Here is a 41,086-nt window from a genome sequence, read left to right as displayed (position 1 = left end):
TTACTTTGTCAACAATATCCTGAGTTGTTGTATTAGTATACCCTTGCTCTATAAATAGTAGCATTGCAGCATCCATAATTTCAGCACGTCGTACTTCCGGTTCTTTCACATCTCGCATTTTATCCCTCCTATTTAAAGGGTATCACTCAACTGACACTTTGTCAATTACGTTTTCTTATTTCACTTGAATTTTGTCACGATGTACAAGAATAATCGATTTTTAGGAAAAGATTTCCCATAGTAGCTCTAGTAATAAAAGCCACATTGGCTTTTATTACGGGAAAATTCGAGACCATAGGCTCAAATTTTAGCCATGAAACCGCAGGTTTGCTGACTTCCCTAGCTACTATCCCCAGGGAAGTCTATTAAACGACATTAATACAAAATATTATTTTTAATCTTCTCTACAATGAAAAATCATGAAACCTCGCAACTCCTATGACACAAAAAAAAGACTTCCCATAGTAGCTAAAGCAATAAAAGCCAATTTGGCTTTTATTACCGGAAAATTCGAGACCAAGGCTCGAATTTTAGGCATGAGACCGAAAGGGCTGCTGCCGTCCCCAGCTACTATATCCCGGGAAGTCTATTAAAAACTTTCCTATACTAAAAAAACTCTTTAAGTCCCCACTGGAATCTCAAAGAGTTAACAAATCAATATTTCTTAAAAATTATTTTGCAGCTTCAAAACGACGAGCTACTTCATTCCAATCAACTACATTCCAAAATGCTGCAATGTAATCAGGACGACGGTTTTGGTAGTTTAAGTAATAAGCATGTTCCCAAACATCTAATCCTAAAATTGGAGTTTTACCATCTGTTAATGGGTTATCTTGGTTTGGAGTAGAAACTACTTCTAATTCACCATTTGAAACAACTAACCAAGCCCAACCTGAACCAAAACGAGTTGCAGCTGCTTGAGAGAATGCTTGTTTGAACGCATCAAAACCACCGAATTTTTTATCAATTGCTGCTGCTAATTCACCAGTAGGTTGACCCCCACCATTTGGTGAAATTACTGTCCAGAATAAGCTGTGGTTTGCATGTCCACCACCATTGTTACGAACAGCTCCACGAATATCTTCTGGTACAGATGCTAAATCTGCTACTAATTCTTCCACGCTTTTTTCAAATAAAGCTGGGTGTTTTTCTACAGCTGCGTTTAAGTTTGTTACATAAGCATTGTGGTGCTTGTCATGGTGGATTTCCATTGTTAAAGCATCCACGTGAGGTTCTAATGCAGAGAACTCATACGCTAATTTTGGTAATTCATAAGTCATAATTAATTCCTCCTATATAGTACAGTTATACGTACTGTTTGATATTTAAAGGATAACACTCTTTCATATGTAAACGCAATTTTTTTGCTTACTTTTTATGATTTTTCTATTATTTAACGGTTCTCTTTTTTAAATCCTTAAAAACTATGGTATAATAACAACGCTTCAAATTAGATTATAGAAAAGAGATGAAAACATGAAATTTACAGATTATCAATTACAACCATTTTTACAACAGGCATTAGAAAAATTATCATTTTCTACTCCAACTAAAATTCAAGAAAAAATTATTCCTCTATTATTAAAAGGAGAATCTGTGATTGGTCAATCCCAAACAGGAAGTGGAAAAAGTCACAGTTTCTTATTACCACTCATTCATAAAATTGATCCAGATAAACAAGAATTACAATTAGTCATTACCGTCCCAAGTCGTGAATTAGCTGAACAATTAGTACGAGTAACTTCTCAATTAATTGAAGAAGCTCCTACTCCTATTCTTTTAGAAAAATGTGTTGGGGGAACAGACAAGCTTCGCCAAGTTCAAAAATTACAACAAACTGCTCCTCATATTGTCATTGGAACTCCAGGACGAATTTTCGATTTAATGCGAGAAAATGCCCTACTTGTTCAAACGGCAACAATGATGGTTGTCGATGAAGCTGATATGACTTTTGACTTAGGATTTTTAGAAACCGTCGATGAAATTGCTTCTAGAATGCCGAAAGATTTACAAATGTCAGTATTTTCTGCAACAATTCCAGATAAAATTAAACCATTCCTTAAAAAATATCTTGGAAACCCAAAAATTATTCATGTAGAAAATAAACAATTAGTTTCACCAACGATTACGAATCAATTATTAGTGACGAAAACACAAAATCCATTAGAAGTATTATTTGAATTGATTACTTTAGGACATCCTTACTTAATGTTAATTTTCGTCAATACAAAACAAAAAGCTGACGAAGTTACAGCCTTTTTACGTGAGAAAAGTTTAAAAGTTGCAACCATTCATGGAGATATCCCTGCTCGTGAGCGTCGTCGTGTGATGAAGCAAATTCAACAAATGGAATATCAATATGTAGTAGCAACAGATTTAGCTGCTCGAGGGATTGATATTGAAGGAGTTTCTCATGTTATTAATTTAGAAATTCCTACTGAATTAGAATTTTTCATTCACCGTGTCGGTCGTACGGGTCGAAATGGTTTAGCAGGACAAGCGATTACTTTCTACACTCCTAACCAAGAACAAGCCATCCAAACGCTTGAAGCAAAAGGAATCTCTTTTGAAACAATGGAATTAAAAAATGGTGAATTAGTTGAAAGTTATGACCGTTCTCGCCGTGAAAAAAGAAAAAATACCCAAACTTCTGACTTAGATCCTCGCTTAAAAGGTATGATTAAAAAAGCGAAAAAACATGTCAAACCTGGATACAAGAAAAAACTAACTCATGAAATAAAACAAAAACAAAGAATTGAACGTAAAAAGCAAAATCGTCAATCTGCAAGAAAGAAAAATTCTAAATAAAGAGTAAAAACTGGAGAACTAAAAATTCTCCAGTTTTTTTATGATGGTCGATTATTTTTTAAAAATTCTCGAATTCCTAAAACCCAATTAAAGGAAGTTGCTAAAAAGATAAACTCCCCAGGTCCAATAAAACGAATTCCTAACAGATCAATGAATGTATAAATTAATACAGGTAAGACAGCTGCACCTAGAACTACTTGCCAACCAATCGGTTTTGGGAATCGAATATATACTTTCATAAATAATACAGCCATTACTTTTACTATAAAAGAAACTACCCATAGAATAATGAATAAATAAACAGTATTAAAAAGAAAATACATTACAAAAACAATGAGTAAACTTAACCAAATGTTTTGTTGGAAAGTCTTAGCAATATCTTTGAAAAATGATTTATTCATATTTTCTAACTGACTTAACTCAATTTTTTGATGATTAATATTTGTTTCTAAATAAAATCCATCTTTCAATAAGGCAAATACAGGAACTGTTGAAGAGGTTTCATTTAATAAATCTTCACTAGTTGTCTTTCCACTTTCATCAAAAACAAATATCAAACTATCTGTTTTATAAACAAATCCTTTATTTTTTTCTTGAGTGATTAATTGCTGATTTTTCACTTCAAATTCTGGTAATTGATTACTAATCTCTATTAAATCCTGCCCTAAAGAATGAAACAATGCACTCATTTGAATCATACCTGGTAACATTAATAATAGAGTTAATAAGAAAAACACACGTTTTGAAGATTTCATTGGCTTTTCAATAATTTTCCATAATTGCCTTGGATTAAAAATCGTTAACCTCAAAAATTCTTTTATTGTCATTTGATACACTCCTACAAATTGAACTATTGTGTTTAATCTAACACATTTTACTTCATACATGCAAGAAATGCCCTTTATTTCAGCACTATCTTTCATTTACAAAATTTAATTTTATTTTCAGTTTAATTATTAGACTTTTTTACCTTTATATTTTACACTGGAAAAGAAATCTGAACTAGGAGGCATTCATTATGCAAGAACAAAAAGTATTGATTACTTTTTTTGGTGCAACAGGTGATTTAGCAAGTCGTAAATTATACCCAGCACTATTTCGTTTATTTCAAAAAGGATTTATCCGCAATCATTTTGCGGTAATTGGTACAGCTCGACGCGAATGGACCGATGAACATTTTCGCGAAGTTGTTGTGAAATCTGTCCAAAGTTTAACAGAAGATGTAACTCAAGCAGAAGAATTCGCTAGTCACTTCTACTATCAAGCACATAATGTTACTGATACTCATCATTATGTTGTATTAAAAGAATTATCTGAAAAATTAGACCAACAATATGGCATCGAAGGAAACAGAATTTTCTATTTAGCAATGGCTCCTTCATTTTTTGGAACAATTACTCAACATTTAAAAGATGAATCTTTATTAACAGAGAAAGGTTATAATCGTTTAATTATTGAAAAACCATTTGGAAAAGATTATGAATCTGCTCAAATTTTAAACGAACAATTACGTCATTCTTTTGATGAAAATCAAATTTATCGTATCGACCACTATTTAGGAAAAGAAATGATTCAAAACATTACTGCTGTTCGTTTTGCAAACCGTGTATTTGAAACAATGTGGAATCGCAATCACATTGACAATGTTCAAATTACACTAGCTGAACAAGTTGGAGTTGAGGAACGTGGTGGTTATTATGAAACAAGTGGTGCTTTACGAGATATGGTTCAAAACCATATTTTACAAATTTTAGCATTAGTCGCTATGGAACCACCTCAATCATTTGAAGCAGTTCGTCAAAATAAAATTAATGTATTAGAACAATTACGTCACTATTCTCCTGAAGAAGTTTCCAAAAATTTTGTACGAGGTCAATATGGCCCTTCTTTAGATGGTAACTTACCTGGATACCGTCAAGATCAAAATGTTTCGGATGATTCTAATATGGAAACTTATGTGGCTGGTAAAGTCTTTATCGATAATGAACGTTGGAAAGATGTTCCATTTTATGTTCGTACAGGTAAGAGCTTAGATTCTAAAACAACTGTGATTGATATTGTGTTTAAAGAAGCAGATTCTCCACTATTCGAAGCCGAAACAAAAGGAAAATGCCCTTCAAATCGAATTTCTATTCATATTACTCCTAAAGAAGGCTTCTGCTTTGTTATCAATTCAAAAGCAGTTGGAAATTCATATGGATTACAAACAAGTCATTTAGAAAAAATCTTTGATAAGAATTTTGGTTTAAATAGTCCAGAAGCTTATGAACGTTTAATTTTAGACTGTATGGAAGGCGATATGACTAACTTCACGCATTGGGAAGAGGTTGCTGCATCATGGAAATTTGTGGATCGTATTCGTCAAGCATGGGATAATGAGGCATCTGTACAATTTCCTAATTATCCTGCAGGTTCATCTGGACCACAAGAAAGTTTTGACTTATTAGCTCAAGACGGACGTTGTTGGGTACAAAAATAGAGATTACAAAAAGAGTTAGAGGATGTCCTCTAACTCTTTTTTAGCTTCTAACAGAATACTGTAGTACGAACAAGAGACTCACACAGTGAGGCTACTGGCGTCCTATTACTATCCTAGTCAAGTCTCCTCTTTAACGCTCCCTCATCTATTCACGTAAATAACGAAAGACCTGACGCCGTAGTACGAGCAATAGAATCTGTACCACAGATTCTATTGCAAGAAAATTTGAGACCTTAGGCTCAAATTTTAGCCATGAGGCCGCAAGGGCTGCTGGCGTCTTAGTACTACTCTAGTCAAGTCTATTCGTTAAAAGAATCAATTCTTGTACGTATTCTCCAATTGTCTCAATTGTATTTCTCAATGGCTCATCTGTAGAAACATCTACCCCTGCAGCCTTAGCAAGCTCTTCTGCAGTTTTAGAACCACCCATTTTTAGAACTTCAACCCAATTAGTAGCTTTTTCAGGATTCTCTTGAATCATTTTAGCAACTTGAGTTCCGATTGTTAATCCTGCAGAATAAGTATAAGAATATAATCCCATATAATAATGCGGTTGTCTCATCCAAGTTAATTCCGCACCTTCTGTTAATACTACAGAATCTCCCCAGAATTGTTCCAATGTTTGACGATAAATTTGGTTTAATGTTTCTGCATCTAAATTTTTACCTTCATCGACTAATCGATACACTTCTCTTTGATAGTGTGCTTCTAATAAATGCGTCACAAAATTATGGTAATAAGTTTTACCAATTATTTGCGAAATAATCCAACGTTTCATTCTAGCATCTGTTGCATTTTGTAATAAATAATTTTCCACTAATAACTCATTAGCAGTAGATGGTGCTTCAACAAAATACATTGATGGTCTAGATAATTGAATATTTTGATGTTGATGTGCTAATTGGAAATGTCCAGCATGTCCTAATTCGTGTGCTAATGTCATCACATCATTCATACTTTCTGTAAAGAACATTAAAATAAATGAGTTTGCTCCATAAGGGGACGCACAAAATGCTCCTGTACGTTTTCCAATAGTTTCAGCATAATCAATCCATCTTTCATCAAAGGCTCTCTTCATAATAGATAGATAAGACTCACCTAATGGTTTTAACCCATCTAAAATATATGTTTTTGCTTCTTCATAGCTTACTTTTGGTGCAAAATGAGGATCTATTTCTAATTTTAAATCTTCATAACGTACTTCATCTAACTGATAAATTTTTCCAATTAACCCAGCATAGCTTCTCATAATCGGCGCTAAATGTTCCATAATTAAATCAATTTGACGATTATATAATTCTCTAGAAACTTTTTGGCGATCTAATAAATAATCAACGACTGAATCAAATCCTCTTAAAGTAGCCATTGTTTTTTCTTTTTGAACTTGAGCATTATATGCAGAAGCCGTACTATGTTCATATTTACGTAATGTATTCGAAAATACTTCAAAAGCTTTCCGTCTTACAATTGTATCTTCATCAGACTCTAAACGTTTTTCAAAGCTATTGTATGTCATTTCAAATTCTTTTCCGTCTACTTCAAAATTAGGGAATTGAATATCTTTGAATTTTATATCATTGTAGTTTTGATAAGGGAAATCTAATGTATTTCCTAATGCTGCTAATACAGATTCTACCTCTTTTGATAATAAATGTTGTTTATCTTCTAATAATCTTTCCAGATAAATACTGTTTTCCGGATTTTTGGAAGCTTCTGCTAATAAATCTTCCCCTAATTGGCTTAATTCTGGAGAGAAGAAACTTAATTTTGCATCGCATTCTGCAACTACTTTTCTAGTTTGTGCTAAACGATTTTGTGCTTCTCTATCTTTTGTATTTGCATTAACTGCTAAACTTGCATATTGAACAATCTTTCCACGTAATTCTAAAATTTCACGATAATCCGCTAAACTTTGTTGAATGGTTTCTACTGTACTTAATTGATTTTCGAATTTTTTACAAAAAACTTCTACTAATTGCTTATACAATTCAATAGATTTTTTATAATCCTCTTCTGTTTTGAATAATAATGATAAATCCCATGTTTGCTCTACTGGAACTTCTGTTCTTTCCTTCATGTTACCACCTCTTTATAGAATAGTCCTATTGTAGACCGAATTAGAAAGACTGTCAAAATTATTATTTCAACAACATACTCCTGAAACAAAAAATAGAGGCTAGGAAATTCCTAGCCTCTTCTTAAATGATAAAATTATAGTTTTACAACATTAGCTGCTTGAGGACCGCGTGCGCCTTCTTCAACTTCGAATTCAACAGCTTGACCTTCGTCTAATGATTTGTATCCTTCAGATTGGATAGCTGAAAAGTGTACGAATACGTCACTTCCGTCTTCGCGTTCGATAAATCCAAACCCTTTTTCTGCGTTAAACCATTTTACTTTACCTTGTTCCATGAACATTTTCCTCCTTGTGCCAAAAGCACGGTTATTCATATTTCTGCCTGTGGTTCAAAAAGGAGCTCTTAAAACCCATTTATATCCCTAACAAAAACACTATAGTCAGTATAGCATGATTGTAAGCCTTTTACAAGTCTATTTCCGAACAAATTTAGAAAACCTCTCAAATGATTCCTTAATAAAATAATGAAAAGAGTGAAAAAATACGAAAAATTTTCACTCTTTTCATCAAAAACGTTATGGTTTTTCAGATAATTGTTTAATTTGTTGCTCTAATTGTTCAATTTTCTTTTCTTGCTGTTGAATTTGCTCTTTTAATTGAATAAACTCTTCTCGATAAGCCTCAATTGGAGTTTTTGTCCGCTTAGATACCGTATTAAATAAATAAACGACACCAAATAATACAATGATGATGAATAATAAATAAAGCCAACTAGTATTTTTACGTGAATATTTTGCAAATGAATCTCCAAATTCCTTTAAGTCATCATTTTGTGGACTTAGGTTATGTTCAGTCATTTCCTTCTATCCCCCTTCATTTCCATTTATCATAGGAAGTATACCACAAAGTTTAAGAAAACGGTAATTCCTTGGATAATTGTGTTATTGTTTCAAATCTTTCGCCAACTAATCCTTCATCACAAACGACAATAAGGATATCTCCAGGTCGCATAATTGTATCACCACGAGTAATTTCTTCTTTTGCTCCCCTTCTGACTGTCGCAATAACAATATCTTTTGGCCAAGGAATATCACGAATCATTTTCCCAACTAGTGGACTTTCTACCATAATCGGTACTTCAAATGTAGTTCGTTTTCCTTTTCTGTCATGTGGATGTTCAGAATCTAATCGTTCCGCTAAAATTTCATAAATAGGGCCCATTTTCAAGAAATCAGCTACAATGTAAGCTGTTAATGTACAAATTCCTAATGGCATTAATTGGTTTAATCCTCCAACCATTTCTGTTACTAATAATAAAGCTGTTAAAGGTGCTTTCCCAATTGCTGAAAAATACCCTGCCATTGCAAAGAAAACAAAACTTACTCTTAAACTAGGATCTACTCCGAAAAATTGAATTAAAATTTCTGCATAGACTAATCCTAATAATGCACCTAGAGAAAGAATTGGAAGGAAAATCCCACCTGGCAATCCTGTTCCATAAGAAAGCATTGAATAAAATAAACGAAGAATAAATAAGAACGCTAAAAATTGAACGGTATGATTTTCTTGAAGCAATTCTAAAATCATTTCTCCACCTCCACCTAAGACATGGGGATTCCATAATCCTAGTGGAATAATCGCTATAAAAGCAACGATACAATAGTAATAATTAGGTATAAAAGGAAATAACTTTCCATAAATAGCTGGTAATTGTAAAGTATAATGATGATATACCCAACCAAATAATCCTAAAATAATTCCTAATACAATCACATACCCATAGTGTGTCATTGGAAATAATTGGTCATTACCTAAATTTAAAGACGGTCTTGCTCCAAAAATATTTAACGATACAAAATTCGAAACGATTGCAGCTGTTAGTGTAGTTAAAGCTACTAATGGACTAAATGTATGATGAACTTCTTCTAACACAAACATTAAACCAGCAATTGGAGCATTAAATGCTGCTGCTAATCCTGCTCCGGCACCACTTGAAATAAATATATTTTTTTGAACTCGATTACTCTTTAATCCTTCAGCTACACCTTGAGCAACAGAAGCTCCTAATTGAATAGAAGGACCCTCTCTCCCCAATAATAATCCTGAACCAATCGAAATAGATCCTGCCACAAATTTTTTCCAGCAAACAGACCACCAATTCATATCCATCTTGCCTTGTAATTGTAGTTCTACTTGAGGAATCCCGCTTCCCTTAATATCTGGATCGCTTTTTACGATTTGACCTAAAATCACTGCCATAACCATAGAAAAAATAATCCACAATGGAATCCACTGAGGAGATTCTTGTAAATAAGAATAAACAACAATCACTCCTTCTAATGTTTTTCCAAGAAATAAACGGAATAAACTAACCGTTGTTCCAACAAGTATTCCAATAATAGCACCTATTGCAATATAACTACTCTTCCCAAATTGTTTACTATTAAACAACCCCACTTTAAAACTTCCTTTCAATTTCTAATTATTTCCATTATACCAAATTCCATTAGAATAAAAACTGTAAATCTAAAATCAAATAAAATTTCAGTAAAAAAGCAGACATTTATTACAAATGTCTGCCTTTATCTTGTTAAACTTCTTGATTGAAATCTGCTTCGTCTAATTCTGCCATTAATTGATATAATTTTTCTTCTGTTAATGCATCTTTTTCTTCTTTTTCGAAAACTTGAATAATTTTTCCACGATGCATCATCATTAAACGATTTCCATATCTTAATGCATCCGATAAATTATGCGTAATCATTAAAGCTGTTAATTGTTTTTCTTCAATAATTTCCTTTGTTAGTTGCATAATTTTTCTTTGTGTTTTTGGATCCAATGCAGCAGTATGTTCATCTAGTAATAATAATTCAGGAGTTCGTAATGTTGCCATTAATAATGAAACTGCCTGTCTTTGTCCACCAGATAATAATCCAATTTCTGCATCTAATCGTTCTTCTAACCCTAATTGTAAAGGAGTTAATAATGCTTTAAATTGTTCTAATTCTTCTACTGTATATCCTTTTTTCAATCCACGTTTTAGTCCTCTTCTTAAAGCTAAAGAAAGATTTTCAGCAACTGTCATACGAGGGGCTGTTCCTTGTAATGGATTTTGATAAACACGACTAATATATTTCGCCCTTTCGTATTCAGCTGTTTGTTCAACTGCTGCTTCCCCCATATAAATATGTCCTTTATCTAATGGAAAACTTCCTGAAATAGCATTTAAAAAGGTTGATTTCCCCGCACCATTCCCCCCAACAATTGTAATAAAATCGCCTTTATGAATGGTTAAGTTAATATCAATTAATGCATCATGACTTCTATTTGTATTTGGGTAAAATGTTTTATGAACATTTTCAATTCTAATATCCATCTTCTACCTCCTATTGTACACTTTTACGGTGACTCATCTTATAAATTGCTTGTTTGATTTGTGGAATCGTTAAACAAATAGCGATTAACGCTGCAGATAATAATTTGAAATCATTTGGATCAAAAATATTTAATCGTAAAATAGATGCTTGTAATAAACGATAAATAATCGAACCAAAAATAATACAAACTAATCTTCCGACAAATGATTCATCTGCAAAAATCACTTCTCCAATAATAATGGCTGCTAAGGCAATAACAATTGTTCCTAAACCAGAGTTCACATCTGCATAACCATTATTTTGGGCTAAAACAGCTCCCGCCATTGCAATTAACGCATTCGATAACATTAAACCAAATACTGTCATTTGATTTGTGTTAATTCCAAGTGAAATGGCCATTTTTTCATTATCCCCTGTAGCAATTAATGCTTGACCGATTTCAGTTGCAAAAAAAACATACATCGCTACGATTAAAATTCCTACAAATACAACTCCGATTAAAATAATATCAAAATACTTCGGTAATTCCATTCCCTCTAAAAAACTAAAAATCGTTTTATAATTTAATAAGGATAAATTTGGACGACCCATAATTCTTAAATTCACAGATAATAACCCTGTCATTGTTAAAATTCCAGCTAATAAACTAGGTAATTTACATACAGTAATTAAAAATCCTGTGACATACCCTGCTAAGGCGCCTACAAACATCGCAATAAATGTCGCTAAAAGAGGATGTACACCATGTTGAATACACATAACACAAGTTGCTGCTCCTAACGGAAAGCTTCCTTCTGTTGTCATATCTGCAATATTTAAAATTCGAAAACTAATAAATAACCCTAATGATAAAATTCCCCAAAGTATCCCTTGAGAAATCGCTGAAATAACTAAATCCATATTTTTCTTCCTTTTCTATTAAATATATATGTATAAAAAACTTTTAAATAACTATACCCTATCTAAGCGGTATTAGCTATCATTATATGTCATTTATTTTGTAAAATCATTGAGGAAAGAGCACTTTTCTACTCTCCCTCAACAATAATGTTTAACTCTCTAGACTTTTTATTGAAATTATTTTTTAGCAGTAACTTTTTGTGCTTTTTGAGCAATATCTGCTGGAATTGTAATTCCTAATTCTTTCGCTTTTTCTTCATTTAAGTAGATGACACCTTCATTTGCTAATTTAATTGGTGTATCTGCTGGTTTAGCACCTTTTAATACTTCTACTACCATTTTAGCTGTTTCTACACCGATTTGATATTGGTCAACTCCTAAACCTAACACTCCACCGTCAGCAACCATTGTATCTGCAGATGGGAATACTGGAATTTTCTTAGCATCTGTTGCTTTTACAACTGTTGCCATTGCACTAGCAATTGTATTGTCAATTGGAACAAAGATGGCTTCTACTTGGCTTGCTAAACTTTCTGTTACTTGTTGAATATCGTTTGTATTTGCAATTGTTGCTACTTTTACTTCTAATCCTAAAGCTTTAGCATCTTCTTCTGCTTGTTTAGCTTGTTTTACTGAGTTATCTTCACTTGATGTATATAAAATACCAACTGTTTTTAATGTTGGAACAACTTGTTTCATAATTTCTAATTGTTGTTTAATTGGTGTACGATCACTAACTCCTGTAATATTGTTTCCTGGTTTTTTCTCATCTTTAATTAATCCTGCTTCTACTGGATAAGTAATCCCACCCATTACAATTGGAATATCTTTTGTAACATTTGCTAATGATAATGTTGCAGGAGTTGTAATTCCAACAATTACGTCATTTTTGTTAGAAACTAATTTTTCACTCATAGATGCTAAGTTACTTTGATCACCTTGTGCATTTTGGAAATCAATTTCTAAGTTTTTCCCTATTTCATAACCTTCTTTAGCTAATTCATCTTGAATCCCTTGATAAATTGCATCTAATGCTGGATGGCTTAATAATTGTAATACCCCTAATTTAACCTTTTTATCTTGTGTTGTTGTTTGTGCTGCTTGTTGTGTATTTGTTGCTTTTTGAGATGATTTTTGTACTGTATTGTAAATTAACGACCCTAACAATACTACTAATAATACTAATGCAAATCCTAAAATTCCTTTATTTTTTTTCATAATAAATTCCTCCAATGTAATTAAATCTTTTTTAAATGAACTCGAAAAAGAAAAAGAGACCACTTTTGGTCTCTTTATTGATACAAAAAGACCACGTAGGTTCTATTTTATTAGATCTACGTGGTCGAGTTCATTCATGTTTAAAATTCCACATAGATACAATTTCACGTCAATGAAGGTTGTATCTATATGTACAAAATGTACGTTAAGAACAACCTGTATCTAGTGGCTTTGCCAACGAGTATTTAATTGTAATACTAATACTTGGTTCATGTTCCTAACTCCTTTTCGCTTGATGTCGTTATTATGCACTGATTCAAATCAATTGTCAACAACTTTTTTTGAAATGAAATATTTCTTGTAACAATTTTGTAAAATATTGTAAATTTATGAAAATTATGGTAGGATATTTAAGGCAAAAAAATTTTTTCACAAAAAGGAGAATAGAGATGAAAAAAAGTCTTATGGCTAGTTTAGCCTTCGCCTCAGTTCTATTATTATCTGCTTGCGGAAATAGTAGTACTACAAAAACAACAAAGGAGACGACTAAAACAGAAGCTGTTGCAAGTGCATCTGCTCAAAAATATGCTGATCCTTCAACATTAAAAGACAGCTATGATGTTGTAATCGTTGGTTCTGGTGGTGCTGGTTTATCAGCTGCTATCCAAGCTAAAGAAGCTGGTAAAAACCCAGTTATCTTAGAAAAAATGGCAACAGCAGGAGGAAATACAACTAAATCTTCTGCAGGAATGAATGCCTCTCAAACTAAATTCCAAGAAGCTGAAGGTATTAAAGATTCAAACGATAAATTCTACGAGGAATCTTTAAAAGGTGGACATGGAACAAACAATCCTGAATTATTACACTACTTAGTAGACAACTCTGCTTCAGCCATTGATTGGTTAGATTCTATGGGAATTACATTAAGTAACTTAACAACTACTGGTGGTATGAGTGAAAAACGTACTCACCGTCCTGCTGATGGTTCAGCTGTAGGTGAATACTTAGTAGCTGGATTATTACGTAATGCTTCAGAACGTGAAATCCCAGTTTTCGTAAATGCTGTTGTAAACAAAGTAAACGAAAAAGATGGTAAAGTTACTGGTGTTAACGTTTCTATCGATGGCCAAGAAAAAACAATTGCTTCAAACGCTGTTGTTTTAACAACTGGTGGTTTCGGTGCAAATATGGAAATGGTAACTGAATACAAACCTGAATTAAACGGATTTGTAACAACAAACCAAAAAGGTTCAACTGGTGACGGTGTTGTATTAGCCAAAGAAATCGGCGCTGCAACTGTAGACATGGGAGAAATCCAAATCCACCCTACTGTTGAACAATCAACTTCAACATTAATTTCTGAATCAGTTCGTGGTGAAGGTGCAATCCTTGTTAACCAAGACGGTAAACGTTTCTTCAATGAAATGGAAACTCGTGATAAAGTATCTCAAGCAATTATCGGATTACCAGAAAAATATGCATACTTAATTTTAGATAATGCATTAACTGATCGCGCTAAAGCTGTTAAATTCTACGAAAAACGTGGTTTAGTAAAAACTGCTGATACTGTAGAAGGTTTAGCAAAAGAAATTGGTGTACCTGCTGAAAACTTAAAAGCAACTTTAGAAGCTTGGAACAAAGCTGTTGCTGATAAAAAAGATAGCGAATTTGGTCGTTCAACTGCTATGGATCACGACCTAACAACAGGTCCATTCCACGCAATCAAAATCGCACCCGGTATTCACCATACAATGGGTGGTTTGAAAATTAATACAAACGCTCAAGTATTAAAAGAAGACGGTTCAGTTATTAACGGATTATACGCTGCTGGTGAAGTAACTGGTGGAGTTCACGGTGCTAACCGTATTGGTGGTAACGCTGTAGCTGATATCATCATCTTCGGACGTCAAGCTGGAGCACAAGCTGCTGCTTACTTAAAATAATTGATTTACTCTATCTTTTTAGATAAATATATCATTTAGATATTGAAGTTAAGCCCTGCTATCATTTCGATGGCAGGGCTTTTTAATATTTGGTACACCAACTTCTTATCTATATCTTGGTGGAGTTGATGGTTGACATCTACAAAGTTTAATATTAAAATACATTCAAAAATATATTTGAATGAGGTGTTTTATGGTTCAAAATGTTGTTACTTCAATAATCCTGTATTCTGGGACAGCCGTAGACTTACTTATTATCCTAATGTTATTTTTTGCCAAAAGAAAAAGCAGAAAAGACATCATTAACATCTATTTAGGACAATTTCTAGGCTCTGTTAGTCTAATATTGCTAAGTTTGCTTTTTGCATTTGTCTTAAATTATATTCCTAGTAAAGAGATTTTAGGTTTACTCGGTTTGATTCCAATTTTCCTAGGTCTCAAAGTTTTGCTTTTAGGAGATTCTGATGGAGAAGCTATTGCCAAAGAAGGTTTGCGCAAAGATAATAAAAACCTGATATTTCTAGTCGCTATGATTACTTTTGCAAGTTGTGGTGCTGACAATATTGGTGTCTTTGTTCCATATTTTACTACCTTAAATTTAGCAAATTTGATAGTAGCTTTACTTACCTTTCTAGTCATGATTTATCTCTTGGTTTTTTCTGCCCAAAAATTGGCACAAGTCCCTTCTGTTGGAGAAACTTTGGAAAAATATAGCAGATGGTTTATTGCCGTTGTTTATTTAGGATTGGGGATATATATCCTGATTGAAAATAACAGTTTTGACATACTATGGACTATATTAGGCTAGGAGAAAATATTATGAAAAAAGATAGTATCTGCCAAGTGAATGTTATAAATCAACAAAATGTTACAACCGCAACGAACTACCTTGAAAAGGAAAAAGTCCAAAAATCACTTCGTATTTTATCAAAGTTTACCGATAATAAACAGATAAATATCATCTTTTATCTCCTTGCTGTTGAAGAACTCTGTGTCTGTGATATAGCCTGTTTACTAAATCTCAGTATGGCATCTACTTCCCACCATCTTCGTAAACTAGCCAATCAAAACATCTTGGGCACTAGAAGAGAGGGGAAAATTATATATTATTTTATAAAAGATGAGGAAATCAGGGATTTTTTTAATCAACTAGGATAACAACTATTTTTACTACTTTTCCATGATTCTAGGGAGCTACTCTATGAAATTTTTTGATAAAAATTACTCACAAGCAATACCTACTTGTATCAAATGTTTAAGAAAAAAGTATAATTTAAAGCAAAGTGACCCCAAAAACTTAGACTTTTTGGGGTCACTTCATAATGAGGACTTCATCATCCACTGTAATCGTAGAAATTTTCTTTGCGAATTAAATATAACACTTACACAATTCATTCAATTGTCTAATACATCTTTTTAGTCTTCTACTCTTCTATTATCTTCTGAAATAAAAATCATTAAAATGGTCTGTATCGCCAAAACTAAATAAAAAATTTCTGTATTTCTGTTAAAGATGATAGCAAGTGTTGTACAAATCAAATATACCAGTATATAGCCTTTTACAATTTTCCTCGTTAATTGCACTTCCACTTTGTTATACCTCGTTGTTCCAAATAAACATAAATAAAAAACCGTAATTCCAATTAGAATCATTGAAACTCCTATATTTAATAAATGCCCCTCATAATACATCTCAACTCCAGCCGTTATCATGTTGATAGCAATTAAAATAGCAATATGTAAATAGACTAACGGTGCTCCTGCAACTTCTTGATGATGATTCATTCGAATCGCTGTTTGATAAACATAAAAAACGAATAAAAACCCAACCATTATAAATGTAACGATTGACAAAAGAAAATGTTCTGACAATGGATACGTTTTAATAATCGCAATAACCAGTTCTCCCACTGTTAAAATCGTAATTAATTGCATTCGTTCCACTAAATGTGGAAAATTCATATATGGATATTTCATTTTCTTAATCATAAAATTGGGATAAATATAACAAATACTATACCCAATAAAATAGATATAACTCTTTATCGACTCTGGTGAAAAGAAAGCAATTATTGTAGAAACAATTACAATCACAATTGCTATTACAACCTGTTTCATTTGAATGATCATATCACTCGTACACTGATGATACTCTCGAATATGTAATTGATACTGTAAAAAAATAATTCCCATCGTAATAATCATTAAAGTATTATAATAAATATAAACCGGAATAGAAAACCCATTAAAAGAAACAATCCCCGTTTCCAACTGTGTACTAAATAATGAAACCATATTTCCTAACACAAGCATGGCTGCGATAATCGTAAAAACGTCATTTTTATCTCGCTTACTATAACGATTTAAATATGAATTTTCCAATAGCCAAACATGCCAAATAGATAAAGTAGAAACGACAAAACTTAAAATCCTTTCAAAACTTAAGATATGTTCAGGAGTAGAATGTAAAATTCCTACTAGCCCACTTGTCGCAAGCACAAACACTAAATCAAAAAACAATTCATAGTTCGAAACCTTTTTTTCTTTCATACAACACCTCTTTTAATCCTCATCCTTAATATCAATATCTTCCGGAATCGGTTCATCTAAGTATTTCTGATATTCTTCAATCATTTTTTGACGTTGCTTCAAAAAAAAGGCAAATTGAGATCGATTAATAAGGACTTCATCGTCTACTGTAATTGTAGAAATTTGCTTTTCACGAATTAAATATAACACATACGCAATATCTACTTCTAAATATTCCGCAATCCCTTCAATTGTCTGATACATCTTTTTCTCCATAAATAAAAGTAACAGTTCTTTTCCAAACTGTTACCTTCTCTTTTATCCTAATTTTTCTACTAAACTTTTCGCAAAAGCTTCGATATTTTTCACATCTTCTTCTTCCGCATTTAAATCAACTAATACATTTTCTGCACCTTTTGTAGCACCAGTCTTAGAAAATTGTTCATCAAAATCTAATACTGATTGACAGAATTTATCATAGAAAGTATCCCCTGATCCTAAAGCACCATAAATTTTTCCTGATAAATCTTCTTCTTCTAATTCTTCATAAAAATCAACGATTTCATCTGGTAAATCACCATCTGTACCATAAGTGTAAGTTGCGACTACACAAATATCATAGTCATGAAATTCATCTGCTGTAGCGGAAGTACATTCTTTAATATCTACTTCTACTCCTTGTTCTTCTAATGATTCTGCTAAAATATCTGCAATTTCTTCTGTGTTCCCTGTTAAACTAGCATATACAATTAATGCTGTTGCCATTTACTTCACTCTCTTTCGTTTCAATTGTTTTTATTATACCAAAAGAATGCCAATAGAGATAGTAAAAACAAAGGATTTATTTATTCATTTTCACAATATTTTTCATTCTAAAACTATTAAAATAACTTTCGCTTTGTATTTTTTAAAATTTTTGATATACTCTTTTAATAACTTTTAAAGAATTGAGGGAATAAAATGAATGCTACTCAACGTTTAAAACAAGCTGAAAAAGGTGCAATTCTAAGCATTATCACTTACATCATTCTTTCAAGTAGCAAATTACTATTTGGAAAATTATTTTTTTCTCAAGCCCTATTTTCAGACGGATTAAATAACTTAACAGATGTTTTATCTTCACTTCTAGTATTTGCTGGTTTAAAAATTTCTCAAAAACCCGCAGATAAAAATCACCCTTATGGACATTGGAAATTTGAAACTCTAGCGAGTCTTATTACTTCTTTTATTATGTGTATTATCGGCATAGAAGTTATTAGAAATGCTTCGCATACTATCATGAATCCAAATCCAGAACTTCCATCACTCATTACAGCTATAGTAGGATTTATTTCTGGTATCATGATGTATGGAGTTTATCGTTTTAACGATTCACTAGCTAAAAAAATAAATTCCCTTGGGCTAAAAGCTGCAGCAAAGGATAATTACAGTGATGCTTTAACAAGTATTTCTACTTCCATTGCCATTTTTGCAGCAAGTTTAGGAATCTCATGGTTAGATGGAGTAATGGCTTTTATTGTTGGCATTATGATTTTAAAAACCGCTTATGATGTTTTCAGCGAAAGTACCTTCCAATTAACCGATGGATTTGAACCAGAAGAAATGAAAGAATATAAACCTCTGATACTTTCCCACCCGGAAGTTAAAAGTATTGAAGAATTAAAAGCTAGACGATATGGTTCTAATATTTATTTAGATTTAACGGTTTGTATGGATCCTAATTTAACAGTTTGGAGAAGTCATGAAATAACAGAAGAAATCGAAATAGAACTTGCTGACAACTTCGGAATCAATTTTATCGATATTCATGTTGAACCTTATAAAAAAGCTAGAAATTAGGCATTTCCCTAATTTCTAGCTTTTTTTGTACTTTCTCCTAATTTTACATGAACTGGAATCGTTGTTTTCATCTCGCAAGGAATGTTTCGAATTAATTTTTCTAAAACTTTCATCGAGACTCTTCCAGCTTCTTTAAATTGATATTCTACGGTTGTTAATGTTGGATTCATAAATTGGCCAATTTCATATCCACCAAATCCTGCAATTGCAACTTCATCAGGTATTTTTCTACCACATTGTTGAGCAGCTTTCATTAAAGCTACTGCAAGATTATCTGTAGCTGCAATGACTAAGGAATGACTTTGATTTTTAAATATCTCCATCCCAATATTTAAAGCTTTTTGTGTAGAAAAATCTCCTTCAAGCTGTTCAATTCTTTCAAATTGATGAGCTTCTGCTCCTGAAAAAATTCCTTTTTTTCGAACAACTCCAACTGCATAATCTCGTTTCGAAACGCCCACATAAGTCAATTCATGGTAACCTAATTCTGCAAGTTTTTTGACTAATTCAAATCCAGCTTGATAATCATCATGAACCACACTATTAATTTCATTATGTTCTTGCCCTACAATCACAACTGGAACAGGGCAATTTTTAATGGCTTTAATATGTTCTGAAGTAATTTCTGTAGCAATTAAAATAATACCAGCTACCTTATTTCTAGCAAAACCTTCGATAGCTTTAATTTCTCTTTGACTATCTTGTCTGGCATTATTCATAATTAATTCATAGTTTAATTCTTCAACAACTTCATCAATTCCCATCAAAGTAAGTGCAGTTGCCGCCGAATCAACTCTTGGTACAATCACACCAATCATAGAACTAAATTTCGCTTTCAAACTTCGAGCAAATGGGCTTGGCGTATAATTTTCTTCTTTAATAACTTTTTCAATTTTTTGCGCTGTTTCTAAACTAATCGAACCGCCATTTAAATATCTTGAAACGGTACTTTTCGTTACACCAGCTTTTTTTGCAATATCTTGAATAGTCGCCAATCACTCCACCTACCTTTATAGTGTTGTAAAATCAATATTAAATGCTTGTTTTACATCTTCTGTTACATCACTAATTGGAGTTTTTGAAACGAATTTCCCTTTGAAACTATATCGATGTGAAGCTTGTAAATCATCACATGTAATTAAAGTAATTTCTGTTTTCCCTGGTACATCATAAATGACTTCTACTTGATAAGCTTCTACTAGATCGATACTTGTAGTTTCATATTCATAAACATATTCCATATCTGTTAAATAGATTTTATCTCCAATTTTTAATTTAACTAATGGTGAGAATAATAATTTTTCATCTGAAAAATAGTGATGACTCGCTAATGCATAATTACCTTCCCCCATTTTTTGAGTTGGTTTCATTGTTCCAGCTCCCGCTAATAATACAGGGTTAGAAATCCCCTTATAAATTGGTAAATTTAAATTCACACTTGGAACAGCAATTGCACCTAAAGTTAAAAATTTAGAAGTATCCATTTTAGCTTTTACAACAGCTTGTAAATCTAGTGGTTCAACCGTTGAAAAATCAAATTCTGCTTCTTGAGTTTCATTTTCTTTCACTTCGGCTGCTGTTACCTTACTTAATTGTTGGGTATGCTCTTGTTGGAATTGTGCTAGCATATACGAACGAATTGGTCCAGCAGCAAATAATAATCCTGCGATTATAAATAAAAGTCCTGCAACCCACAATCTCCAATTTGAAATTTTTTTCTTACTATTTTTTTTCGTCATAATATTCTCCTTTAAATTTTTGTACTTACTAAAATCCAATATCCTTTATCCCACTGAATTCTTTCACAATTTCCAAATACTTCTTCCATTTTCTTTTGAGCACTTGGAGCTCCTTGTTTCTTTTGAATGACAATAACTAATTGTCCATTTTCAGATAAATAATCATATGCTTTTTCTAAAATGGTATGAACAACTGTTTTTCCAGCACGAATAGGTGGATTACTAATAATAATTTCATATTGAGATTTCTTTACAGCATCATACAAATTACTTTCATATATATCTACATTTTTTATGCCATTTTTTTGCGCATTTTCCCTTGCTAATAACAACGCTCTTTCATTGACATCAATCATTTCAATGGATAGTTCAGGGTATGCTTTTCCATAAGCAAGTCCCATCGTACCATAACCACAGCCAATATCCAATAAACTTGCTTTTTGAAACTTCTCAGGAACATCATAAGACTCTACCAATAATTCACTACCAAAATCAACAGTATGTTTTGAGAAAACTCCATTATCACTTGTAAAAGAAAGAGTATTTCCTTTTAGGTGATAAGTCCAATGCTTTTGTTGACTTTTACTATCTGGATTTTTTGTATAATAATGATTTACCATAAATTCTCCTTTTTCCTCTATAATAATTAACTATACTATTTCTTTTCAAAACTTCCAACACTTATGATTAAAATTTAACCATTCTCTAACGATTTTTAATACCAAAAAACCCGTTGCTATTTCTAACAACGGGAAAAGGTTAGGAGGGTTTACTAATAAAAAATGTTGGGAGTTCATTTTTTATTTGGGAGAAGTAAACCTTAGGTGTTTTATTGGGTATGGCTGTATCATAAAGGTAAAATATGATTTTTTTGTGAAATTTTAGTGTTTTTTTTGTGAATTTTAACTTTTTTTATATTTTCACATCACTATATTCGTCATATTTTTTAAATAAATTAACGACATATGAACATGTTGGATGGATTTTCTTCTGATTTTCCCTAGCATAATTCGCTAATTTATCGACTAGTAATTTTCCAATTCCTTGCCCTCTATAAGCTGGATCTACAAAAGTATGATCTGCAATCAATACATCTTTTTCAACTTGAAATGTAATTTCAGCATCCATTTCACCTACTGCATTATAATGTCTAAACGCATTTTCTTCTTTTACTAATTCCATTAAACTCACTCCTTACATAAAATCCTAAACTTCTACTTTTCTGATTTTTTTTGTAATCTCTTTACAATATCAAGTATACTCTGTTTTTGATAAAATTCCACTTGATTTTGAATTTGTTCTTCTTGTAAGTCGGAAAATACACTACAAATATGGTTAGCTACCAGACATACTTCATCTAGAGAAGATTGATACTGTTTCTTTAATCGTTGATCTTCTCCAACAAGAATAAACAAATCTCCTAATGAAATATCTTTTGGATCTACTTGAATCTTATATCCTCCATTAGCTCCATTTACAACATCTACATATCCTTTAGAAGAAGCCAAACTCATCACTTTTCGTACAATAACAGGATTGCTACTTGCATTATGTGCTAATTGTTGGCTAGAGAATCTTCTATCATGATGCACAGATAAATACGTTAAACAATGGATGATAACTATAAAGTCGTTTCCCATTTCAATTCCTCTATTTGATTAATCCAAATACATCATTTAATGCTTCTGCCATTGTTGGGTGAGTGAAGATTTGGTCACGTAAAGCTGTGTAAGGTAATTTTGCTTTAATAGCAGTTGCAATGATATTAATCACTTCATGAGACTCTTCAGCAAATAATGTTGCCCCAACAATTTCATTTGTTTGTTCATGTACTAATACTTTATAAAATCCTACTTGGTTGCCTAAAATTTTTGCTTTTGGAACAGCAGCCATTGGTAATTTAGCAACTTTCACAGGAATTCTTGCTGCTTGTGCTGCTTTTTCATTTAAACCAACACTTGACAATGTAGGACTAATAAATGTTGAAGTAGGAATTAATGAACGTTCTTTAGTTGAATATTCTTTATTTCCTGCTAAGAAGTTTTTCACGATTCTGAAGTCATCTAATGAGATAAATGTGAATTGTGGTCCGCCATTTACATCTCCTAATGCAAAGATATGTGGTTTATTTGTTTGTAAAAATTCATTTACTTTAATAGCGCCTCGTTCAGATAATTCAACACCAGCTTTTTCTAAATCTAAGCCTTGAATATTTGGTTTTCTACCTGTTGCTACTAAAACTGCATCTGCTTCAAGTACTTTTTCTTCATCATTTTTAGCATAGTAAACTGTTGCTTTGTTACCTTCTGTTTCAACTTTTTTAACAGAAATTCCTAATTCAAAAGTAACGCCCATTTCTTCTAAACGTTCTTTAACTGCAGCAGAAACATCATCATCCTCACGAGGAATAAATGCATCAAATACATCTACTACTGTTACTTTAGAGCCAAATTGTGCATATGTTGCTGCAAATTCTAATCCGATAAATCCACTACCAACAATAACAACTGATTCTGGGAATTCTTCTAAATCCATAATTGTTTCATTTGTATGAATTGGTCCTCCAACTTTTAATCCTTCAATTGGTGGGATGAATGGAGTACCACCTGTATTAATAAAGATTCTTTCTCCTACAAATTCTTCTACACCATTAGCTGTATCAACGGCAACAGTATGTTCATCTACAAAACGACCAAAACCATCAACAATTGTTACATTTGGAGCAGAATTAACCTTTTGATAGTTTGCTTGATTTAAAGCAGCGATTAAAGCTTTTTTCTCTTGAATTGATTTTTGATAATAACTTGCTGCATCTTCTTGACTATATTTTTTACGAGCTGCTGCAGTAGCAATTTTCTTAGTTGGAATACATCCAACATTGATACATGTTCCACCATACATTACAGGAGATTTTTCAATTAAAACTGTTTCTTCTCCTTGTGTTCCTAAGTAAGCAGCAATTGTTTTACCTGCTTTACCAAACCCGATAATAATATTTTTTACATTTTTTGACATATAAATCACCTTTCTTTAAATGTAATATTTTTGATTACAGTTCATATCATATACCTCTTTTTTGATTTTGTAAATAGTTTTGCTTAAAAAAATAAAAGTCTGATAAAACAGACTTTTATTTTCTACTCTACAGTACGTGGTTTATAAAATGTTCGATTGTCTAATCCAAAAATTCGCTCACTAAATTGTCCTGGTTCTGTCTTTTGTAAAGCTGAAGTAATCATTGTAACACTAGCATCCATTAAGTCCACATGATGTAAAATTTCTGCTTCTAATAATAATGGACGAACTGGAGAACCATATTCTAATTTGCCATGATGTGCTAATACTAAATGTTTTAATAAGACTACATCTTCATGACTTTGATCAATATCTAATTCTTCACAGGCTTTTGTGATTTCTTCATCCATTAACACAATATGACCCATTAATTTACCTTTTAGAGTATATTCAGTCCCAATAGCTCCTGATAATTCAATAATCTTACCAATATCATGTAATAGAACACCAGATAATAATAATGAACGATTGACTTCTGGATATTGTTCTGCAATTGCTTTTGCTAAACGTAACATCGATAAAGTATGATAACTTAATCCTCCTGCAAACGCATGATGGTGACGTTTAGCTGCAGGATATTCAAAGAAATCGTGTTGATATTTCCCTAAAATTTTATGCACTATTCTTCGCATTGTTGGATTAATAATTTCAAACAGAATAGAATTTAACTCTTCTTCCATTTCTTCTCTTTTCATTGGAGCATGTTCTAAGAAATCTGAAACTTCACTTGGTTCACCAAATTCTGGTCTTGAAAGACGTAACCCAGTTATTTTAATTTGAGGCATTCCATTAAAAATTTCTCTTTTTCCAACTAAATGAACAATACTTCCTGATGAAAAACGTTCTATCTCTTCAGGTGTCGCTGACCAATATTTGCCATCCATTTGTCCTGACTTATCTTGGAATGTAAAAGCTAAGAATGGTTTCCCATTTTTTGCTAATCTCACATCAGCAGTTTTAATTAATAAAAACAACTCTAAAGATTCATCTACTGCATAATCATATAATTTTTTTACCATCTATTCCTCTTCTTTCTATCTTTGTAGCCTAATGAGGCTAGCACGTGTTTCAGCAATCGTAAAAGGTTCATCATCTAATGAAAAATAGATTACTTGTACTTTACTTGAAAGCTCTTTAATTAATTGTAACATAATCTTTTTACGTTCACTATCAAAATTCACAAAACCATCATCGATTAATATAGGCAATGCTATTTTTGAAGAAAGATTTCCAATAAATGCTAAACGAATACTGACTAATAATTGATCTAATGTACCTCTAGACAATTCACTTGCAAATAACCATTTTTCATTATTTTGTTTAACAGCTATTTTCATATTTTCCATTTGTATTCCTTGATATCTGCCTTGAGTTAATCGATTAAAATAATGACCCGCTACCTTTATCACTTCATTTGTTTGAGAAGGTAACTGTTTTTGTAAACTTTCTAAAATCCATTTTGAAGCATATAAACAACTTACCCATTCTACTAATTGTTCTTCTACTTCTGCCTTCCATAATTCAAATTGAATCAGTTGTTCATGATAAGTTCCATCTGTTGCTAGTTGTTGAAGTTGTTGTACTTTTTGTGCTTGTTCTTCTATTAAGGATTGATTTTTTTGAAGAAGACTTAATAATGAGTGATGTGAACTCTCCATTCTTTGTTCTAGTTCTTCTTTACTTCTTATTGTTTCTAATTCTTCTAAATAATCCTGCAATTGTTGCTTTATCTGAGTATATTCTTGAATCAATAGTCGATTCCTTTCATATGCTTCATCTTTTTGATAAAATTCTTCAGCATTTTGAACATTAGCTTTCTTAAATATCGAATTTTTTTGATTTTCTAATATTTGTTTATCACTATATAGTTGTTGGATTTGTTCTTGTAATTTTAACCCTTCATTCATTTGAAGAAGTTCTTTCTGATAAGAATTTTGAACTTCTAGAATTATTTTCTTTAACAGTTTCCATTCTAATTCAATAGTATTTGGAATAGCTTCTTTCTTTACTTCAAAAACCCACTGCCAGTTCATCTGTAGTTGAGCTAATTCTTTTTCAATTTTTTGAAGTATTCTTTCTTTTATTTGTCTCTGTTCTATAAAATATCGAAGAGATTTTAAAACATCTCCTTGGCACAGTTGTTCAACTGTAATACTTGAATCAGCATATCCATATTTATTTTTCCAAGTAAATAATTCCTGAGAAATTTTTTCGAGTTTTTCTTTATTATTTTTTCTTTGTAAAGCACACTTCCCTAATTCATTAGTGATTTCTTCTAATCTTGCTGAAAAATACTCCTGATACTGACTTGTATGAACAGATTTCTTTTCATACATCCAACTAGATAAACCAATTACCATTCCTATTACCATTCCAATAGCTTTAAACACTTGATTTGAGAATAGTAAAATTGATGTAAGACTAGTCACTACTCCACTAAAAATCAGAAGTCCAGTCATATTCAATCGATGATGCTTAGAATTTTGATTTCTAGAATGGTTATTGATTTTTTCTTGTTCCTCTTTTAGTCGAATTATTTTAGTATCTAATTCTACTTCTTCAAATTTTAAATTTTTTTGCTGGTACATCTTTTCTTTTAATTGTTCAATTTCATATTCTGGGATTTTCAAAGGAATATGATTTTGATGAATATTCCATATTTCTTCTTCTTTAAAAATATTTTGTTGTAATTCATTTAATTCTATTTGCAATTTTTTTCTAAGCAATATTTTTTCATCTATTTCATCTTCCATCAAAGAAATATTCAGTAACTGAGACCATCTTGGATCCTCTTTGAGTATCTGTTCATTTTGATGTTTTTCCTTCCATATATGATACCCCTGTTGTAATTCATGAATTTGTTGTTCATTCCATTCATAATCTAAATGATTTCTTTCTAATTCATATTTCCATTCTGGATTCCAATTTTTTTCCTGATTGAAATTAATTTTATGACTTATTTGTTTCCATCTTTCATAGCTATTCCAATGAGACTGTAATAATTGAAGTTTTCTTTCTTCTTCCTGATTTTTTTGAATCATCAGCGAATTCCTTTGAATTTCTTGCTTAATCTCTTCAGATTTTTGAAGTGTCTCTTCATATACATCATTATTTTTTGCTAATTCTTCTATTTTAACCATTTGTAAATCTAATTGATGTAATTGCTGATTAATGACTCTTTTAACAGCTTTAGGAGTAAAGATTGAGTCTGCTTGTTTTTGTAATCTTGTTGATAGTTTCATCCATTCTTCACTACCGGTTAAGCTGACACTATAGAGAAATTGATCCATTTCCTCCATTGAAGAAAATTGAAATTGGTCTAATTGTTCTTTATTAAATCCAAAAACTTGTGCATATTGTTTTTCATCAATTTGAAAAAGCAATTGTTTCCATCTTTCTTCGGATAAACTATTGCCTGAAGTCGTTTCACATTTAAAACACTGCTTGCCATTTTTGATATATCTTTCTATGAAAAGGGAGCCTTCAAATGTTTCTTCTAACCAAATTCGCCCTCCCATAATTCCCCCATTTTGAGGTTCATAAGGGTATTTGCCAGAAACTTTCTTTGGAAAGCCAAATAAAACATGTTGAATAAAAGAACGTAAGGTCGATTTCCCCGATTCATTTTTTCCTTGAAATATTTGCAATTGATGATGAAAATCCATTCGTACTTTTGACCATTTTCCATACCCAAAAATTTCAATTCTACTAATGTACATTTTCATCACCTACTTCCATATTCATTTCGATTAAAACTTTGGCTCTTTGAATTATTTTATGTTGAAATACTTCACTATTCATTTCTTTTGAAAAATATTTTGCCAATAGAGTATGTTGCATAGCAATATTTTGAATATCTTGCATTCGATTTTGGTGACTTTCCTCGTCCTCCAATAATTCAATGCTCAGTTGATTATTTCTTTTTAACTTTTTAAATTCGACATCAATTTCTATCAAATATAATTTTTCATATTTAGTTGAAATTTCCCTTTGTAAAATTTCTTCTATTAATTTCAACCATGACTGATTAAATCCTCTATCTACTATTAGATTAAATTTTAATAAATAAATTTTATCTACATTCCATTTTTGAATTAAAATTTCTCTATACAGCTGTGATACGATTTGTTCTATAGAATGAACTTCTTCCACTAAAAATTTTATTTCCACCCATTCAATTGGATTACAAGAAATAAATTGTCTATTCATCGGTAGATTTTTATTTAAAGTAATGACATAAAAACCTTTTTCACCCATTTCTTTAAAGTTCCGTCCTTGAATTGTTCCAGAGTATGCAATTCTTCCATTAGAATCTAAATCCATTGCTCGATGAATATGTCCTAATGCCCAATAATCATAATGAAGCTTTTCTAAATCACTAATTTTAAAGGGAGCATATGCTGCAGATGAATCAGATGCCGTTCGTGTTTGACCATGATACATCCCAATATGAAAATCCACTAAAGAATTTCTCATTGGAAAATGCATTGCCATTGACTCTGTTATCCATCTTGTATCATAACTAAATCCACTAATAGCAATACTTTCACCGGAAGAAGTTTTCAAGATTTCTGTTGAAACCTCTTCTTTAAAGACTTTTACCCAGTCATTATTCCAATCTTCAGTAAATCCTCCATAATCATGATTCCCATGAATCAAATAAACATAAATACCTACTTGAGCTAATCTTTGAAATTGTTCTTTTAAAAAGATTTTTTCTTGAATATGCTGATGATTAGAATCAAAAATATCTCCTGAAATTAGCACAAAATCAACATGATATTCAATGGCTTTATCAATCAACGTTAAAAAGGCTTTTTTTGTAGCTTCTATTGCTTGAAATGCAATCGTACTATTTTTTTGTTGAAGTCCAGTGAAAGGACTTCCTAAATGTATATCGGCACAATGAATAAAGCGAATCATAAAAACTCCTTATCTGTAAAAAAATAAAACGATCTATTCACTTCTAGTCCATTATGAAATTTATTCATTTGGCTAAAAATCAATAAGACCGTTTCGATCAATATTATTATTGATATAATTCTTGTAATGAAGTCGTTAAAATGCGGTTAATATCTTGCATTACCGTATTTAAACGTTGCTCTGCTTGCATTAATGTTTGAATAGTTTCATTCGAACTTGCTTTTTGATATAACTCATTTGCATAAGTCGAATCTTCTTCAGTCAATTCTTCACCATTGACTTGTTTTTGTAAGAATTTCGCATTCATATCACGGAACTCTTCAAATAAAGCTTTTGCTTCTTCAGATTGTTGTACTGCTTCAAAAGCTTCTTTCACTGCAGTAAACTCTTCTGATTGACGAAGTTCACGTTCTAATTGATTCGCTGTATCGTATAAATTGCTCATCATTATACCTCCTTCTTTTCTTTTATTATAGCATAACTTTTATGTTTTCTTCTACTTTTTTCGTACATATGTTCGTACACAAAAAACCGGCTTGATAGCCGGCTTCATTTTAACGATAATGATATGAATTTCCTTGATTTCTACGAGCTGCTCGTAATGAAATCTTTTCATGAGAAATTCCTGATTGTACCCATAATGCTAAATTTTTTAATGGAATATACAATAAGTAATACAATACAATATTTAATATTAAACTAGCACCTAATCGTTGAACTAAAAATTGCTGTACTGTAAGATGCTGAATACCAATAATGCTATAAATAATATAAACACCTGTTTCAGTAATAGTTAATAAAAATATCAATGCTAACCCTAATGTAAAAGGATTAATACTAATCCTCCCTCTAATATGTCCAATTACTCGAACAATGATAGCAAAAATTGCCACATAAACTCCTAATATACCTGAATAGTAACTATCGTACATAAAACCAACTAATATCGCAAACCAAAACATAATTGAATGATCAATGATAAAAGTAAATAATACTAAGGTAATAACAACAATTCTTGGAACTAAGGTAAATCCCGATTCTGTTAAAAATGCTGAAAAGTGGTTCATCATTACTCCATCGATTAAAAAAGAAATAATCATCAATATCGGTAACCAATAAATACGTTTTGAAGTATGCATTATTCAGCCCTACTTTCACTAGTACGTTTCACTACTGTTACATATCGAACATCATTTGTATCAGCAGCCGGTTTAATACGAACTTCTTTGTAAAGTCCAAAACGATCCATCGCTACTTCTTCAACTGTACCAATATATAATGAGCTTGGAGATACGCCTCCTAAACCGGATGTAACAACTTTATCTCCAACTTTAATTTCTTGAGTTGCTTGAATTTGACTCATAATTAAAATATTTTTTTCATAATCATATCCGGTTAATGTTCCATAAATCGATTCTTTTTCTCCTTGAATCATTGCCGCTACACGAACCAATGTATTATCATTATTTGATAATAAAGCTACTCTAGCACTTGTAGGATTCACATCTAATACTTTACCAACTAATCCGTTATCACTCATAACAGACATTTGAGGAGTTAAACCATCATTTGAACCTTTATTAATCGTTACAATATCTCTCCAAGTATCTGGATTTCTTGCAATGACTGTTGCATTAATTAAAGTATAGTCATTTAAAGTATCTTGTAACTTTAAAGCTTCCTTCATTTTTTCATTATCTTTTTTTAAGTCATTTAATTGGACTTCTAATTCATAGATTGTTTCAACTTTTTGTTTTAACGTCTGATTTTCTTGATAAGTATTTGTTAAATTAGAAATACTTTCCATAAAATCATTGACACTATTGGCAGGATACGCAAGCATTCGACCCAAAATATTCGTCACATCATTGACACCTTGCGAAACAATATTACTACCAACAGTGAGTGAAAATGTAATCAGTAATAAAGTTACAATCCCACCTAAAACCCAACCAATTAATTTCTTATTCGAAAATATTGGATTCACTATTCAGTCTCCTTTTCATTATTTTTTCATTAATAATGGATTTCCTAAAATTTTTCCAGTTCCTAAAGCAACACAATCCAAAGGATCATTTGCCACAAAAGCAGGAACTTGCGTGTAATCAGAAATAACTTCTGCTAGATTTCTTAACAATGCACCACCACCGGTTAAGACGATACCATGATCAATCACATCAGATGCAATTTCTGGTGGCGTTTGTTCAAGAACATCTCGTACGGCATCAATAATTTGTGTAATAATTTCACTCATTGCTTCTGCAATTTCCACAGCTTCTACTTCAATAATTCTTGGTAAACCAGAAACCATATCACGTCCACGAACTTGCATACTCCCATATGCAGAAGCTTTTTCTACCGAAGCAGATCCTAATTGGATTTTTAAATCTTCAGCAGTTCTTTCACCAATTAATAAATTATATTTTTTACGAACATGTAATACAATGGCTTCATTTAATTCATCGCCACCGATACGAATAGATTGACTATTTACAATTCCACCCAATGAAATTGTTGCTACATCGGTCGTTCCACCACCAATATCAACAATCATACTACCAGTTGGATCTTGTACAGGTAATCCTGCTCCAACAGCTGCTGCAAATGGTTCTTCAACAACATAAGCTTCTTTAGCACCTGCATATTTTGTAGCATCTAATACTGCTCTTTTTTCAACATCTGTAATTCCGCTGGGTACACAAATCATTACCACCGGTTTAAAGAAAGAACGACCGACAATTGATTGTACAAAATATTTTAACATAGCTGTTGTTGTATTATAATCTGCAATTACACCATCTTTCATTGGTCTAACTGCGACAATATTTTCTGGTGTTCGTCCAATCATATCAAATGCATTTTGACCGACAGCAATAATTTCTTCAGTAACTATATTTTTTGCGACAACTGATGGTTCACGTGTCACAATACCTTCATTTTCATGATAAACAATCGTATTGGCAGTTCCTAAATCAATACCAATATTTTGTGCTCTTAAATTTAATGCAACCACGAACGGTCCTCCTTTTCGTGTCCTATACGACAACTTATATACCTTGTATAGTATATCATACAATAAGCTAATAATAAATATTTGTCATATTGTTATAAATAAAGAAAATTGAATTACATTTATCATTTAAATGAAGTATCATTATGAATCGATTCATAAAAGAGTTTAAATTTTTTATGGCAACGATGAAAGGCACTTTTTATAGCTGAAACAGATTTATTGGATTTTTCTGCTATTTGTTCAAATGTATATCCTCTTGTATAGAAGTAAAAAACTCCTTTTTCAAAAGAAGACAAGGACTGCCAATACTTAGACATTTCTTCTTTTAATAAAAATTCTTCCTCTACACAAACATGACACTTCAAATTTGAAATATCATTTTTACAAATAGCTTTTTCTGGAATAACCCTTTCTCGATGCTCACGTCGAATTAATTGTATAGCATAGTTTTTTAATGAACGTTTGTAATAGGCTAAAAAGGATTTTCCTTTATTAAAATTAAATTTTTTTGCTGTATAGAAGAGTAAAAAACTAGCTTCCTGAATAAAATCTTCCAACTCTACACAATAATAAAAATGGCGATAATACATCACTTGCATTAATGGTTTTATTTTATTCTCTAATAAAACAAAAGCTTCTTCATCTTTACCATTTTGAATTCTCATTACTAATTTTTCAATGCTACACATATTTATCCCCCCTATTTTTATTCATCTTCATTATAAATCAAATAACATAAAACTAAAGATTAATTCATATTTTCTTTAGAAATTTCTCTGTGAAACTCTTATATATATTAATTCATTAAGAATTAATCCGAATTATACAATTTCATTTATTGTTTTCTTTTCTTAGGATTTCATATGCATTGTTAATTAAAATAATTATTACAAAACTATTGAAACTTATAATTTTTTACTACTCATTTGTTGATATTCTAAAAAATGTAACTTTATAAAATTTAAGATTTTATTAAATTTTATAAATCATCTCTCAATCTATTTAATTTCACAAACTTTATATCTCTAAATCTATTTATTAAAGAAAATAAACATACAAAGAGGATAAATACCTTAATTTTACTTTAACTAACGAACCAGAGTTATTTCATTTCGGAAAAAATGCGTATTTTGTATAAATTGTATATAGTCTCTTCTAAAAGGTTTTTAATCAAAAAACTGACTAAAGAAATTAACTATTTCTCCAGTCAGTTTTCAAAATATTTTTTTGTTAACTATTCAATTACCTCATAAATTTCTTCTTTATTCCAGCGAACTTTAGGAGTAATCTCTTGATCACGATATCCAAAACTTGCCATTACAGATACACCAAATTCATTCGTATTTAAAAATCCTTTTTCTTTTAAATAAGATTCTACTTTTTCTCTATTAAATCCTTCAATTGGTAAAGAATCAATCCCTAGAAGTGTTGCTGCAGACATCATATTTGCCATTTGAATATATGTTTGTTTACTAGCCCAGTCAAATAATGTTCTTTCATCATTTAATTCTGCATCTATTTCATGGAAACTCTTTACACGTTGAGCAAATCTTGAAGTAGGATCATACTCACGATTTTTTACTTCTTTCATCAACTTTGCAACATATGGGCTATCATAAGTAACTCCTTTACGAGCAAGGAAAATGACAAAATGACTCGCAGCTTCTAAACTATTTATTCCACCCCAAGTCATTTCTTTCAAATCTTCTTTCATTTGTTCATTTTTTAATAGAAGTATTTTCCAAGGTTCAAACCCAAGGGATGATGGTGCTAAACGTCCTACTTCCACTAATGCATCCCAATCTTCGTCTGAAATTCGACGATTGGGGTCATATTTCTTTACTGCAAAACGTTTGTGTTGTAATTCAATAACTTCATTTCTATTCATGTTAATCCTCCTTTAACTTCTATGAATAAAACTCTACCACACGATATTAGCACTTACAAGAAACTTTAACTTCTATTCCTTCATTAGCCATACATGCTGTAAAAAACTAATATCTTTATAAGGTAACAAATCACATACAGCAAGCTCCATTTCAGTCATCTTCTCTAACCAGTTTTCTTTAGTTTTTACTTCATTCATTTGTAAACTATAGAAAGTACGAATCGCTTGATACTTCTCCAATTTCATTTTTGACATTCCTAATAATTCATCAATGGTATATGTTGTGCCAGATTTAAAAGATACACTTTTAAATTCATTTCCTTTTAATAAATCTAATGCTTGATCTACATCATTAGAAAATACCACTGCTTGCATAATTTTACCAACCTGATTATGTTTAATAATAGATAACTTCCCATCTCTTTTTAATACTCGTTTAAATTCAGAAAGATATTTTTCTCGATTATTTTCTTCAATATACTCCAGTACATTGTGACACAAAACGATATCAAAAGATTCCGATTCAAATTTTTCAACTTGATCTAAGCTGCCTAAAATTTTCTCATAAGTATGATTGGAATAAGCAAACAACATTTCTTCCTGTGGTTCAATTGCTACCACTTCATTATTTTCATCTAAAAATTGGCTTACTAAACCAAATCCGGAACCAAAATCTAAAATTTTCTTATTTTTTATATGAGCTAATTGAGCAAAAGTAATTTCATATTGAATCTTCCCCCAAGGTTGCTCTAACATTTGTTTATATTGTTGAATATCCACTATAAATTACCATCCTTTTTAAAATTAACTCTTTTATAAAATTTTGGAATCACACGCTCAAAATCATCAAACCAATCTAACACTACTTTTGCCCTTTCAAGCATTAGTGGCAACTGATTATTTCCATAATTTACTGCCCAAGGAATAGAACCTACAACATCACAAGACATATAATAGGCCATTAATTTCCAAAATTTTTCAGGAATTTTCTCTTCATCAAAATAGCCATTAATCAATCCTGTAGCAAACTCCTCTGATAATTGAGCATTCCAAATCATGCGATTAAACTCTTCAATAGGATCTCCAATTTCTAAAGAGCCCAAATCAATTATAATAAGTTCTTTTGTTTCCAAGTCAATCATCATATTTCCAACATGAAAATCACCATGACATAGTGAAATAGGTCTTTCATGTAATAAATACTGATGCGCTTGTATATAATTAATAAATTTTTCAATTTTTGTAAATTCTTGATTTAACTTTTTAAAAGATTCTATCTTTCTCATTGATTTCTGTAAATAAAACTCATACCAGTTCAATGATTGTTCTTCAATAGAAATCGAATGAATCTTCTTTAAAAATAAACCTGCTTGAATTCCATATTGATACAGTTCTTTATCCGTTAATTGAGTCACATATTCTCGAAAATCAACACCATCAATCCATTCATATAAACTAAGAATTGAATTATTTTCAAACTTTATTTCTAATAAATTTGGAAATTTCATTTCTTTTTCTAAGTATGAAATATATTTCAATTCTAAATCCTTTTTCTTAGCAAATGATAGAGGAGAAATTTTTAAAAAGTAATTCTTATCAGCTTTAACTTTGTACTTAATTTCTTCAGAATATCCTTTTGAAATTAAGTCCTTTGGATATTTTTCAAGTTGATCTAGTATTGTCATTGTTTACCTCTTTAAATTCATATTTATATAAAATCTTATCCACTTTTGCACATCAAATTTTTCTATATAAAAAACTAGAAATGCGATTTTACCAACATTTCTAGTTTAAACTTAGTACCGGATTGTGGAGTTTGGTACTTAGAAAAATAAATTCACAGAGAATCTATAAAACCAATGATTCACGGAGTTATCTTCAATAGTTTTTAAAATCTGCTATTGCTCTTTTTTAATTGCTTCAAAGCATCTTCCTCAGTAACTTCATAATTAATCGGATTGCACTACACCATTTTATACTCCTCACATGTTTCTTATTACTAGTTTATTAATTTTCAGTTGGAAAGTCTCCTATATTTATATCATTGCAAACTCTATCTTTTTCCAAAGGTGGGAACCAACTTTTTAGCTCATAATATTTATTCATATAGCAATCAAAGAGAAAATCAACATCAATAGAAGCATAGGTATAGTTTTTAGTATTGGCCAATCTACTAAAATAATTCATTTCTTTATATAGGTTGCTCATTCTTCTTTCGGCAACTTCTTTGAATTTCATTTCTTTTTTACTAATTTGACAATTAAAAAACTCTGTTGGAAATTCAAATTCTGAAATTAATTCTTCAGATAATTTTTCAGGATTTTGAAATATTTCTTGTATCTCAGCACCCTTCTGAAGATACGCACTAAACAAATATTCAATCCATTCGTCTTTATACTCATAATTGTGACTCGATAAATTAGCAATAAGATCTGTGGTCCATAGTACACGTGACATTCTTTGCGAGCTTAATTTCTTCCACCGTTCTCTACGTTCATTATTCATACTTGTCTCCTAGTTATTAAATAAGATTTTATTCTATTTTATATTAAAAACCTTAATAAATAAAGAGAAAATATTCCAAACGCACCTTAAAAGGATTTTTTTTATTTACTCCTTGACTTTCGGATATAAAACGATATAATAATAATAAATAAATGCTTTAAAAAGGTTTTTTATTCTAAAGATATAGAAAATCAAATCTAACTGAAATGAAAAAGGAGGTAATTCTCATAACACAGAAAAATAAGAAGCATTAAAATAAATTCTTTGTAATGAAGAGGTATTCGATGGCTATGATGCCTAATTCGTGAAGGAGGAGCGAAAAATGCAAAAAGGTAAAGATAATGCAACAGTAAAAATACAGGAGGATAACAAGGATAAATTAATACATTTACAAAAAAAGAAGCGAGGGAGAGAGGAGGAAATCTCCTCCTCTCGCCAATTTACTATTATAGAAAGGTTGATATCTATGAAAAATTTAACGATACTATCTGCTAATCTTGATTTTATGGGGGCACGAAACAACTATAAACGTTCCTGTGAGAAAATTACTAATTTTTTAGTATCCAATAACCCCACATTTATAGCTCTACAAGAAATAGGAACGTGCAGTAAAAATGATATGCTGCAAGATAAAGACTTATTAGAAGAACTGGAATTACACGGATATAAAGTTATTCCTCATAGAAACAGTAAAAATCCTGTTAATTCTAGATTATTTTACAAAAATTCTGAAATCACTTTCATCAAAAAACTACCTTTGTTATATACAGAATTCAAAAATCGTCAAAGTGGCGGCTTGTTTAGGGTTAATAACCAAACCATTGCTATTTATTCCTTACATTTTCCGCTCTATGAAAGATATCCCCATGAGAAAAAAGAAATGTGGGATAATTCTATTCAATTTGCTTCTCAAGCAGGAAAATGGTATGACCATGTTATTTTAGCTGGGGACATGAATGAGAGTTTAATCAACAGAACTACTTTGTCTGATAAGATAATCGAAATGGAGAAATACATGGTAAACGCTAGCTTAGAATTGCCGACTTGGAAAACTAGAAAGCTTGACCACATCTTTATAACTCCGAACACAAAAATTGAAAACTACTCGACACTTGATAATCAATTTAGCGATCATAAAGCTTTACAACTAACTTTTTCTATTTAATGACAATACTAAAACTGAAAGCATTAGCAGAACGTAGAAGTAAATATTTTATCACTAGAAAAAACTTGAAATTGCACTGTGAACGATTTGAGCTCTCTTAGTCCTGCCACTTCTAATCACTAGATACGGTAGAGCCTCTCCTCTTATCAGTGTTATTCTTCTCTTAGTATTGGGGATATTGCTTACCGACCTCATCGTTTAAAACTGAAGAATATAATATCAAGTTACTCTTTACTGTTCTATTCTTTCCAAAACTGTAACTTGGTGACACACTCGCACTAACATAGAAAAACATAGAGTTTTCAAGTAATACAATTTATACCACAAAATCTATCTATGTTAATAAAAGTGTAAGTCATATAAGTACAACCAATACTAAAGTAAGAACAAGTATAATTTCCATCAATAAAAAATTATAAACGTGATGATATGATAAAAAAGATATGCATATACGATATTAGTCACTTTCACCCTTTCCTGCTGATAAACCATGGAGAAGATTATCTAGTAAAAAGATTAGAACATACTTCTATAAAGACTACGATTGATACCTACTCACACTTAAATCCAAGTAAGAAGAAAGATTTTGCTGTTAAGTTAGATGATTTAATATAAAATAAATATAATACTTAGATTGGAAAACAAATAAATTCTTAACATCCCTTTTTTCTAATTAATATTTTGAGTTTCAGAAATATATTGGCTTCGTTGAAGAAATATACGATGAAAATCTACAGGAGGTAGAGATATGAAAAAACAAATTGAGCTTGCATATCAAATCGCAAAAAACGCACACGAAGGGCAAATAGATAAAGCAGGAGTTGATTACATTAAACATCCAGAAACTGTCGCTAACTTTGTTACTACAGACGAAGAAAAAATAGTAGCTTATTTACATGATGTCATCGAAGATACAAGGATCACTCTAAAAGAACTAAAAACATATGGTTTTTCTGAAGCTATTCTCGAAGCAATTGATATTATCACTAAGAAAAAAGGGCAAACTTACCAAAACTACCTAGAATTAGTTAAAACCAACGAACTTGCTCGTATTGTGAAGTTAGCAGATTTACGGCATAATTCTGACTTAAGTCGATTAAAAGAAATTAATCCTATAGATATTAAAAGAAGAGAAAAATATCTTTCTGCTATCAAATTCTTAAGCACTTAAACCATACTAGGTGTTCCACTTGTTATATTATTTCTTCAAAAATAAAATATTAGTAATTTTTAGTAACTAATCTCCAAATTTTTTAATTAGAACACAAAGAGACAAAGTTTTAGTTAGCGTCAGAACTCTCTTAACGTGAAATAAATACATGAACAAGAAAGCTTAGATTGGAAAATTGAATCGTCAAAAGTTGAAAGATTCCTTTGAAGAATTTACCCCACTTTGTAAAGGTGTATCCAGACAATTTTTTCCTAAATAACTATAAATTTAAGGGTTTTATTGTGAAACTCTTAGACAAAAAGTATTCTGTATAAAAAATAACTATTAGGAGACTGTTATATGAATAATGTAGATACTACACTAATTTCTGTGCGACTTAGTCAGGAATTAAATTCTTTATTAAATGCTATTGTTGAAGAAAATAATATAACAAAGAATGACTTTATTAGACAAGCTATTGTAGAGAAAATTGAAGATATATATGATAGTAAGCTCGCTGATGAAGCTTATAAAAAATGGGTTGAAGGTGGCAAAAAAACTTTCTCACATGAAGAGATGATGAAGCGCCATGGGTAAAATATACGCTATATCTGATATTCATGGATACTTAGATGAGTTCATAAACGCTCTCAGTAAAATAGATCTATCTGATAAAAATAATCGTCTAATTCTAATCGGAGACTATATTGACAATGGAATTCACTCTTTTCAAGTGATTTCCAAAATAATTGAACTGGAGGAATTTTATCCTCATCAAATTATTACTCTTTTAGGAAATCATGAAGAATGGTTTTATGATTGGTTGATTTTAGAGAACCCTACTGCTTCTGCATTTCCAGAAACAATAAAGAGTTTCTTCTCTCAAGAGGAATTGAACTATATATTAAAATCGAATCCTAAAAACTTTGAAACAGGAGTTAGAAATGAAATAAAAAATAATATCAAGTTCATCCCATTCATAAACTGGTTTTAAAAAAATATAAAGATAAACGATATTATGAAACTGATACTCAAATCTTTGTTCATGCTGGTATTGATGAAGGATTATGAAAACGAACGAAAAATTGTAAAATTGACAATACTATCTATAAAATATAAGAGGTGTTTTATGAAGACATTACTTATTGGAGATTTACATCTGAAAGCACAATTAATACTTCCTCTAGCGGATAAAATCATTAAAAAGCATAGTGTTAAAAGGATTATCTTATTAGGAGACTATGTAGATTTACACGGTCAAAATCAAAATATTCAGTTATATGCTAAAGATCTTACTTATCTATTCTCATGGAAAAAGAAACACGAACAAAATGGGCTTGAAGTTATTAACCTAGTAGGTAATCATGATATTTATTATTTACTAGGACAACCTGCTCCTTTTTCTGTTAAAAACCTCGAACTCTTTTTTGCAGTTCAAAATCTATTAGAAAGTTTAAACTTGCAGATAGCTTATCAACTAGATGATTATTTAATAAGCCACGCAGGGTATAATTTTCTATTTGACCCTGTCCCATGGCATTTCGAGCCTATTACAGAGGCACATGAGAAAAAACTAGAAATTTTCGCTTATGCAGTCGGTCCTATGCGTGGTGGAGGAGACTTAGCAGGCTCACCTTTATGGGCGGATTTTAGAGAAATTGAACTAGCAGTTAATGAAAACTATCCTAAACAGATTGTTGGGCATACTCCTCAAAATTCCATTGATATTTCTAAAAATGTCATAGGAATAGATACATTTTCCCTATATCTTGATAAGAGAAATGAGTATCAATTTATTGGAAATGGAGACCTCCTAGTCTATGAAAAGGGAAATTTTGAAGTTATATCAACTAGCTGGACTTCAGCAGAAACATTAAAACAACTACCTAAGCCACTAACTTAATAACTAATTATAACCATGTACCTAATAAAAACTATCTTCAAGTAGTCGGTAAAGTTGGAGTGATTTAGCGGAGCAAACTTAGAATTACGACTCTTTAATTTGTAGCACAACTTCATGTATAGTAATCATAGGGTTTTCATCTCCTCTTAAATAGTTTGGACGCTTTTAATATAAGGGATAAAGCCCATTTTTATACACTAAAATAGGGTTGGTGAATTTTCTCCATCAACCCTATAAATTATAGAACCAGACTTTGCACCTCTGGAAGTGTATGTTAAAAAGCAAAAAAAGACAAAGCTCAAAAGCTTTGTCTTTTCTGTTATACCGGCGGCCGGGGTCGAACCGGCACGCCCTCGCGGGCACTGGATTTTGAGTCCAGCGCGTCTGCCAATTCCGCCACGCCGGCGTATAAAGGCGGTAAACGGATTTGAACCGATGATAAAGGTTTTGCAGACCTCTGCCTTACCACTTGGCTATACCGCCATTTCTATATAAAAAAAACTGGGGTAGCTGGATTCGAACCAACGAATGACGGAGTCAAAGTCCGTTGCCTTA

The 41,086-nt window shown here is 31.3% G+C and carries 41 protein-coding genes, 2 tRNA genes and 3 pseudogenes; 12 read left to right on the top strand and 34 right to left on the bottom strand.

Going from position 1 to position 41,086, the window contains the following annotated elements; translation table 11 throughout:
* On the bottom strand, window positions 1-118 hold a 118-nt coding region (locus RWO76_RS05495; RefSeq protein WP_314354667.1), incomplete at its 3' end, for a TetR family transcriptional regulator.
* 553 nt (window positions 119-671) lie between these two features.
* Entirely contained in the window at window positions 672-1,280 is a 609-nt protein-coding gene (locus RWO76_RS05490) for a superoxide dismutase (RefSeq protein ID WP_314354665.1), read from the bottom strand.
* A gap of 196 nt (window positions 1,281-1,476) precedes the next feature.
* On the opposite strand from RWO76_RS05490, the gene RWO76_RS05485 reads away from it, so the two are divergent.
* Window positions 1,477-2,808, top strand: a complete 1,332-nt coding sequence (locus RWO76_RS05485; protein WP_314354664.1) for a DEAD/DEAH box helicase — start codon at window positions 1,477-1,479, stop codon at window positions 2,806-2,808.
* A 38-nt stretch (window positions 2,809-2,846) separates the two neighbouring features.
* Here RWO76_RS05485 and RWO76_RS05480 read toward each other — a convergent pair whose 3' ends face one another.
* On the bottom strand, window positions 2,847-3,635 hold the full coding sequence (locus RWO76_RS05480; RefSeq protein ID WP_314354663.1) for a DUF1189 family protein: 789 nt from the start codon (window positions 3,633-3,635) through the stop codon (window positions 2,847-2,849).
* A gap of 191 nt (window positions 3,636-3,826) precedes the next feature.
* On the opposite strand from RWO76_RS05480, the gene zwf reads away from it, so the two are divergent.
* A complete protein-coding gene (gene zwf, locus RWO76_RS05475) occupies window positions 3,827-5,287 on the top strand; it encodes a glucose-6-phosphate dehydrogenase (RefSeq protein ID WP_314354662.1) in 1,461 nt (486 codons plus the stop codon).
* A 289-nt stretch (window positions 5,288-5,576) separates the two neighbouring features.
* Here the strand turns inward: zwf and pepF are convergent, their stop codons facing one another.
* The 7 genes from pepF to trpX all read right to left on the bottom strand — a co-directional run bounded on the left by pepF (window position 5,577) and on the right by trpX (window position 12,859).
* Window positions 5,577-7,364 (bottom strand): oligoendopeptidase F, encoded by a 1,788-nt coding sequence (gene pepF / locus RWO76_RS05470; RefSeq protein WP_314354661.1) that lies wholly within the window; start codon window positions 7,362-7,364, stop codon window positions 5,577-5,579.
* Between the two features lie 134 nt (window positions 7,365-7,498).
* Entirely contained in the window at window positions 7,499-7,699 is a 201-nt protein-coding gene (locus RWO76_RS05465; RefSeq protein WP_006703068.1) for a cold-shock protein, read from the bottom strand.
* Between the two features lie 240 nt (window positions 7,700-7,939).
* A complete protein-coding gene (locus RWO76_RS05460) occupies window positions 7,940-8,221 on the bottom strand; it encodes a hypothetical protein (protein ID WP_314354660.1) in 282 nt (93 codons plus the stop codon).
* A gap of 52 nt (window positions 8,222-8,273) precedes the next feature.
* Window positions 8,274-9,821, bottom strand: a complete 1,548-nt coding sequence (locus RWO76_RS05455) for a ClC family H(+)/Cl(-) exchange transporter (protein ID WP_314354659.1) — start codon at window positions 9,819-9,821, stop codon at window positions 8,274-8,276.
* A gap of 133 nt (window positions 9,822-9,954) precedes the next feature.
* Window positions 9,955-10,740 (bottom strand): ATP-binding cassette domain-containing protein, encoded by a 786-nt coding sequence (locus tag RWO76_RS05450; protein ID WP_314354658.1) that lies wholly within the window; start codon window positions 10,738-10,740, stop codon window positions 9,955-9,957.
* Window positions 10,741-10,750: 10 nt separating this feature from the next.
* The gene (locus RWO76_RS05445) at window positions 10,751-11,641 is read right to left on the bottom strand and encodes an ABC transporter permease subunit (protein ID WP_314354657.1); all 891 of its coding nucleotides are present in this window, start codon (window positions 11,639-11,641) and stop codon (window positions 10,751-10,753) included.
* A gap of 177 nt (window positions 11,642-11,818) precedes the next feature.
* Entirely contained in the window at window positions 11,819-12,859 is a 1,041-nt protein-coding gene (gene trpX, locus RWO76_RS05440; protein WP_314354656.1) for a tryptophan ABC transporter substrate-binding protein, read from the bottom strand.
* 449 nt (window positions 12,860-13,308) lie between these two features.
* Here trpX and RWO76_RS05435 point away from each other — a divergent pair, with 449 nt between their 5' ends.
* A complete protein-coding gene (locus RWO76_RS05435) occupies window positions 13,309-14,802 on the top strand; it encodes a flavocytochrome c (RefSeq protein WP_314354655.1) in 1,494 nt (497 codons plus the stop codon).
* Between the two features lie 35 nt (window positions 14,803-14,837).
* On the opposite strand, the pseudogene RWO76_RS05430 reads toward RWO76_RS05435, so the two are convergent.
* Window positions 14,838-14,967: pseudogene (locus RWO76_RS05430) on the bottom strand (FanG protein).
* A 28-nt stretch (window positions 14,968-14,995) separates the two neighbouring features.
* On the opposite strand from RWO76_RS05430, the gene RWO76_RS05425 reads away from it, so the two are divergent.
* Together RWO76_RS05425 and cadX are read left to right on the top strand one after the other, a co-directional pair.
* Complete coding sequence (locus RWO76_RS05425) at window positions 14,996-15,610, top strand: CadD family cadmium resistance transporter (protein ID WP_314354654.1); 615 nt, start codon at window positions 14,996-14,998, stop codon at window positions 15,608-15,610.
* Window positions 15,611-15,621: 11 nt separating this feature from the next.
* Window positions 15,622-15,960, top strand: a complete 339-nt coding sequence (gene cadX / locus RWO76_RS05420) for a Cd(II)/Zn(II)-sensing metalloregulatory transcriptional regulator CadX (RefSeq protein WP_314354653.1) — start codon at window positions 15,622-15,624, stop codon at window positions 15,958-15,960.
* Window positions 15,961-16,218: 258 nt separating this feature from the next.
* On the opposite strand, the gene RWO76_RS05415 is transcribed toward cadX, so the two are convergent.
* Genes RWO76_RS05415 through RWO76_RS05405 form a run of 3 tightly spaced genes read right to left on the bottom strand, consistent with a single transcriptional unit; the run spans window position 16,219 to window position 18,096 of the window.
* On the bottom strand, window positions 16,219-17,352 hold the full coding sequence (locus RWO76_RS05415) for a low temperature requirement protein A (RefSeq protein WP_314354652.1): 1,134 nt from the start codon (window positions 17,350-17,352) through the stop codon (window positions 16,219-16,221).
* Window positions 17,353-17,364: 12 nt separating this feature from the next.
* A complete protein-coding gene (locus tag RWO76_RS05410; RefSeq protein WP_314354651.1) occupies window positions 17,365-17,595 on the bottom strand; it encodes a hypothetical protein in 231 nt (76 codons plus the stop codon).
* Window positions 17,596-17,649: 54 nt separating this feature from the next.
* Window positions 17,650-18,096, bottom strand: a complete 447-nt coding sequence (locus RWO76_RS05405) for a flavodoxin (RefSeq protein ID WP_314354650.1) — start codon at window positions 18,094-18,096, stop codon at window positions 17,650-17,652.
* Between the two features lie 195 nt (window positions 18,097-18,291).
* Between RWO76_RS05405 and RWO76_RS05400 the strand changes: the two genes are divergently transcribed.
* Complete coding sequence (locus RWO76_RS05400) at window positions 18,292-19,170, top strand: cation diffusion facilitator family transporter (protein ID WP_314354649.1); 879 nt, start codon at window positions 18,292-18,294, stop codon at window positions 19,168-19,170.
* A gap of 8 nt (window positions 19,171-19,178) precedes the next feature.
* On the opposite strand, the gene RWO76_RS05395 is transcribed toward RWO76_RS05400, so the two are convergent.
* The 18 genes from RWO76_RS05395 to RWO76_RS05310 all read right to left on the bottom strand — a co-directional run bounded on the left by RWO76_RS05395 (window position 19,179) and on the right by RWO76_RS05310 (window position 36,313).
* Window positions 19,179-20,165, bottom strand: a complete 987-nt coding sequence (locus tag RWO76_RS05395) for a LacI family DNA-binding transcriptional regulator (RefSeq protein ID WP_314354648.1) — start codon at window positions 20,163-20,165, stop codon at window positions 19,179-19,181.
* 15 nt (window positions 20,166-20,180) lie between these two features.
* Window positions 20,181-20,909, bottom strand: coding sequence for a class A sortase (locus RWO76_RS05390; RefSeq protein ID WP_314354647.1), 729 nt, complete (start codon window positions 20,907-20,909; stop codon window positions 20,181-20,183).
* Window positions 20,910-20,920: 11 nt separating this feature from the next.
* Window positions 20,921-21,529 carry a class I SAM-dependent methyltransferase gene (locus RWO76_RS05385; protein ID WP_314354646.1) on the bottom strand — a complete coding sequence of 203 codons (609 nt, stop codon included), beginning with the start codon at window positions 21,527-21,529 and terminating at the stop codon, window positions 20,921-20,923.
* Window positions 21,530-21,821: 292 nt separating this feature from the next.
* Window positions 21,822-22,091 carry a GNAT family N-acetyltransferase gene (locus RWO76_RS05380; protein ID WP_314354645.1) on the bottom strand — a complete coding sequence of 90 codons (270 nt, stop codon included), beginning with the start codon at window positions 22,089-22,091 and terminating at the stop codon, window positions 21,822-21,824.
* A 32-nt stretch (window positions 22,092-22,123) separates the two neighbouring features.
* Window positions 22,124-22,549, bottom strand: coding sequence for an Rrf2 family transcriptional regulator (locus tag RWO76_RS05375; RefSeq protein ID WP_314354644.1), 426 nt, complete (start codon window positions 22,547-22,549; stop codon window positions 22,124-22,126).
* Window positions 22,550-22,559: 10 nt separating this feature from the next.
* Window positions 22,560-23,924 carry an FAD-dependent oxidoreductase gene (locus RWO76_RS05370; RefSeq protein ID WP_314354643.1) on the bottom strand — a complete coding sequence of 455 codons (1,365 nt, stop codon included), beginning with the start codon at window positions 23,922-23,924 and terminating at the stop codon, window positions 22,560-22,562.
* A gap of 122 nt (window positions 23,925-24,046) precedes the next feature.
* Entirely contained in the window at window positions 24,047-25,003 is a 957-nt protein-coding gene (locus RWO76_RS05365) for an HD domain-containing protein (protein WP_314354642.1), read from the bottom strand.
* A gap of 15 nt (window positions 25,004-25,018) precedes the next feature.
* Window positions 25,019-27,709, bottom strand: coding sequence for an AAA family ATPase (locus RWO76_RS05360; protein WP_314354641.1), 2,691 nt, complete (start codon window positions 27,707-27,709; stop codon window positions 25,019-25,021).
* The gene (locus tag RWO76_RS05355) at window positions 27,693-28,907 is read right to left on the bottom strand and encodes a DNA repair exonuclease (RefSeq protein WP_314354640.1); all 1,215 of its coding nucleotides are present in this window, start codon (window positions 28,905-28,907) and stop codon (window positions 27,693-27,695) included. The genes RWO76_RS05360 and RWO76_RS05355 overlap by 17 nt, the downstream gene beginning before the upstream one ends.
* A 106-nt stretch (window positions 28,908-29,013) precedes the next feature.
* Window positions 29,014-29,352: a YlbF family regulator gene (locus tag RWO76_RS05350; RefSeq protein WP_314354639.1), complete on the bottom strand. Its 339-nt coding sequence runs from the start codon at window positions 29,350-29,352 to the stop codon at window positions 29,014-29,016.
* Window positions 29,353-29,461: 109 nt separating this feature from the next.
* Window positions 29,462-30,046 (bottom strand): rod shape-determining protein MreD, encoded by a 585-nt coding sequence (gene mreD, locus RWO76_RS05345; protein ID WP_314354638.1) that lies wholly within the window; start codon window positions 30,044-30,046, stop codon window positions 29,462-29,464.
* Window positions 30,046-30,894, bottom strand: coding sequence for a rod shape-determining protein MreC (gene mreC / locus RWO76_RS05340; RefSeq protein ID WP_314354637.1), 849 nt, complete (start codon window positions 30,892-30,894; stop codon window positions 30,046-30,048). The genes mreD and mreC overlap by 1 nt, the downstream gene beginning before the upstream one ends.
* 18 nt (window positions 30,895-30,912) lie before the next feature.
* Entirely contained in the window at window positions 30,913-31,920 is a 1,008-nt protein-coding gene (locus RWO76_RS05335; protein WP_314354636.1) for a rod shape-determining protein, read from the bottom strand.
* Between the two features lie 122 nt (window positions 31,921-32,042).
* On the bottom strand, window positions 32,043-32,609 hold the full coding sequence (locus RWO76_RS05330) for a sigma-70 family RNA polymerase sigma factor (protein ID WP_314354635.1): 567 nt from the start codon (window positions 32,607-32,609) through the stop codon (window positions 32,043-32,045).
* Window positions 32,610-33,154: 545 nt separating this feature from the next.
* On the bottom strand, window positions 33,155-33,808 hold the full coding sequence (locus RWO76_RS05325; protein WP_314354634.1) for an NAD(P)H-dependent oxidoreductase: 654 nt from the start codon (window positions 33,806-33,808) through the stop codon (window positions 33,155-33,157).
* 72 nt (window positions 33,809-33,880) lie between these two features.
* Window positions 33,881-34,564 carry a class I SAM-dependent methyltransferase gene (locus tag RWO76_RS05320; RefSeq protein ID WP_314354666.1) on the bottom strand — a complete coding sequence of 228 codons (684 nt, stop codon included), beginning with the start codon at window positions 34,562-34,564 and terminating at the stop codon, window positions 33,881-33,883.
* A 23-nt stretch (window positions 34,565-34,587) separates the two neighbouring features.
* On the bottom strand, window positions 34,588-35,493 hold the full coding sequence (locus RWO76_RS05315; protein WP_314354633.1) for an aminoglycoside phosphotransferase family protein: 906 nt from the start codon (window positions 35,491-35,493) through the stop codon (window positions 34,588-34,590).
* Between the two features lie 322 nt (window positions 35,494-35,815).
* Window positions 35,816-36,313 carry a hypothetical protein gene (locus RWO76_RS05310; RefSeq protein ID WP_314354632.1) on the bottom strand — a complete coding sequence of 166 codons (498 nt, stop codon included), beginning with the start codon at window positions 36,311-36,313 and terminating at the stop codon, window positions 35,816-35,818.
* Between the two features lie 322 nt (window positions 36,314-36,635).
* On the opposite strand from RWO76_RS05310, the gene RWO76_RS05305 reads away from it, so the two are divergent.
* From RWO76_RS05305 to RWO76_RS05280, 6 genes and pseudogenes are all read left to right on the top strand, one after another.
* A complete protein-coding gene (locus tag RWO76_RS05305; RefSeq protein WP_314354631.1) occupies window positions 36,636-37,478 on the top strand; it encodes an endonuclease in 843 nt (280 codons plus the stop codon).
* A gap of 197 nt (window positions 37,479-37,675) precedes the next feature.
* Window positions 37,676-38,093: pseudogene (locus RWO76_RS05300) on the top strand (site-specific integrase); the annotation flags it as partial.
* Between the two features lie 133 nt (window positions 38,094-38,226).
* Window positions 38,227-38,649, top strand: coding sequence for a GTP pyrophosphokinase (locus RWO76_RS05295; protein WP_314354630.1), 423 nt, complete (start codon window positions 38,227-38,229; stop codon window positions 38,647-38,649).
* 339 nt (window positions 38,650-38,988) lie between these two features.
* Complete coding sequence (gene relB, locus RWO76_RS05290) at window positions 38,989-39,225, top strand: type II toxin-antitoxin system RelB family antitoxin (RefSeq protein ID WP_314354629.1); 237 nt, start codon at window positions 38,989-38,991, stop codon at window positions 39,223-39,225.
* Window positions 39,218-39,690: pseudogene (locus tag RWO76_RS05285) on the top strand (metallophosphoesterase); the annotation flags it as partial. The gene relB and the pseudogene RWO76_RS05285, both read left to right, overlap by 8 nt.
* Window positions 39,691-39,757: 67 nt before the next feature.
* Window positions 39,758-40,531: a metallophosphoesterase gene (locus RWO76_RS05280; protein ID WP_314354628.1), complete on the top strand. Its 774-nt coding sequence runs from the start codon at window positions 39,758-39,760 to the stop codon at window positions 40,529-40,531.
* 322 nt (window positions 40,532-40,853) lie between these two features.
* Here RWO76_RS05280 and RWO76_RS05275 read toward each other — a convergent pair.
* Window positions 40,854-40,937, bottom strand: a tRNA-Leu gene (locus RWO76_RS05275).
* A gap of 6 nt (window positions 40,938-40,943) precedes the next feature.
* Window positions 40,944-41,014 (bottom strand) — tRNA-Cys (locus tag RWO76_RS05270).
* Window positions 41,015-41,086 lie beyond the last annotated feature (72 nt).

Source organism: uncultured Granulicatella sp. (genome assembly GCF_963521425.1).
Taxonomy (GTDB): domain Bacteria; phylum Bacillota; class Bacilli; order Lactobacillales; family Aerococcaceae; genus Granulicatella.
The sequence above is the reverse complement of the archived record's forward strand: the minus strand, read 5'-3'. Positions and strand labels throughout refer to the sequence as shown.

Coding starts and splice junctions, on each gene's coding strand:
- RWO76_RS05480 (WP_314354663.1), bottom strand. CDS start 3,635: ATGACAATAAAAGAATTTTTGAGGTTAACGATTTTTAATCCAAGGCAA.
- relB (WP_314354629.1), top strand. CDS start 38,989: ATGAATAATGTAGATACTACACTAATTTCTGTGCGACTTAGTCAGGAA.
- RWO76_RS05460 (WP_314354660.1), bottom strand. CDS start 8,221: ATGACTGAACATAACCTAAGTCCACAAAATGATGACTTAAAGGAATTT.
- RWO76_RS05410 (WP_314354651.1), bottom strand. CDS start 17,595: ATGTATCAGACAATTGAAGGGATTGCGGAATATTTAGAAGTAGATATT.
- RWO76_RS05350 (WP_314354639.1), bottom strand. CDS start 29,352: ATGAGCAATTTATACGATACAGCGAATCAATTAGAACGTGAACTTCGT.
- RWO76_RS05375 (WP_314354644.1), bottom strand. CDS start 22,549: ATGGGAAACGACTTTATAGTTATCATCCATTGTTTAACGTATTTATCT.
- pepF (WP_314354661.1), bottom strand. CDS start 7,364: ATGAAGGAAAGAACAGAAGTTCCAGTAGAGCAAACATGGGATTTATCA.
- RWO76_RS05425 (WP_314354654.1), top strand. CDS start 14,996: ATGGTTCAAAATGTTGTTACTTCAATAATCCTGTATTCTGGGACAGCC.
- RWO76_RS05380 (WP_314354645.1), bottom strand. CDS start 22,091: ATGGAATTAGTAAAAGAAGAAAATGCGTTTAGACATTATAATGCAGTA.
- trpX (WP_314354656.1), bottom strand. CDS start 12,859: ATGAAAAAAAATAAAGGAATTTTAGGATTTGCATTAGTATTATTAGTA.
- RWO76_RS05405 (WP_314354650.1), bottom strand. CDS start 18,096: ATGGCAACAGCATTAATTGTATATGCTAGTTTAACAGGGAACACAGAA.
- RWO76_RS05370 (WP_314354643.1), bottom strand. CDS start 23,924: ATGTCAAAAAATGTAAAAAATATTATTATCGGGTTTGGTAAAGCAGGT.
- RWO76_RS05305 (WP_314354631.1), top strand. CDS start 36,636: ATGCAAAAAGGTAAAGATAATGCAACAGTAAAAATACAGGAGGATAAC.
- RWO76_RS05280 (WP_314354628.1), top strand. CDS start 39,758: ATGAAGACATTACTTATTGGAGATTTACATCTGAAAGCACAATTAATA.
- RWO76_RS05390 (WP_314354647.1), bottom strand. CDS start 20,909: ATGACGAAAAAAAATAGTAAGAAAAAAATTTCAAATTGGAGATTGTGG.
- zwf (WP_314354662.1), top strand. CDS start 3,827: ATGCAAGAACAAAAAGTATTGATTACTTTTTTTGGTGCAACAGGTGAT.
- RWO76_RS05325 (WP_314354634.1), bottom strand. CDS start 33,808: ATGAATAGAAATGAAGTTATTGAATTACAACACAAACGTTTTGCAGTA.
- RWO76_RS05400 (WP_314354649.1), top strand. CDS start 18,292: ATGAATGCTACTCAACGTTTAAAACAAGCTGAAAAAGGTGCAATTCTA.
- RWO76_RS05355 (WP_314354640.1), bottom strand. CDS start 28,907: ATGATTCGCTTTATTCATTGTGCCGATATACATTTAGGAAGTCCTTTC.
- RWO76_RS05295 (WP_314354630.1), top strand. CDS start 38,227: ATGAAAAAACAAATTGAGCTTGCATATCAAATCGCAAAAAACGCACAC.
- RWO76_RS05360 (WP_314354641.1), bottom strand. CDS start 27,709: ATGAAAATGTACATTAGTAGAATTGAAATTTTTGGGTATGGAAAATGG.
- cadX (WP_314354653.1), top strand. CDS start 15,622: ATGAAAAAAGATAGTATCTGCCAAGTGAATGTTATAAATCAACAAAAT.
- mreD (WP_314354638.1), bottom strand. CDS start 30,046: ATGCATACTTCAAAACGTATTTATTGGTTACCGATATTGATGATTATT.
- RWO76_RS05435 (WP_314354655.1), top strand. CDS start 13,309: ATGAAAAAAAGTCTTATGGCTAGTTTAGCCTTCGCCTCAGTTCTATTA.
- RWO76_RS05315 (WP_314354633.1), bottom strand. CDS start 35,493: ATGACAATACTAGATCAACTTGAAAAATATCCAAAGGACTTAATTTCA.
- RWO76_RS05385 (WP_314354646.1), bottom strand. CDS start 21,529: ATGGTAAATCATTATTATACAAAAAATCCAGATAGTAAAAGTCAACAA.
- RWO76_RS05310 (WP_314354632.1), bottom strand. CDS start 36,313: ATGAATAATGAACGTAGAGAACGGTGGAAGAAATTAAGCTCGCAAAGA.
- RWO76_RS05330 (WP_314354635.1), bottom strand. CDS start 32,609: ATGTGTAGCATTGAAAAATTAGTAATGAGAATTCAAAATGGTAAAGAT.
- RWO76_RS05320 (WP_314354666.1), bottom strand. CDS start 34,564: ATGTTAGAGCAACCTTGGGGGAAGATTCAATATGAAATTACTTTTGCT.
- RWO76_RS05490 (WP_314354665.1), bottom strand. CDS start 1,280: ATGACTTATGAATTACCAAAATTAGCGTATGAGTTCTCTGCATTAGAA.
- RWO76_RS05365 (WP_314354642.1), bottom strand. CDS start 25,003: ATGGTAAAAAAATTATATGATTATGCAGTAGATGAATCTTTAGAGTTG.
- RWO76_RS05450 (WP_314354658.1), bottom strand. CDS start 10,740: ATGGATATTAGAATTGAAAATGTTCATAAAACATTTTACCCAAATACA.
- RWO76_RS05465 (WP_006703068.1), bottom strand. CDS start 7,699: ATGGAACAAGGTAAAGTAAAATGGTTTAACGCAGAAAAAGGGTTTGGA.
- RWO76_RS05445 (WP_314354657.1), bottom strand. CDS start 11,641: ATGGATTTAGTTATTTCAGCGATTTCTCAAGGGATACTTTGGGGAATT.
- RWO76_RS05415 (WP_314354652.1), bottom strand. CDS start 17,352: ATGAAAGAAAAAAAGGTTTCGAACTATGAATTGTTTTTTGATTTAGTG.
- RWO76_RS05485 (WP_314354664.1), top strand. CDS start 1,477: ATGAAATTTACAGATTATCAATTACAACCATTTTTACAACAGGCATTA.